The organism is Pyxidicoccus trucidator (assembly GCF_010894435.1).
GTDB lineage: Bacteria > Myxococcota > Myxococcia > Myxococcales > Myxococcaceae > Myxococcus > Myxococcus trucidator.
In genome coordinates this window covers 576716-621557 of record NZ_JAAIXZ010000005.1, presented here as the reverse complement: position 1 = coordinate 621557, position 44842 = coordinate 576716, and the positions used below count along the sequence as shown (strand labels likewise).

Sequence of the window (44842 nt, the reverse complement as noted above, 5' to 3'; positions counted from 1 at the left end):
AGCAGCCTCGAGCTGGTGCAGAGCGGAGCGGCCCTTCGCCAGGCGGAGCTGAACCTGGTGCTGCGTGAATTCGAGCTCGTCCAGGCACGCCTGGACGCATTCCTGACGGAGGCCCGGTGCGACTGGTAATGCGGGTGCGTCCCCTTGAGGCGCTGAAGAAGTCGATGTGGAGCATGGCGGTGCTGGCGGCGGTGGCCGGCTGCTCGGGGAAGAAGGCGGCCCCGGCGGCGCCTCCTCCCCGTGAGGTGGAGGTGGTGTCGCTGGTCCCCTACGAGGTGCGGGACACGGGCGAGTACCTGGGCTCGCTGCTGTCGCGGCAGAGCGTCACGGTGCTGCCACAGGTGGCCGGCTACGTGCGCCGCATCCACGCGCGCCCCGGCCAGCAGGTGGCGGAAGGCGCGCCGCTGGTGGAGGTGGACGCCCGGGAGGAGACGGCCGCGCTGGACAGCGCGCAGGCCCAGCTCAGCTCGTCGCAGGTGAACCTGGAGCTGTCGCGCCGCACGCTGGCCCGCACGGAGGCGCTGCACAAGGAGGGCCTCGCGAGCGCACAGGAGCTGGAGGGCGCCCGCGCGCAGGTGGAGGCCGCCCAGGCCGCCTCGCGCTCCTCCGCCGCGCAGGTGACGCAGCGACAGGTGCAGCTGCAGTTCAACGTGGTGCGCGCGCCCTTCGCCGGCACCGTGGGTGACGTGCTGGTGCGCGTCGGCGACTTCGTCAGCGCGTCCACGCAGCTGACCAGCGTGGCGCAGGCGGACGTGCTCGAAGTGAGCGTCTCGGTGCCCTCGCCGCGCGCGCGCTCGATGAAGCCCGACACGGCGCTGGAAATCCTCGACGCGCAGGGCAAGGTGCTGCTCACCAGCAACGTCTTCTTCGTCGCGCCCCAGGCCGACCCGCGCACCCAGTTGGTGGAAGTGAAGGCCGCCTTCCGCAACACCGTGGGCCTGCGCCCCAGCGAGCTGGTGCGCGCGCGCATCGTCTACTCCGTCCGGGACGCGCTGCAGATTCCGGCGCTCGCGGTGGTGCGCCAGAGCGGCCAGCCCTTCGCGCTGGTGGTGCAGGAGAAGGAAGGGAAGACGGTGGTGGAGCGCCGTCCCATCACCCTCGGCGCGCTGGGGGACATGGCCTATGTGGTGGAGAAGGGCCTCAAGGCGGGAGACCTCGTGGCCGTCTCGTCCATGCAGGCCCTGCGCGATGGCATGGCCGTGAAGGTGAAGGCCACGACGCCCCGCGCCGCGGTGGACTCCGGGGCCGAGGCCCCGAAGAACGCGCCAACCGTGGGCAGCACCGGAGGCGGCGCTCCTGTCGGGAGCAGCCGCTGAGCTGAGGAACAGAGCACCATGTTCGTTGACTTCTTCATCCGCAGGCCCGTCTTCGCCATCGTCTGCTCCATCCTGCTGACGCTGGTGGGGGCCATCGCCATCCCCACGCTGCCCATTGCCCAGTACCCGGACCTGGCGCCGCCGCAGGTGACGGTCAACGCCAACTACGTGGGCGCCAGCTCCGAGGTGGTGGAGAGCGCCGTCACCATTCCGCTGGAGCAGGAGCTCAACGGCGTGGAGGGGATGCGCTACATCACCTCCACCAGCAGCAACGACGGCACCAGCCAAATCACCATCACCTTCGAGCCCACGCGCGACATCGAGGTGGCCGCCGTCGACGTGCAGAACCGCGTCAGCCGCGCCGCCGCGCGCCTGCCCGGGCAGGTGAACCAGACGGGCATCGTCGTCAACAAGGCCTCCAGCCAGATGCTGATGACGGTGGCGCTGTTCAGCGAGGACGAGCGCTACGACGCGAAGTTCCTCAGCAACTACGCCGACGTGAATCTCAAGGACGCCATCAAGCGCGTGCGCGGCGTGGGCGAGGTGCGCATCTTCGGCGAGCGCAAGTTCTCCATGCGCCTGTGGCTGGACCCCACGGAGCTGGCGCGGCGCAAGCTCACCCCGCAGGACGTGACGCGCGCGCTCCAGGAGCAGAACCTCCAGGTGGCCGCCGGCCAGGTGGGCCAGCCGCCGTCCGCGGACGACCAGCCCTACCAGCTCGCGGTGCGCGCCCGGGGCCGGCTGGTGGAGCCGGACGAGTTCGGTGACATCGTCCTCATGCGCCAGAACGACGGCAAGAGCGTCCGCGTGAAGGACGTGGGCCGCGTGGAGATGGGCGCGGAGAACTACGGCACGCTGCTGCGCTTCGGCGGGAAGCAGGCCGTCGGCCTCGCCATCTTCCAGCTGCCCACCGCCAACGCGCTGGACGTGCGCGACGGCGTCTACTCGGAGCTGGAGCGGCTGTCCGCGCAGTTCCCTCCCGGCATGGTGTTCCAGACGGGCACGGACACCACGCTCGCGGTGCGCGCCTCCATTCACGAGGTGATGAAGACGCTGGTGGAAGCAATCTTCCTCGTCATCCTCGTCATCTTCCTGTTCCTGCACGGCTGGCGCAGCGTGCTCATCACCGCCTTCACCCTCCCCGTCTCGCTCGTAGGCACCTTCGCCTTCGTGCAGTTGATGGGCTTCTCCATCAACACCCTCACCCTGTTCGGCCTCACCCTGGCCACGGGCCTGGTGGTGGACGACGCCATCGTCGTCATCGAGAACATCGAGCGGCTCATGGTGGAGCGGAAGCTGTCGGCCGCGCAGGCCGCTCGCGAGGGCATGAAGGAGGTGGCCGGCGCGGTCATCGCCATCTCCATCGTGCTGGTGGCGGTGTTCGTCCCCGTGGCGCTCTTCCCCGGCACCACCGGCGCCATCTACCGCCAGTTCGCGCTCACCATCGCCGCGTCGGTGGCGCTGTCCACCTTCTGCGCCCTCACCCTCACTCCCGCGCTGAGCGCGCGGATGCTCAAGCATCACCACGGTGAGAAGTGGGTGTTCTTCCGCTGGGTGGACAAGGCGCTCGACTGGACTCGCACGACGTACGGGCGCGGGCTGCGCAGGCTGCTGAAGCACCCCATCATCGTCCTGGTGGCGTTCCTGCTCTGCATCGGCGCCACGGGGCTGCTCTTCAAGCTGGCGCCCACGGGTTTCATCCCCGACGAGGACCAGGGCTACCTCATCATCTCCGTGCAGGGTCCGGAGGGCATGTCCCTGGCCCAGACGGAGAAGGTGCTGGCCGAGGCGGAGACCGTCCTCAAGGCCCAGCCGGAGGTGCGCGCCATGTTCGCCATCGGCGGGTTCTCCTTCCAGGGCACCGGCCCCAACATGGCCACCATCTTCACGGCGCTCAAGCCGTGGGAGGAGCGCCTGGGGAAGGACCAGTCGGTGGCCGCGCTGGTGGAGCGGCTGCGCGGACCGCTCGGCCGCATTGGCGGTGCGCGGGTGATGCCCTTCCAGCCCCCGGCCATCCGTGGCGTGGGCAGCGTGGGCGGCTTCCAGTACATCGTCGAGGACATCGCCGGCACCAACTCGCTGGACCAGATTGCCACCGCCGTCCAGACGCTGGTGGCCAAGAGCAACGAGGACCCCCAGCTGCGCGGCATCTTCACCACGTTCAACGCGGACACGCCGCTGCTGGACGTGGAGGTGGACCGCCAGAAGGCCAAGGCGCTGGGAGTCCCCATCGAGCAGATCTTCGGCACCATGCAGGTCTACATGGGCAGCCAGTACGTCAACGACTTCAACTACGCGAACCGCACGTACCGCGTCTATGTGCAGGCCGAGCAGCAGTTCCGCGACAGCCCGCAGGACATCGGCGCCTTCTACGTGCGCAGCGACAGCGGGGACATGATTCCGCTGGAGTCCCTCGTGAAGGTGGAGCCCACGGTGTCCGCGCAGGTCATCCGCCACTACAACCTCTTCCGCGCGGTGGAGCTCAACGGCCAACCCGCGCCGGGCGTGTCCTCCGGTCAGGCGCTGGAGGCGATGGAGGCCCTCGCCGCGCAGCACCTGCCCCAGGGCATGAGCGCGGAGTGGACGGGCATCAGCCTGGAGCAGAAGCAGAGCGGTGGGCAGACGGTCATCATCTTCGGCCTGGGCCTGCTGTTCGTGTTCCTGGTGCTCGCGGCGCAGTACGAGAGCTTCACCCTGCCGCTGGTCATCATCTTCTCGGTGCCGCTGGCCATCATGGGCGCGCTGGGCCTGCAGCTGATGCGCGGGTTCGCCAACGACGTGTTCTGCCAGGTGGGGCTCGTCATGCTGGTGGGCCTGGCGAGCAAGAACGCCATCCTCATCGTCGAGTTCGCGGAGCAGCTTCGTGCGAGCGGCAAGAGCGCCATCGACGCGGTGGTGGAGGCGGCCGAAGTCCGCCTGCGCCCCATCCTCATGACGTCGATTGCCTTCCTCCTCGGCGTGGTGCCGCTGATGACGGCGCAGGGCGCGGGCGCCGCCTCGCGCAACTCGCTGGGAACGGCCGTGTTCGGCGGCATGCTCGTGTCCACGGTGGTGAACTTCGTCTTCATCCCCGGCCTGTACGTGCTGATGCAGAAGCTGCGCGGCGAGGCGAAGCAGACCGTCAGCGACGACGGCGACGTAGTGGCGCCGCCGGCTCCGTCGCACTGAGACACACGGGCCCCGGGTTGATCCGGGCCTTGCCGAGACAGACGAGGGGTCCAGGTCCGAGACCTGGGCCCCTTTTCCTTTGCGCCAGACGGAGACGCGGCGCGTCATAATGGGACTGTGAATGTGTAGTAGGATTGACACTTCGTGGCGTCCCGGGGCGGAGAGGTTCCTCGTCCTGGTGGGGTGGGGCGCACGAGGTGCCAGATGCTGGGTCTCAAGCTTCACCCCTCGCTCGGACTGCTGTTCGTCGTGGTGGCCTCGGCCTCGGGCGGCGCCTGGCTGTACCACCGCTACCGGGACTCGGACTGGGAGCGCCGCGAGGCGGAGTATCAGCGCCAGCTCAGCGGCCACCTCACCGCGCGCGAGAAGGAAATCGAGGCGCTGAACACGCGGCTCGGGACGGCGCACTCGCAGCTCGTCACCCAGTCGGACCTGGATAAGAAGTACCGGGAGCTGCTCACGTCGCGGGACGCGGAGTTCGAGAAGTTCCGCAAGGAGCATGCGCTCGCGCTGAAGAGCCTCTCCACCGCCATCTTCGACCTCCAGGAACGGGTCCAGGGCGGCAAGGAGTCGGCCCACGTGGTGTCGCCCGCTCCGGCGCAGCCTGGTGATGGCGCGGCGCCCGCAGTCCAGCCGGTCATCGCCTACGAATACGTGGACAAGGAAGGCCGCTTCCACCTCACGGACCCCAACATCTGGTCCGAGGGCGACGAGGTCCTCCTGCTCAAGCAGCTCTTCCGAGTGCAGGGCACCGTGCTGCGCCAGGAGGACGGCTCGCTGATGAGCGAGCGCATCCAGCTTCAGGAGGTCTCCCAGGAAGCGGAAGGCAAGTACCGCGAGCTGGCGGTGGCCCAGTTGGTGGACGCGAACTTCACCTACGCCAATCCGCCCGAGGACGCGCCGCCGCCCAACCGGGGCATTTCGTACATGGCGACCCTGGGGACGTCGTTTCGCTCCGAGGGGATGCTGCGCTTCGGCGCCTCCGCGCGAGTGCTGCGGCTGGGAAGCGCGGGCCTCGCGGGAGGGCTCACCTCCGACTTCAACTCCCTGGAAGGCAGCGGCGGTGACGCCTTCCTCACGTACACCCCGAGCCTTCGCGGGCGCGAGCTGGGCCTGGTGCTGGGCGGTGGCGTCCACCTGCCCCTGGGCGGCTCGACGCGGGTGCGTCCCAACCTGACCCTCAACTTCGTCATCTACTGACAACTCGCTTCGAAAGGATGGTGTGACGATGTCCCCCTCCCCCTGGATTCACCGCATGAAGTTCTCGGCCGTGCTGGGGCCTGTGGCGCTCTCCCTGGCCTGTGCCACCGCCGGCACCCCACCGCCCGCGACGGCGGCGTCCGAACCGCATGCGGCGACGGCGGTGGCCAGCCCCCTGGAGGCGGCTCCGGCCGCTGCCGCGGCTCCTGCTTCAGCGGCGGCTCCGGCCGCTGCTGCTGCTCCTGCTTCAACGACTGCTTCCGCTTCAGCGACGGTTCCGGCTTCGGCGGCGGCTCCCGCTTCCGCGACGGCTTCCTCTGTCGAGCCGGCCATCGTCCAGGCGGGCGCGACGGGTACAGCCAAGGCCGTCGCGAAGCCGGCCCTCGCGGTGGCCTCGGGCAAGACGTGGTTGCAGGGCATCGACATCTCCCACTACCAGCCGACCGTTCAGTGGGAGTCCGTCAAGGCCTCCGCCGCGTTCGTCTTCATCAAGGCGACGGACTCCACGAGCGGAGTGGACCCGCGCTTCACCACTCACTGGAGCGGCGCGAAGAAGGCCGGCATCCCACGCGGCGCCTACCACTTCTTCCACCCGAAGCATGACGTGCAGGCGCAGGTGGCGAACTTCACGAAGCACGTAACCCCCGACCCCGGCGAGCTCCCCGTGGTGGTGGACGTCGAGGAGTTCAACGAGGAGTACGTGGGCTTCACCTGCCAGCAGCTCGCGGGGATGCTCCAGACCTTCTCGCAGGGCGTGGAGAAGGCGCTGGGCCACAAGCCCATCATCTATACGAACCACGAGACGTGGAAGACGAGCTTCTGCAACCACGCCTGGTTCCTCGACCACACGCTCTGGCTCGCGCAGTACACGCCGCACCCGTCCGAGCCGAGGCTCCCGACGGGATGGAAGCAGTGGCACTTCTGGCAGTACACCGAGAGCGGGAAGGTGACGGGCATCCCGGGACAGGTGGACCAGAGCTACTTCAACGGCTCCATGGAGGAGCTGAAGTCCCTCCTGAAGACGAAGTAGTCAGGGAGGAGTCGGGACGCCGGGCGCTCGCGAACGCCGGGCGGCCTCGATGAGCTGGGCGAGAAGCGTCCGATGGCAGATCTGCTCGAGGATGCAGTCCTTCGAGCAGAGCAGCGTCACCGTCTCGCCCTTGTCCACCCGGTCGGCCAGCGCGGAGATGTGCTCGCGCTGGGCCTGCATCTCCTGGAGGTAGCGCTCGCGGTAGACGTCGAGGGTGATGGGCGTCCGGCCCTTGCCGTAGAAGGCGTCGAAGAGGTCCGGGCTGGGCGCCAGGTCGCTGATCCAGACGTTCCAGGTCTCCTTCGCCTTGGGCAGGCCGCGCGGCCGGTACCGGCAGACCAGGACTCGGAAGCCGTCATCCGGCTCGGCGGGCACGCACCAGCGCTTGGTCTTGATCGGCATCCCGAGTCAACGCCCGGACGGCTGCTCGGTATTCCTCCGGGCCTCACCCGACTTCTTACCGAGGCCCGCGCGTGCGCGTTCATGCGACATGCCCTCAAGTACCTGTAACCGCTTGGCTTCTGTCACGATCAGCGGACGGCACGCGCCCTGCTATGTGGTGGCGCGGGCAGCACGGGGCGGGTTGGTGGGGCGGACGGGACGGGCAGCACGGGCGGGTTGGTGGGGCGGGCGGCGGGTTGGGCGGGACGGGGCAGCACAGTGGGACGGGATTGGGCAGGGCAGCACGGCAGGACGGGGCAGCACGGGCGGGTTGGTGGGGCGGGCGGTTGAGCGGGACGGGCGGGTTCGGTGGGGCAGCACAGCGGTACGGGGAGCACGGCAGGACGGGCGGGTTGGTCGGGGCGGTACGGGCGGGTTGGTCGGGGCAGCACGGCAGCACAGCGGCACGGGGCAGCAAAGGCAGTGGGCATCACGGGCGGCGGGTTGGACGGGGTAGCAACGCAGTACGAAGCAGCACGGCAGCACGAGGCAGCACTGCAATACGGGGCAGTACGGGCGGCGGGCAGGTCGGGGCAGCACAGCAGCACCGCGGTACATGGCAGCACCGAAGCACAGCAGCACAGCAGCACCGTGGTACGGGCGGCGGGTAGGTCGGGGCAGAGAACGGCAGTCAGAGCGGGCGCATTCAGCCGGCTCCAGTCGGACGGCTCGGGCGTGATGGATGGGTGGGAAGGAGCCGGTCCTCAGCGGAGGAGTGCATTCGCGAGGGCCGGTTCGCCTCATCAAACTCGAAGACACTCAGCGGCATCAGCTACGGCTCACCTCCGGCAGCGAGGGGTAGCTCGAGGGTGAACGTGGAACCGGCCCCGGGCCTGCTCTGAACTCGGATGGCGCCACCGTGCGCCTCCGCGAGTCGGCGACTGAGGTAGAGGCCCAGCCCCAGCCCGCCGTAGTGCCTGTCGGACACGGCACGCTCGAAGCGGTCGAAGATGTGTCCGGCCCGCGCCGGGTCGATGCCAATCCCGTGGTCTCTGACAGAGACCCGCGCGCTTCCGGCCTCCTCCCAGACGGTGAGCTCGATGGCTTCCCCCGCCCCGAACTTGACCGCGTTGGCGAGCAGGTTGGCGAGGATCTGCTCGACGCGGGAGCGGTCCATGCGCCCCACGACGGGACCCTGCTCCCGTATCGACACCGTGCAGCCGGCCCGGTCCAGGTCCAGCGTGAACTGCTCGACCACCTCCCGCACGAGGTCCCCGAGGTCGACGTCGCTCAGCTCCAGCGGCAGTCGCTCCGCATGGAGGCGCGTCACGTCCAGCAAGTCCCGACACAGCCGGCGCAGGCGCGTGCCCTGCCGCAGGGCCCGCTCCACCAGACCGCCCATGGTCGGCGGATCGCAGACGCGCCCGGACCGGGCGAGCCGGTCCATGGTCTGCAACGCGAGGATGAGCGACGTCATGGGCGTGTTGAGCTCGTGCGAGGCGACCGACAGGAACTCGTCGCGCACCCGGATCGCCTCCTGCGTCTTCCGGTAGAGCCTTGCATTGTCGATGGCCATGGCCGCCCGCCGCGCCACCTCCCCCGCCAGTTGGAGGTCGGCCTGGCCATAGCGGCGTCCCGGCGCGGACGAGACGAGGCTCAGCACCCCGAGCAGCTGTCCCCGCGCGAACAACGGCACCACCATGAGGCTCCGGATTCCCAGCCTCCGGATGTAGCTCGCGTGTGCCTCGTTCTCAGAGAACGCCTGGAGGTCCGCTTCGGTGAACTCGGGGAGCAGCAGCGGCACCCCCTCGCTCAGGACCTTCATCGCCGGGTGGGACGAGCCCGAACGGGGGGGATGGTGCCGCCGGAGCTCCCCGAGCAGCGGCTCCATCGATGCGTCGTGATGCGCCCCGGCGATGCGCTTGACCCCTCCCTCTTCCAAGACGTCGATGACGCACCAGTCCGCCAGGGAGCGCACACACAGCCGCCCAAGGAGGGTGAACGTTTCGCCATAGTCGAGTGACTCCGACAGGAGCGCCCCTGCCTCGGCGATGAAGGCCGAGCGCCGCTCCGCCGCCTCGGCCGCCGCCCGCGCAGCCTGCTCCCGGCCCAGCAGCACCCCCTTCTCCAGGGAGATGGCCGCCTGCGTCGCGAGCAGCTCCAGGGCCACGAGCCGCGCGGCCGTGAAGGCGCCCGCGAGGAGGTTGTTCTCCAGGTAGAGCAGGCCCACCACCTCGCCCTGTCTCAGGATGGGCATGCACAGCACGGAGTGGGGCCGGTTGCGCGCGAAGTAGTCGTCGCCCGAGAACCTGCCCGCGTCCGAGGCCGCGTCCCCCAGGATGACGTGATCCTTCGTCCGCTGCGTGTAGTGGAGGACCGAGGCGGGGACGCGCGGTGAGGACTCCACCGGCACCGACCCGAGGAGGCTCACCGCCACGTTGCGTGCCTCCAGGGAGGCCTCCGCTTCGAGTGAAAGCCGCCCCTGCTCGCACAGGATGAGGACGGCTCGCTGCGCCCCGCCCTGCTCCAGGATGACCGAGAGCAACGTGCGGACCAGCCTGTCGAACACGAGCTCGCTGGAGACGCTCAGCGAGGCCTTGGCCACCGCGAGCAGGTCGAGTTGCTCCGAGCGCACCGCGAGGGTGGTCGTGTGCGCGAGCAGGTGGGGCTCCAGCATCCGGGGGAAGTCCGCGTCGAGCTGCCGGACCTTCCCGGTGGCACCCCACCGCAGATAGCTGGCGCGCGCCTCGCGCAGGTAGGTGTCGGCAATCAGCCCGAAGCCCCGCGCGCGCCAGGCGCGGGACGCGAGCTCATAGGCCAGCGCCTCGTTCTGGACGAAGCCCTGCTCCCGCGCGGAGCGGATGGCTTCCTCGTAGTGGCGCTCGGCGTCGAGCTCCCGCCCCTCGATTCGGGCCCGCTCGGCGGCGACCAGCGCCGCCCGGTTCGCGAAGTTCTCCGGGCCCTGCTCCGCCCACGCCTCCAGTTGCTGGTGGTGGGCGGCGAGCGCGGCGACGTGCCGGGGCCGCGCCTCGACGGGAGCCACCGCATGGTGGGCGGCGTGCGCGAGCGCGGCATGGAAGTGGTACTCGGCGACCTCGAAGAACGATGGGGACGCCCAGAGCAGCCGCTCCGCCTTCTCCGCCGCCACCACGGCCCCGGCGGTGTCACCCGCGTACAGCCGCGCCTGCAGCTTGCGGACGTAATACCAGCACGTGGCGATGGCCAGACGGGAGTCGCCCTCCAGGTGCTGCTCGAACCGGCCCTCGTCGAACTCCGCGTCGTTGAAGGAGGAGAACCCGGGCAGCAGTCCCCGGAGCGTCCGGATGAACCGGAGCTGCCCGGTGACGACGTCGACGATGAGGCCGGACCTCGCCTTGCGGGCGAAGTCGAGCGCGCCCTCCGCCTCCCGCTGGACTTCACCGAGCGGGTCTCCCCTGGCGAGCAGCAGGGTGACGAGGCAGTTGAGGCTATAGGTCGCGTAGGTGAGGTCTCCGGTCTCCAGCGCCGCCTCGAAGCCCCGCCGCAGCAGGTCGGGGCTGTCGCGCAGGTGCCGTGTCCAGGGCCGGACCCGGTGCCCGAAGCCATGGTAGACGCGGGCCTTGAGACGCAGCGGTCCATGGCTCTCCAGCAAGTCGAAGCCCAGCTTGCCGAAGCGGTAGCCCCGCGCGTACTCGCCGAAGTACGGCCCCAGCAGCATGCCCAGCCAGACGTACGCGAGGCAGGAGGCGTCGCTGTTGCCGTGCTCCAGGCTGAGGTTGGCCATGCGGCAGACGACGAGGCCGAGCAGGTTCTTGTCGGTGAGCAGCGCGGGAGACTGGGCCGCCGTCAGGACGTCCATCGTCGCCCGATGGGCCGGGTCGGTCATCGGCGGCAGTTCGACCAGCTCCTCGATGGAGCGGCTCCCGAGCTGCCGCCAGATGCGCGCGTACTCCCGCTGGACGTCTTCGTCCGACGGGTGCGGCGCCCAGGTGACACCGGTCCGCCGGAGGTACTCGAGGCTCACCTCGACACCGCGGTCGGTCTGGTCCAGCGTCGTGTAGAGCGCCAGGCGCAGGCAGGTGACGGCGGCCACGTCGACGAGGCCCTCCGCGCGCCTGGAGAGCATCGCGAGCCGCTCCTCCGCCGCTCCCAGCTCGCCCGTCAGGTACTCGCACTCGGCGCGGTGGTACTCCAGCGCGAAGGCCAGGGCGTACCGCCGCTCCCAGCAGTCCTCCGGCAGCAGCGCGGTGCCGACGGCGAGGTACTTCAGCGCCGAGGCCCAGGCCGTCGACTTCCTGGCGCGCAGGCCCGCGAGGAGGTTGAGCTCGGCCACGCGCTCGCGCTCCTCCCGCGAGGTGATGAGCGAGACCCCGCGGTCGATCTGGTTGGAGATGTCGAAGACCTTCTCCTCCAGTTGCTCCGGCGCCGTGCGTTCCCAGAGGAGCCTGCCAATCCGCAGGTGCACCGCCGCCCACCGGTCCTCCGGGATGAGCGAGTAGGCCGCCTCCTGGATTCGGTCATGGAGGAACGTGTACGCGCCGTCCGCGCGGAGGACGAGCCCCGCGCGAACGGCCTCCCAGAGCGCCGCGTGGGCCACGTCTTCCGGGCAGCCGTGGACGATGGCCAGGAGGGCGACCTCCGCGGTGCTCCCCAGACAGGCCAGCTGTGTCAGCGTGTCGCGCGTGTCGGTGGGGAGCCGCCCGAGCTTGCCCACCATCAGGCAGACCACGTTGTCGGTGAAGCCCTTGGCGCGGATGCGCGCCATGTCCCACCGGAAGAGTCCGGCGCGCCGGTCGAACTCGATGAGCCGCTCCTCATGGAGTGCTTCCAGGAACTGGAGCGCGAAGAAGGGGTTGCCCGCCGTCTTCTCGTGGACGAGCTCCGCGAGCGGCAGGGCCTCCTCGCGGCGGCAGTGGAGCGTCTCGCTCACGAGCAGGACCAGGTGCTCCCGCGAGAGCGGGCCGAGCACGATGTCGGAGATGCACGCGCCCTCCTTCCGCGCCCTGTCCAGCGTCCGCATCAGCGGGTGGGAGGGGGGCACCTCGTTGTCGCGGTAGGCGCCGATGACGAGCAGGCACTGCGTCTCGGGCCGGGTCATCAGGTCCTGAAGCAGGGCGAGGCTCGCGAAGTCGGCCCACTGGAGGTCATCCAGGAAGAGCGCGAGCGGATGCTCCTGGCGGGCGAACACGCCGATGAAGCGCCGCAGCACCAGGCTGAGCCGGTGCCGTGCCTGCGTGGGCGGCAGCTCGGGCACCGGCGGCTGTGGACCGAGGATGAGCTCCACCTGCGGGATGAGGTCCAGGACGAGCTGCCCGTTGATGCCCAGCGCCTCGAGCAGCCGCTGCCGGAAGTCCGCGATGTGCTCCTCGCTCCGCGCGAGGACCTCCAGCACCAGCTCCCGGAAGGCCTGGATGAGGGTGGAGTACGGGACGTCGCGCTGGTGCGGCTCGAACTTGCCGGAGACGAAGAAGCCCCGCTCCCGGGCGATGGGCTTGTGCAGCTCCTGCACCAGCGCCGACTTGCCGATGCCGGAGTAGCCGGAGACCAGCACGAGCTCGGAGGTGCCCGTGCCCACCACGCGCTCGAAGGCCCCCAGGAGCGCGGCGAGCTCCTGCTCCCGGCCGTAGAGCTTCTGGGGCACCTCGAAGCGGCCCGAGACGTCGTGCTCGGCCAGGGGGAACGACTCGAACCCGCCCCGCGCCCGCCAGCCGGCGAGGCAGTGCTCCAGGTCGTGCCGCAGGCCGCGAGCCGTCTGGTAGCGGTCCTCCGGCATCTTCGCCAGGAGCTTCAGGACGATGGCCGAGAGCAGCTCCGGCAGCTCCGGGACGAAGGTGGTGGGCGGCGGCGGGGCCCGCGCGACATGGCAGTGCACCCACTCCAGCGCGTCCCCTGCCTCGAAGGGCAGGCGCCCCGTGAGCATCTCGTAGAAGGTGACGCCGAGGGCATAGAGGTCGGCCCGGCTGTCGCTGACGCGGTTCATCCGGCCGGTCTGCTCCGGCGCCAGGTACGGCAGGGAGCCCTCGATGAGGCTCGGGCTCTCGGCCACCGTGTGCTCGCGGGGGAGCCGCGAGGCCAGCCCGAAGCCCATGAGGCGGACCTGCCCGGTGGCCTCGTGGACGAGGATGTTCTGGGGCTTCAGGTCCTTGTGGATGATGTCCCGCTGGTGGAGCTCCGCGACGGCCGCGACGAGGGGAATCGCGAGCTCGAGGAACCGCACGGGAGCCAGGGGCTCGCCGAGGAACTGGTCGAGCGACCGCCCGCCAGGGTCCTCCATCACCAGGGCCGACATGCCCGCGTACGTCTCCAGCGACAGCGGCGTCACGACGATGCGGGGGTCCAGCGCCCGGCCCAGCGCGTGCTCATGCCTGAGGCGCTCCACGTCCCTGACGCGGTCGTGCCCCGGGTCGAGCACCCGCAGGAGCACCGGACGCTGGTCCGCCTCCCGGATTGCTCGCAGCAGGGCCGTCCCATCGGCCTGCTGGAGGGTCTGGGTGATGGTAAAGGACGAGCCGCCTTGCGTCATGGGATGCCTGCCGAGGGCCTGAGACAAGCCTAACCATGAAGCACCGGGCGTCGGGCCTTCGGGCAACCGTTCGCCACGGCCCCTCCTGGCAGGGACCTGAAGTACGCTGACCTCGAGAATGAAGCTCTCCCTCGCCACGCGCATCTTCCTCGGCTACGCGGTGGTGCTCGTCACCTTCGGGATGGTGTCCCTGTTCAGCGTGACGGAGCTGCACCGCAACCGGCTGGAGATCCGCCTCGTCAGCCAGGGCTACCTCCAGCTGTCGCAGGACGCCGCGGAGCTGGAGACGTTCCACACCACGCAGGAGAAGGACACCGAGCGGATGCTGGAGGAGGGCAACGTGGAGGCCCGCCGCGCCTTCATCCGACTCGCCCGCCTGTACTTCCCGCCCCTCATGTCCCAGCGGCTGTTGTCCGCGCAGGGCAAGGCGCGCGAGGTGCTCACCTTCGCCCCGGCCAGCGAGGCCCCCTTCATCCGCGGGCTGGAGAACCGCTTCGGGGAAATCCACACGCGCTACCGGGAGTATGGCCGCGCCGCCGAGGCCGTCTTCAGCGCGCTCTCCACCGAGACGCCGGACCGCGAGCAGGTGGCCCGCGCCGCCGCCGAGCTGCGGCAGCTGGAGACCACCATCGGCCGGGAGATTCGCGTGCTCCGCGCCGCCCTGGCCAACCGCATCCGCGAGCGCGTGGACGGCGCCGAGGAGCGCGAGCGCACCACGGGCCTGTTCATCATCGGCTTCTCCCTGGCCGCCATCATCGTGGGCATCGGCGTCATCGCCTGGTCCGCCCGCACGCTGCGCCCGGTGCGCACCCTCATCGAGGGCGTGTCCCGCATCGGCCGAGGTGACTACAACGCCCAGCTCGGCGTGCGCGGCGACGACGAGGTGGCCGTGCTGGCCCGCGAGTTCGACCAGATGGCCCGCTCGCTCCAGGCCCGCGAGGCCCAGCTCAAGGCCCAGGCCGAGGCCCTGATGCGCGCCGAGCAGCTCGCCGCCGTGGGCCGCATCTCCGCGCAAATCGTCCACGAGGTGCGCAACCCGCTCTCCTCCATCGGCCTCAACGTGGAGCTGCTCCAGGACGGACTGGAGCGCGCCAGCTTCGCCTCCGAGGAGGACTCGACCGAGGTGAAGGAGTTGCTCTCCGCCGTCACCCACGAGGTGGACCGGCTGGCCGACGTCACCGAGCAGTACCTGCGCATGGCCCGCCCGCCCCACCCCGACCTGGACCCGCGCGACGTCATCGCCGTGCTGGACGGCGTGCTGGACTTCACCCGCGAGGAACTGGAGCGCGCCGGGGTGGAGGTGGTGCGCGACTTCGACAAGGCCACGCCTCCCGTGCTCGCGGACGAGGGGCAGCTGCGCCAGGTGTTCCTCAACCTGCTGCGCAACAGCCGCGAGGCCATGCCCGGCGGCGGCCAGCTCACCGTGGCCACCCGCCCCCTGGACGGCGACGTGGAAGTCCTCGTGCGCGACACCGGCCAGGGCATGACGGAGGACGTGCGACGTCACCTCTTCGAGCCGTTCTTCACCACCAAGGAGGGCGGCACCGGGCTGGGACTCGCGGTGAGCCAGCAGATCCTCCAGGCCCACGGGGGCTCGCTCTCCTGCCAGAGTATTCCCGGCCAGGGCACCTCCTTCGTGTTAAGGCTCCCCCGCGCATGAGCTTCACATCGTACCGGGACGTGCTGCCCTCCGGGCTGCGCGTCGTCACTGTCGAGACGCCCCACCTCCACACCGCCCTGCTCGCCATCTACGTGCGGACGGGCAGCCGTCACGAGACGCTCGCCAACAACGGCGTCAGCCACTACCTGGAGCACCTCTTCTTCCGCGGCAGCGACGGCTGGCCGGACACGGTGAAGATGAACGCGGCCGTGGAAGAGGTGGGCGGCAACCTCAACGGCGTCACCACCCGGGACCACGGCTACTACTACACGCCCATCCACCCCGCGCACCTGCGCGTGGGCATGGACATCCTCGGCGACATGCTCACCCGCCCCCGCCTCACCGACATGGAGGTGGAGCGGCAGATCATCCTCGAGGAGATGCTGGACGAGGTGGACGAGAAGGGCCGCGACATCGACCTGGACAACCTGTCCAAGGATTTGCTCTTCCCCGGCCACCCCCTGGCCCTCAAGATTGCCGGCACGCGCGAGTCCGTCTCCGCCCTCACCCACGCCCAGGTGCTGGAGCACTTCGCCCGGCACTACGTGACGGGCAACCTGGTCGTCACCGCCGCCGGCCGCGTCAATCGCCAGGAGGTCCTGGAGATGACCGAGCGCGCCTTCGCCCGGCTGCCGCAGGGCCTGGCCAGCACGGAGCTGGCTCCGCCTCCGAGCGCCTCCGGCCCCCGGCTGCACTTCGTCGCCCACGACGAGTCGCAGACGGAGTTCCGCCTCAACTTCCGCACCGTGCCGGACCGGCACGTGGACCACCCCGCCCTGCAAATCATCCGGCGCCTGCTGGATGACGGGCTGTCGTCACGGCTGCCCTTCGAAATCGTGGAGAAGCGCGGGCTGGCGTACTCCGTCCACGCGTCGCTGGACGCGTACCACGACTCGGGCGTGTTCGAGATTGAGGCCGCCAGCGCGCCGGAGAAGGCCGCGCAGGTGGTGGCCGAGGCCCTCCGCGTGCTGGGCGCCCTCTGCGACACCGAGGTGGGCGAGGAGGAGCTGTCGCGCGCCAAGCGGCGGCACCGCATGCTGCTGGAGTTCGCCCAGGACTCGCCGGGCGAGCTGGCCGGCTGGTTCGGCGTCAACGAGCTGTTCGACGCCTCCGAGTCCTTCGGCCACCGCGCCGACCTGGTGGACGCGCAGTCCGCCGCGACGGTGCGCGAGGTGGCCCGGCGCTACTTCCACCGGGAGAACCTCACGGTGGTGGCGGTGGGCCAGCGCAAGGGCCTGAAGGCCCTGGAGCGCGTGGTGGCGGAGGCCCCCGGGCTGCCGGCACCCGAGGCCCCCGCGCTGGCGGCTGTCAGCGGCGCCCGCCGCGGATGATGACGGGCCCCGTGGGGCGCTTCTTGGGCTTCGGCATGAGGGCGGTGAGCGCCTTCTGGATGCGGAGGTACTCCTCGTTGTCGGGGCTGCGCTTCAGCGCCTCGTCAATGAGCTTCAGCCCCTGGGGCACCTTCATCTGGAGGGTGGCGTAGAGGTTGGCCAGCTGGGCCTTCTCCTCCAGCGACGCCTCGCCCAGGGTGAGCACCCGCTCCAGGGAGGCCAGGGCCTCCACCTTCCGCTCGGCCTTCAGGTGCAGCTGCCCCATCCGTGAGTGGGCCGGGGCGAAGCGCGGGTTCGCGCCCAGCGCGAAGCTGTAGCTCTCCTCGGCGCCCCGGCGGTCCCCCTGCTCCTCCTGGGTGCGGCCGCGCACGTACAGTGCCCGGGCGAGGCGGGGCCGGAGCTGGAGCGCCTTGTCCACCTGCGCCTGCGCGTCCGCGCGGCGCCCCTGCACCAGCATGGCCTCCGCGAGCCAGGCCAGGGCCTCGGCGTTGTTGGGCTCGGCGTCCACCAGCTTCTTCAGGGCGGCCTCGGCCTCGGCGGGGCGCTCCAGCACCAGCAGCACGCGCGCGCGCAGGGTGACGACGTCGGTGGTCGCCGACTCGGGCGCCTGCACCGCGCCCAGGTCGGCCTCGGCCATCTCCGGGAAGCCGTTGTTGAGGAAGTAGCGCGCGCGCAGGAGCCGCGCGGACGTCTGCTCCGGGTCCTGTTGGAGCAGCCGGTCCATGAGGTTGGCGGCGAGCAACTCGTCGCCCTTGAGGAGCAGCACCTCCGCCTCCACCGCCTTGGCCTCCGCGTCGTCCGGGTTTTCCCGGAGGACGGCCTCCAGCGTCTTGAAGGCGGCGTCAATCTGCCCCTCGCGCGCCTGGATGCGGGCGAGCTTGAGCACGTCCGCGTCCGGCAGGCCGCCCGTGTCCCTCAGGTGGATGAGGGTGGCGAGCGCGTCCTGGGTGTGGCCGTCCTGCAGGTAGAGCTCGGCGAGCTCCCGCTGGATGGCCGGGTCCTCTCCGACGAGCGACTTGGCCTGCTTCAGCGCGAGGATGGCGGCCCCCTCATTGCCGGCGAGGCGGTGGGCCTGGGCCATGAGGAGGAGCGGCTCGGCGCTGTCCGGGGCGGCGGTGGCGGCCTTGCGCAGCGCCGCGAGCGCGGGGCCGGGCTCGTTGTTGGACAGGTGGGCACGGCCTTCCGAGAGGGCGGCTTGGGCCTGTTGTGCGCGGTTCTGTACGGCGGCCGCCTCCGGCTCCTTGCAAGCAAGCGGGAGGAGGAGCGCCAGGGTCCAGGGACGGATCGAAAAATGCCAGGGCATCGCTGAGAGCGAGGGTACCGGATGTTAAGCTCCCACGTCGATGGACCCATTCGTTCGGCGCCTCGTGGAGAGGCTCCATGACCCCAGCAAGCCTCTGTCGAGAAACCGGCACTTCCACACGTTCGACACCCCCGAAGGGCGGATGGCGCTGAAGGTGTTCCGGCGGCTGCGCAGCCTGCAGCACGACATCCTCGCCTGTCAGGCGGAGGGCCGCCGTGCGCGAATCTCCCGCCAGGTCGGTCCCCAGGGCGAGTACCGCATCGAGCTCCTCATGGAGCGCGTCTCCGGCCGGCGGGTGTCCACGCTCCAGGCGGCCGAGTTCGAGCTGCTCGCCCGCCTGCCCGGCGTCCGCGAGGCGCTGGAGATCCTCGACATCGCGGCGTAGAGGCTAGACGTCGGCGCCGTACGGCGGCGCGGGCCTCAGAACACCCAGGGGCCGAGGCCGGTGGGAGCGCCGCCGCAGGCGTAGCGCAGGCGGGCCAGTGCGTCCTCATATGAGAGCCTCATGGCGTCGTCCTTGAGCGACACGGGCGCCCAGCTCCGCCACGAGCGCAGCACGGCGACGTGGTGGCCGTCCTCCTCCTGCGCCTCGGAGAAGTGGACCAGGAGCCGCTCCTGCAGCGTCTGGCGGGCCTTGGTCCACGGGCCCTCCTTTTCGAGCCGGACCTCGCCATCTCGCTCCACGAGGGTCAGCAGCTCGCGCGCGTCCAGGGAGAGTCCGGCCAGTGAGGCCCGGCGGCGCGAGGGCTCCATGGCGACGCGGTACACCGAAGGCCACAGCGTGGGGTCCACGAAGGCCACCTTGCCCTCCACCAGCCGCACCGCGAGCACGTCCGGCGAGGCGCGCAACATCCGCCCCAGCCGGTACGCGAGCCGCCCCTTCGAGTGCTCGCGCCAGCTCCCGGAGGGACGTCCCCCGAGCACTTCCTCCACGAGCGAGGCGGGCCCCTGCGTGGGCACCTCGGTGATGACATGGTGCGTGTGGACCAGCTCCACCGCGTCATGCAGCGTCCGGATCAAACGGCCTCCTTGCGCCGGCGCGGAGTGGATGCCGGCCTGCCTGGAAGATGCTCACGACACCGCTGGCGGCGACACTGACGCTGCCTCGCCCGGCCGCCCGGGATGCGCCTTGGCCCGGAGCGCCTCAGAACAGGTGATTGAAGTCGAGGTAGAAAGCCGTCGTTCCGTCGCTCGGGCTGACGCCGTAGTCCATGCGGATGATGAAGTTGCCCTCCCAGGAGATGCGCAGCCCGCCACCGCCCGAGTAGCGGGAGAGCCCATCGTCCCGGAAGTCCAGGTCGGCCCACGCCTGCCCCACGTCCGCGAAGGCCACCGCCGTGAAGTCCACCCGCTGATTCAGCGGCGCCACCGAGAGGAACTGCCACCGCACCTCGCCGTTGGCCACCGCCTTCACCTTCCCCTGCATCCGGTGCTTCAGGATGCCGCGCCCGGTGAACAGGCCGCCGATGCCGCCCCAGCCATCACGCCACTCCACGCCGCCGAGCGAGCTGAGCAGGAAGAAGGGCACGTCTCCGCCCATCACATCCGCCATGAGGCGCAGCGCCGCCACCACCCGCGGGCTCACCACCGGGTGGTAGAAGCGCAGGTTGAGCGTCGTCCCCCAGTAACGGAACGCGCTCCCCGTCGCCTCCATCGCACCGCGTGCCGACAATTCGTGGAACATGCCGCGCGTGGGCGCCGGCTCGTTGTCGCGCAAGTCGAACAGCAGGCCCGCCGTCAGCTCCGCCGTGCGAAACGTGCCGGACAGTGTCTGTGCGTCCAGCCCCGTGAGCAGCCCCGCCCGTGCGTCCTCTTCCAGCCGCGAGGCTCCGCTCTGTCCCAGGTCCTCCGCGTCGTAGCGCGTCCGCACCTTCGTCAGCCGGAAGCGGTAGCCGAGCGCCACCTGCCAGGGGCCCTGCACCGGGCGGCGCGTGTTCAGCACCACGCTGGGGAAGGTGCGCTGGTCATAGGTGTAGTAGCGCAGGCCCCGGAAGGCCGGGTTGCCCGGGCACTCGTCCGGAGAGTCCTCCAGCGCGTCGCGGTCATCACATGACGCGAAGTCCGCCTGGTAGTCCGACGCGCCGCCCAGGCCGTAGTACGGCGAGAAGCGCTCGTTGAGGAGGCTCAGGTCCAGCCCCACCCGCCAGGCGGACCCGAGGAACCCCGGGGCGTCCATCAGGAGGCGATGCGCCGCCACCCCGCGCGTCGTCTGGAAGAACTGCGCCACCACCGAGTGGCGGTAGGGCTTCTGGCTCCCGTCCCCCGCGTCCACCAGCAGCAGCCGCACGCCGTAGCCAACCCCCTCGTCGCTGTTGAAGTTGATGAGGGGCAGCCCCGCGACGCGCCACCCCGTGCGGGGCGCGGGCACCACGGGCACCTCGGCGCCAGGCACCGAGGGAACCTGGGGCACCTCGGCGCCGGGCACGGGGGCCTGCGACGCCGACGGGTCCTCCGCCCGGGCCGGCGTCACGGCCAGCAGCACGCCCAGCGAGAACACCCACGTCGTCGGAGTCAGGCGCATGAAGGACTAGCGTACGCAGGTGGGCCGCAGCAGGTCCACGGCGCCACTGTGGGCAGCGAGCAGGTCCACGCGCCCGTCGCCGTCCCAGTCATGGGCCAGCAGACGGCTCGGCCAGTCCATGGGCCCCTGCCACCGGGGCGGCGAGAAGCCTCCACCGGCCTGTCCCAGGAGGAGCGCCAGCCGGAGGTTGCCCTCGCTGGCCACGGCGATGTCCTGCCAGCCATCCCGGTTGAAGTCGCCGAGCGCCAGGCTCCGGGGCTGACTGCCCACGGGGAACTTCCGCGCGGGGCCGCCCGCCCCCGACAGCACCGACACCGTGCCATCGTCGCGGTTGGACACCACCACCTCCGGGCGTCCGTCCCCGTCGAGGTCGCCCACCGCGAGCGCCGCCGGCGCGAGGCCCACCACCTCGGTGGACTGGAGCGTCAGCGCGCCATGGCCATCATTGGCGTAGCGCTGGACGGTGCCGGCTTCGGAGTCGGCCACCACGAGGTCCAGGTCCTCGTCCCCGTCCAGGTCCGCGAGCGCCAGGGCTTGCGGGTCGACTCCCATGGGGAGCACCTCACCTGCCCGGAGGAGGCCCGTGCCGTCGTTGCGCAGGATGGTGGCGCTGTCCTGCCCGGGGTGGAGCACCACCACCTCCGGCGCGCCATCCCCATCCAGGTCTCCGGCTGCCAGCGGGCCAGGAACCACGTCGGTGAGGGTGAGCGTGGTCGCCGCGAAGTCCCCTCCTCCGGTGCTCCGCAGCACATGCATCCTCAGGTTGAAGTCTTCCGAGAAGACCAGGTCCATCAGGCCGTCCTGGTCCAGGTCCGTCGCGATGGCGTCCCGCACCGAGGAGCTGGGCGTCGAGAAGAGCCGTGAGGTCCGGGTGCCATCCGGCTGGCTCAGCAGCAGCTCGGTGAAGCTGCCCATTCCAGCCAGGTCCACCACGCCATCACCATTGAAGTCCCCCACCCCCAGCCGACTCGTCTGGTTGGAGCCCAGGAGGAAGCCCGGGATGAGGAAGTTCCCCTCGCCCTGGTTGAGGAGCGGCAGCACACCTGACGGCGTGCCCACGAGCAGCTCCGGCCGCCCGTCGCCGGTGAGGTCCCCCGCCGACACGCCCGTGGCCTGGAAGGAGCGGCCCACCGCCTCCTTCGCCCGGAAGCCCCCGCCCGCGTCGCGCCGCACCATCCACAGCCGCGCGCCCAGGTTGCCCGCGGTGAAGGCGAGGTCCTTCCGGCCGTCCCCATCGAAGTCCGCCACGGTGAGCACCCACACGGATTCACCGACGTCGAGCCGCACCGGGGCGGCGAACGTGCCCTGCCCCTGGTTGCGCAGCAGCGCGAGCCCGCCATTGCCCAGGTGGAAAAACAGGTCCTCCCGCCCGTCGCCGTCCTCGTCCGCCGGGGTCAGCGCCGTGGCGTACTCCGGCAGGGTCAGGCCTCCCGCGGGCACGAAGTTTCCGGCCCCGCCTCCCGTGAAGACCTCGGGAGCGCTCCCCCGGCCCATGGCGACGAGGTCCACGCCGCCTCCCGGTCCACGAGCCACCAGCGCCAGCCGCCCGCCGAACCAGCGGTCCTCACGGAACGCCGTGGTCACCTCCGGAGCGAACCACCCGCCGCCCTGGTTGAGCAGGACGTGGACCGCCCACCAACCCGCCTGGTCCTCCAGGTACGCGACGTCCAGCTTGCCATCCCCGTTGACGTCCACCAGCCGGCCCTCGTCACCGAAGGCGCTCCAGACGAGGACTCGCGGAGGGAAGAGGGAGCCATCACCCCGGTTGAAGCGCACCGACACCTGCTGCCCCACGGAGAGCACGTCCGGCGCCCCGTCCCCATCCAGGTCTCCCGCGGACATGTGCCCGAGCGCGCGGTCCAGGTCCGGCTGGCGCAGCACCAGCGTCCCATCGCCCGTGTTGTCATGGACGGTGCCTTCCGAGGACACCGCGTCCAGGTCGCCATCCCCGTCGAGGTCCACGGGCAGCAACGAGCCCTTGGGCGGAGTGTCCCCGAGCGTCGGAAGGTACGGCAGGGCCGTGGTGGCGGCGCACTCCGCCACGAAGGCCACCTCGGTCTCCAGCACCACGTCGCCCGACGTGGCGGTGACCTGGGCGACGCGCTCGGACTCGGAAGCGAGCGTGGCGGAGAAGACGCCGTGGGCATCCGTCCTCCCCTCCCCGCTCTCAGGCACGAGCACGTGCCCCGTCCCGGACACCGACAGCCGCACGGGCGCATCCGCCACCGGGTTGCCACTGCGACTGAGGAGCTGCACGCGCAGGGTGGCCCGGGAGGAAGGCCCGGCGGGAAGGCGCTGTGGAGACGCGCGCAGGGACGAGGCCGCCACCTCGACCGCGCCGTTCCGGACCGTGAACGGGGTGCTGGTGGCCGCGGTGAGCTGCCCGCTGCGTGCCACCAGCCGATAGCCCGTCCCCGCGCGGGCCACCCGCACCTCCGGGAACAAGATGGGTGAGGAGTCGTGGCGGATGGAGGACAGCGGAGACTCGTGGCCCTGCGCGTCCTGGAGCAGGAGCTCCACCCCGACAGTGGTGCTGGTGGTGACATTCCCGTGCGCGTCGACGGTGCTCACGGACGGGCCCGGCGTGAGGGCCGCTCCCGCCTCCACCTCCTCCGGAAGGGAGCCGTTGAAGCGAAGCCCCGCCACCGGCCCGGGATACACCGTGAAGTTGACGCTCGATATGCGGCTGGTGGGCGAGTCCGCGACGAGGCGGGCCGCCCCCGCCCCCAGCACACGCACGTCCGGGAAGGTGGCCAGGGCGCGCCCCAACTCGCGCGAATGCACCGCCGTCACCGTGAGCGTTCCCTCCAGTCGATTCGCTGTCGAGTCCGCCGCCAGGTAGAGGGTGACGGGGAAGGGCCGCGTCACCGCGTTGCCGGCGGCATCCCGGGCCGCCACCATCACTGGCACGTCGAGCGTCCTTCCCGCGGGCACCTGGACCGGGAACGCGACGAAGAGGAGCTCGGCCGGTGGGCCCGCGATGAACGTCACCTCCACCTTCTGCGTGAGCGTCTTCCTCCGGCCGTCCAGCCCCGCGATGACCTCCATCGTCAGCGTCCCGAGCCCCCGCGAGGCGAGCTCGAACTCGGTGATGCCGTCGGCGTTGGTGCTCGGGAGGTTGAAGACCTGCTCGCCTCCCCCTATCCCCTTCGCGCGAATGCGCACCTCGGCCCGCAGCACGGGCGCGCCCTTCGTGTCGACGATGCGCACCGTCCCGAAGACGGTGTCCTTGCCATCGCCCGCCACGTCCGTGGTCCGGTCCACGGTGAAGGACGAGCGCTGGGGGTCTATCTCCCGAACCGAGTCCTCCGTGTCCCCGGATGAAGGGCAGCCGGTGAGCACGGAGACCAGGAGGAGGCCGAGGAAGGCACTCTCCCAGCGGAGCGGCACCAGGGACGGAAGACGGGGCGGGGCGGACACGGACATGCCCGGATTCCTACCATTTGAGAACGACCTCCGTCGCGGGGGGCCCAGGTACTCGAAGCAGCCCCGGACGCGCCGTTGACGCGTCAATGAAGGAGCCCGCGACGCCCGGAGCAGGGCCGCTGACACGTCAGGAATCGCTCCGCCCGGGGCCTTGGGGGGCGTTGCCCCGGGTTTCCTCCCCGTGTGTCTCCCATTGGACTCCTGGCGCGGAGCGTGCAATGGGCCGCTGCCGACCCGTGGGTCGAAGGCCGCGTGCGCCAGAGGGGAGCATGCGAGATGTGGAGGAAGCCTTGTTTCTACGCAGGAACCATTTCTGGCTCGGAGGACTCGCTGTCCTCTGGGCGTCCACCGTCCAGGCGCAGGCGCGCATTCCCGGCATCGAGCTGGAGCGGCTGCAACTCAACCCCGCGGCGCGTGACAGCCTCGTGCTGTCCACCGGCGACCTGCTGGAGGAGGGGCAGTACCGCCTCGCCTTCACCGCTCACTACGAGAACGAGCCGCTGGTGCTCCTGCGCGGCGACGAGCGCCAGGGCGTCATCGTCTCCGACCGCGTGACGGTGCACCTGAGCGGCGCCTATGCCGTCACCGACTGGCTGGAGCTGGGCGCGCAGGTGCCCATCGTCGCCCAGTGGGGCCCGGACACCTCGCCGCTGGGCGTCGCCACGCCCGGGGCGACCGCCCTGGGCACTCCGTGGCTGCAGGCGCGCGCCGGCATCCTGTCCGAGGCCAACGAGGCGCCGCTCGATTTGGGCGTGCACCTGGGCGTGGCCCTGCCGCTGGGCAGCGCCGACACCCTCACCCGAGACCAGGGCTTTGTCTTCTCGCCGCGCATCGGCCTGGGCAAGGAGCTTGGGGGCTCCTTCCGCGTGGGCGCCGACGTGGGCGCGCTGGTGCGCACCAAGACGTACGCGCTGTCCCCCACGGCGCAGCCGCTGCGCGATGAGATGGGCTTGGAGGTGAATGGCGGCGTCAACCTCACCGCCGGCTTCTTCGGCCTCAAGGAGGAGCTGGTGGTGCGTGGCACCCTTCCGGTGGCGGACGCCCCGGAGTCGCTGGAGGTGCTGCTCGGCCTGCGCGCTCCCACGGGCGACGGCACGGAGGTGTACCTCATGGGCGGCCCCGGCTTCGGCCAGACGCCCGGCACCCCGGAATTCCGCGTGCTCGGCGGCATCAACTTCGGCGCGGCCGGCGCGGCGGCGGCCCGCTGTATCGAAGGCCAGCCGTATGACGTGAACCGCTGCCCCGACCTGGACGCGGACGGTGACGGCGTGAAGAACGTCGCCGACCGCTGCCCGGCCAGCAAGGGCCTGGCCCAGCTCAACGGCTGCGCGGATGGCGACGATGACCAGGACGGCCTGCTCAACCTGGCCGACCGCTGCCCCGCCCAGGCGGAGAACACCAACGGCTTCGAGGACTCCGACGGCTGCCCGGACGACCCGGACACCGACAAGGACGGCCTGGCCGACTCGAAGGACGCGTGCCCCGCCGAGGCGGAGGACGTGGACGGCTTCGAGGACGCCAACGGCTGCCCGGACAAGGACAATGACAAGGACGGCGTCGCGGACGCGCGGGATGCCTGCATGAACGAGGCGGGCCCGAAGGAGAACCGCGGCTGCCCCGACAAGGACCGCGACTCCGACGGCCTGGTGGACCGGCTGGACAACTGCCCCGACGAGCCCGGCACGGAGAAGAACCACGGCTGCAAGGCCAAGCAGCTCGCGCAGATTGGCGAGGGCCAGATTCGCGTCCTCGAGACGGTCTACTTCGAGAACAACAAGGACGTCATCAGCCCCCGCAGCTTCAAGCTGCTGGACACGGTGGCCAACATCCTCGCCACGCATCCGGAGATCGAGAAGATGCGCATCGAGGGCCACACCGACAACACGGGCAACGCCGACTACAACCTGGACCTGTCCCAGCGCCGCGCGGACGCGGTGGCGAAGTACCTGGTGAGCAAGTCGGTCGCGAGTGAGCGGCTGGAGGCCAAGGGCTTCGGTCCGGCGAAGCCCCTCGCCGACAACGCCACCAAGGAAGGCCGCGCGAAGAACCGTCGCGTGGAGTTCAAGTTCGACGAGGACGTCGCCGGCGTGCAGACGCAGCAGGGCGCCCCGACCGCCGACACCATCGAGAAGTGAGGCCAGATTCCATGAATACGCGTGTCATCTTGAAGGCGGCGGCACTGGCGCTCGCGCTCGTGTCCACCCTGACTGGCTGCGAGGCAGACGTCTCGCAGCCCTCCCTGACAACCCCCAACCCCGTGCTGGCGAGCCAGTCGTCCGAAGTCGTGGGCGACGGACGGCTCCAGCCCGGCGAGGAATGTGACGACGGCAACACCGTTTCGGGCGACGGCTGTTCGGCCGCCGGCCTCATCGAGTCCGGCTACCTCTGTCACGTGCCCGGCCGTGCCTGCTCGCTGGCCAGCCTGTGCGGCAACAACGTCATCAACGTCGGCGAGGCCTGCGACGACGGTGATACCGCGGCGGGCGCCAACGGCTGCTCGGCGAGCTGTGATTTGTCGCTGTGCGGCAACGGCGTCTTCAACAACCGCCCGTTCCCGAACTTCGACCAGGAAATCTGTGACGACGGCAACCGCTTCGAGGGCGACGGCTGCAGCCGCCAGTGCGAGGTGGAGCCCGGCTTCGCCTGCGCGGGCAACCCCAGCCGCTGCGTGAGGGCGGGTGTCGCGGTGTTCAACACCGGCGTGGACCAGAACAACCGCCGGCTGGAGTCCGGCGCGGACCCGCACTGGTTCTACGCGGGCACCAACACGGGGGCGGCCACCGGCGTGCGCGCCGCCTCGGACTGGCCGCAGGAAATCCAGACGGCGCGCTACATGGCGGCGCCCCTGGGGGCCCCTGTCTGCGTGTACCAGGACTTCATCGTCCCCTCGACGACCAACATCGCCCAGTTCCGCCTGCGCCTGGCCACCTTCAACGACAACGCCTTCGACAGCGCGCGGGTGAACGGGACGGCCGTCACGCCCACCACGGTGAATGACCCGGGCGGCCAGCCCTGGCAGAAGAACATCTTCCGCGAGTTCGGTATCACCGCCCCCTGGCGCCCGGGCCTCAACCGCATCGAGCTGTGCAACGAGAACGAGGCCACCGAGCCCAACGCGTTCCGCTACCTGTTCGTGGACGCGTACGACGACCGCTGCGGCGACGGCGTCATCTCCCTGCGCGAGGACTGCGACGACGGCGACACCCAGAATGGCGACGGCTGCAGCGCGAGCTGCGGCATCGAGCCGGGCTACGGCTGCACCGGCCAGCCCAGCAGCTGCGCCCAGACGTGCGGCAACGGCTCGCTCAACCCGGGCGAGCAGTGCGACGACGGCAACGGCACCGCGGGCGACGGCTGCAACGCGAGCTGCCGCGTGGAGGCCGGCCACGCCTGCCCCACCCCGGGCCAGGCCTGCGTGCAGACGTGCGGCAACGGCATCATCAACGCCGGCGAGCTGTGCGACGACGGCAACACGCGTGACTCGGACGGCTGCTCCGCGGCGTGCCGCCTCGAGCGCGGCTACGAGTGCTCGGGCGCCCCGTCCACCTGCGCCCCCCTGTGCGGCAACAGCCGCCTGGACTCGGGCGAGCTGTGCGACGACGGCAACACCCGGCTGAACGACGGCTGCTCCAACGCCTGCACCCTGGAGCTGGGCTACGCCTGCCCCACCCCGGGCCAGGCCTGCGCGCAGACGTGCGGCAACGGGACGGTGAACCCCGGCGAGCAGTGCGATGACGGCAACCTGAACTCGCTGGACGGCTGCGGCACCGAGTGCCGCGTCGAGGCCGGCTACGCGTGCAGCACCCCCGCCAACGGCCCGTCCGTGTGCACCCAGTCGTGCGGCAACGGCACGCTGGACACGAGCGAGACGTGCGACGACGGCAACACGCAGGCGGCGGACGGCTGCTCGCCGGGCTGCCGCGTCGAGACGGGCTACAGCTGCTCGGGCGCTCCCAGCACCTGTGTCACCCTCTGCGGCGACGGCATCACCGCCGGTGCCGAGCGCTGCGACGACGGCAACAGGACCGCGGGCGACGGCTGCAACGCCACCTGCACCGTGGAGACGGGCTGGAGCTGCCCCGCCCCCGGAAACGTGTGCTTCAACACCTGCGGCAACGGCACCGTGGACGCTGGCGAGAGCTGCGACGACGACAACACCTCCAACGGCGATGGCTGCAGCGCCACCTGCGCCGTGGAGAGCGGCTACGCGTGCAGCGGCGCCCCCAGCGTCTGCCGCACCTCCTGCGGTGACGGCATCGTCGCCGGCACCGAGGTGTGCGACGACGGCAACCTGTCGGGCGGTGACACGTGCTCGCCGCGCTGCCTGCTGGAGGTGGGCCAGACCTGCATGGCGTCCGGCGTCTGCGACACCGGCTACTGCAACCCCGTGAGCGACACCTGCGCGGTGGCCGTTGGCTGCGGCAACGGCGCGCTGAACCCCGGCGAGGCCTGCGACGACGGTGACACCACCTCGGGTGACGGCTGCTCCGCGGCCTGCGCCATCGAGTCGGGCTACAGCTGCTCCGGCACCCCCTCGGTGTGCGCGGTGACGTGCGGCGACGGCGTCAAGGCGGACTCCGAGGCGTGCGACGACGGCAACACCACCTCGGGTGACGGCTGCTCCGCGACCTGCACCGTCGAGCTGCCCGACACCACACCGCCCGCCGCTCCGGTCATCACCGGCCCCGCCCAGGGCTCCGTGCTCTCCAACCCGTCGCCGACGCTGACGGGCACGGCGGAGCCGGGCAGCACGGTGACGGTGCGCGAGGGTGGGACGGTGCTGTGCACGGCCGTCGCCAGCGACACCGGTACCTGGAGCTGCGTGCCCACGACGCCGCTCGCCGACGGGCCGCACACCGTGACGGCCACGTCCACCGACGCGGCCGGCAACACGAGCCCGGCCTCGCCCACGGACACGTTCACCATCGACACCCAGGTCCCGGACACCCGCATCCCGCGCGGCCCGGAAGTCAGCACCGACGAAGAGGACGCCGCCTTCGAGTACTCGTCCACCGAGAACAACGTTCGCTACGAGTGCAGCCTGGACGGTCGTGACTTCGTCCCCTGCCGGGACAGCTACGACGTCGGGCCGGGCGAGCACACCCTGCGCGTGCGCGCCGTGGACGAGGCGGGCAACGTGGACGCCTCGCCCGCCGTGCACACGTGGACGGTGCAAGTCACGCGCGCCTTCGCGGGTGGCGGCTGCAGCACGGCGCCGGCCTCGTCCGGACTGGCGCTCCTCGGCCTGCTCGGTCTCCGTCGGCGGAGCCGCCGGGCCGGGGACCGCAAGTAGTTGAAGCCGCCGGGAGGTCCACTTCCCCTCACCGGGCCCTACTCCCCCTGGGCCCCGGACCTCCCGGCGGGCCTCCCGCGACACCGGGGCAGCCCGTATGCTGCCCCGGTGCACGCGGTAGGCCGAAAGATTGAGCTTTATGAGGAGGAGCTCCTCCTCGCCCTCGATGAAGGGCTGCTCTCCCACGAGGAGGCGGCGGCCCTGCGCGAGGAAGCGCTCCGCCTGGAGCGGGGCCCCCTGCAGCTCCTGCGGGAGCGGGGCCGCCTCACCGAGGATACCTTCACCTACCTGCGTGAGGAGCTGTCCGGGGAGGCCTCGACGCCCAGAGGCGCCCAGCCCGTGGAAGCCGACACCCTGACGCCGCCCACCCCGGGACGCTCGGGGGAGGTGCCCGCGTCCGGGACGCCCGACTTCCCCGTGCCCGACTGGGACCGCTACCAGCCCGTGCGCTTCCTCGGCCAGGGCGGCATGGGGCAGGTGTTCCTGGCGTATGACCCGCTGCTGCGCCGCAACGTGGCGCTGAAGTTCGTGCGCGGCGCGGACCCGGACCAGGCCCGCCGCTTCCTCTCCGAGGCCCGCGCCCAGGCCCGGGTGCGGCATGAGCGCGTGTGCGAGGTGTACGAGGTCGGCGAGGTGCGCGGCCGCGGCTACATCGCCATGCGGTACGTGGACGGGCAGACGCTGGGCCAGCTCGCGGACACGCTGACGCTGGAGCAGAAGGTGCTCGCGCTGCGCCAGGCCGCCGAGGGCGTCCACGCGGCCCACCGCGCCGGCCTCATCCACCGCGACATCAAGCCCGGCAACATCCTGGTGGAGCGCACCGAGGAAGGCGGGCTCACGCCCTTCGTCATGGACTTCGGCCTGGCGCGCGAGGGCCGGGACGATGGCGCGTCCTCGCACGCGGTGCTGGGCACGCCCCACTACATGTCGCCGGAGCAGGCCCGCGGCGACGCGTCCCGGTTGGACCGGCGCGTGGACGTCTACGCGCTGGGCGCCACGCTCTACCTGCTGCTCACCGGCCGGCCGCCCTTCACCGGGGCCACGGAGAAGGAAATCCTCACCCGGCTCCAGACGGAGGAGCCCCGCCCGCCGCGCGCGCTGGACGCGAACATCCCCGAGGACCTGGAGGCCATCGTCCTCAAGTGCCTGGAGAAGGAGCGCCCGGCCCGCTACGACTCGGCGCGCGCGCTGGTGGAGGACCTGGACCGGTTCCTGGAGGGAGAGCCGGTGCTGGCGCGCCGCGGCCTCGGCTACCGGCTGCGCAAGAAGGCCCGCAAGCACCGCGCCGTGCTGGCGCTGGGCACCGCCGCGCTGACGGTGGTGACGCTGGCGCTGGGGCAGGCCGTGCTGGCGCGCGCGGAGGTGGCGGAGCGCGAGCAGCTCGTCCGCCGCTTCACCGAGCGGGTGGAGCGAATCGAGGCCTCGGCGCGCTACTCCGCGCTGTCGCCGCTGCACGACACGCGCGAGGACCGGCGGGCGCTGCGAGAGAACATGGAGGCGCTGGAGGCCGAGGTGCGCCAGGCGGGCCCCCGGGCCGCGGGCCCCGGCCAGTACGCCCTGGGCCGCGCGCTGCTCGCCCTGGAGGACCGGGAGGGCGCGCGGGCACGGCTCGAGGCCGCCTGGGAGCGCGGCTACCGCGAGCCCCGTGTGGCGTGGGCGCTGGCGCTGGTGCTGGGCGACCTGTACCGCGAGCAGTTGCTGCTGGACGTGGAGCGCCGCAGCCCCGAGCAGCGCGAGGCCCGCCGCCGCGAGCTGGAGCAGCGCTACCGGGACCCGGCCCTCGCGTACCTCCGGCAGGCCGAGGGCCCCGACGTCCCCGCCCCTCCTTTATATGTACGGGCGCTGTTCGCCTTCTACGAGGGCCACCACGACACGTCGCTGGCGCACCTGGAGGCGATGGGCCGCGCGCAGCCCTGGTTCTACGAGGCGCCGCTGCTGCGGGGCGACGTCCTGTTGGCGAGGGCCACGCAGCGCTGGCACCAGGGTGATGCCGCCGGCTCGCAGGCGGACCTGGACGCGGGCCGCGCGGCCTATGCCATCGCCATCGGCACCGCCGACAGCCAGCCCTCCACGCACTACTCGCTGGGCCGGCTGGAGCTGGCCGCGTTCGTCATGGAGCTGTACGGCGCGGGCAACGTGCTGCCCCACTACGAGCGCGGCGTGGAGACCCTGACGCGCGCGCTCGCCGCCGCGCCGGATGACTTCCGGGCGCATGTCGTCCTCGCGCGGCTCCACCGCCGGCTCGCGGAGCAGCGGGCCCGGAAGGGGAGCCAGGACGTGGAGGCGCTGAACCAGAAGGCCATCGACGCCGCGCTCGCCGCACGGGCGCTCGCGCCGCCGGGGGAGTCTGCCCCGCTGCTGGAGCTGGCCATCGCCTACCGCCAGAGGGCGCGCCACCAGCAGCGGCTCGGACAGGACCCGCGCGAGCAGCTCCGGCTGTCCATCGAGTCCTTCGAGCGCGTCCTGCCCGGGGACCGCGACTATGCCTTCCACACCAACCTCGGCCTCACGTACCAGGTCTGGGCCGACTACGAGGCCGAGCACGGCGAGGATGCGCTCGCGCACCTGGAGAAGGCCATCGCCGCCTACCGCGCGGCCATCCACCTGCGCGAGCAGCAGGCGGATGCGTGGATCAACCTGGGTAAATCCCTGGCCCTGCGGGCCGCGCAGCCTCGCGCGCCGGACGCGGCGGGGGACCTGGAAGCGGCCCGGAGCGCGCTGGAGAAGGCCCTGAGCCTCAACCCCCGGAACGTCGTGGCCTGCTACCAGGCCGCGGACCTCTCCGAGCAGCTCGCCCGCTGGCGGCTGGACCGTGGCGAGGACGGCGGCCCGGACATGGAGCGGGCCCTCGCGCTCTACCGCCAGGGGCTGGCCATCAACGCCGAGCTGCCGCAGCTCCACAACGGCGTGGGCGTGGCGCTGCTGTGGCAGGCGGAGCAGCGCTGGGAGGAAGGCGGAGCCCCCGAGCCCCTGCTCGCCGCGTCCCAGCGGGCCTTCGAGCAGGCCCGGACGGTGGCGCCCCAGCAGGGCTACGCCTACAACAACCTGGGCGAGGTGTGGGCCCTGCGCGCCGCGCACCAGCTCGCGCGGAGGGTAGACCCGGGCCCGAGCGCCCGCGCTGCCCTGGACGCGTACCACCAGGCGCTCCAGTTCCTCCCCGAGGACGCGGACCTCTGGGTGAACGCCGCCCGGGTGCACACGCTGACGGCGACGTGGACGCTGGAGGACGGAAGAGACGTGCGGAAGGACGTGGCCCGGGCCGAGGAGGCGCTGACGCGCGCGCAGGGGCTCAACCCCCGCCTGGGCGCCACGTGGCGATACCTCGGTGAGGCGCGCGCCGTGCGGGCCCGCTGGCTTGCGCGGCGGGAACAGGCCCGGAGCGCGGACTTCGAGGAAGCAGCGGCGGCCTTCACGAAGGCGCTGGAGCTGGCGCCCGGGAAGCTCGAGTACTGGCTGGCCGCCGGGCACCTCCAGCGCGAGTGGGCGGCGTGGAAGGCGCGACAGGGAGACGACCCGAGCGGGGCGTTGACGCAGGGCCTGACGCTGGCCGAGCACGTCCTGTCCGCCCGGCCCCGGTGGGCGCGGGCCCGGGTGCTTCGCGCCAGCATGCGGCTGTCGCTGGCGGACGCCCTCGCCTCCAACGAGGCGCGGGAGGAGCTGGAGGAAGCACTCGCGTCCAACCCGCACCTCGCGCCCGCGTGGAAGGACCTGCTCTCCGCGTCGCGAGAGCGGATGGCCGGCCCTTCCACGCCTTGAGCGGCGCGGCTGCGACTACTTCGCGTCCTTGGGGTCTTCCGGAGGGTCGGTCGTCACGTCGAGGCCGCCCTTCTTCGTCTCATGCTCTCCGCGCTTCCTGCTCTCCTCGGTGCCGCCGGGGATGGTCACGGTGAAGGCGTACCGGTGCGCGTCCGCGGTCAGGGTCACGGTCTGCTGGGAGGACGACGTCAGCAGGGAGTGGCCATTCAGCGTGTAGGGCCCTGGCGGGGTGAGGCAGCTGCCCGCGTCGAAAGCCACGTCGACCTCCCCGGGAATGTCGTGGAGCGCGAACGTCACCGTGTCCCCGTGGCGAACCACCGAGCTCGGCGAGTAGCGGATGTCGTCATTGCTGAAGATGGTAACGGTGATGCTGGCCATGGGCCGTGGCTCCTCCCCGCTTGGGGGTGTTGAAGAACGTTGCCAGCGCGAGATTGCAGTCCCCGTACCAGCGGCTCCAGGCGCGGCTTCGCTCTGGGTTCACCTGCAACCTGCCACGCCAGCGCCCCGGTGAACACGTCAGCGGCGCGTCAAAGCCGCTCCTGACGTGTCACGCCCCCAGGCCCAGCTCGCGCACCCGGCGCTGAAGCGCACGCTTGGAGACCTCCAGCCGCTGCACCATCTTGTCCAGGTCTCCCTCACACTCGTGGAAGCAGCGGGTGATTTCCTCCGGGCTCAAGTCCCGCGCGGTGCGCAGCAGGGAGCTCTTGTCGATGAGCACGTAGACGGAGGGGCGGGGAATGCCCAGCCAGTCCGCGGTGGCCTTGAGGTCCCAGGAGCAGGCGCGCAGGGCCTCCAGCAATTCCTGCTCGCCCACCTCGGCGGGCTTGCGCCGGGAGCCCTTCGGCTCGGTGCCGTCCGGGGCCGGGGCCTCCGTCGGAGCCGAGGCGCGTCCGGGCACGGGCAGGGCCTCGACATCCAGCAGCTGCTCCAGCCGGGTGTCGACGCGCAGGCGGGACAGGCCCCGGCTGCCGATGACGAGCTGTCGGGCGACATTGCGCAGCTGGCGCACGTTGCCGGGCCACGCGTAGCGAATGAGGCGCACGGCGAGGGCGGCGGTCAGCCAGGGCTCGGCGCGCGGCTCCGAGGAGGACAGCCGCCCGGCCTCGCCCGTGGCCTCCAGCTCCTGGCGGGCGAAGTGGAGGAACAGCGGGGAGATGTCCTCGCGGCGCGCGCGCAGCGGCGGCACGTGGATTTCATAGCCGGCCAGCCGGTGCAGCAGCGGCGCCCGGAATTGTCGTTCCTCGATGCGCGCCTCCAGCTCGGCGTCGGTGGCGGAGACCAGCCGCACGTCGACGGGCACCGGGGTGTGGCCGCCCACCGGGTAGACCTCGCCCGTCTCGAGCACGCGCAGCAACGCGGTCTGCACCTCGGCCGGGGCCTCGCCCACCTCGTCGAGGAAGAGGGTGCCGCCCTGGGCGGCGCGGAAGAAGCCCTCGCGGTCCTTGACGGCGCCGGTGTACGCGCCGCGCTCGACGCCGAACAGCTCGGCGGAGACCAGCTCCTTGGCGAGCGCGCCCAGGTTGACGCTGACGAAGGGGCCCGCACGGCGGGCTCCGCGCTCGTGGATGGCGCGCGCCACCAGCTCCTTGCCGGTGCCCGTCTCGCCCCGGATGAGCACGGGGACGTCCAGGTCCGCCACGCGGGCAATGTCCTCACGCACATGACGGATGCCCTCACCCTGCCCCACGATGCCCAGGTCCTCGGGGCCGGAGTCTTGAGTGGGCGACGTGAGGTGGAGCAGCAGCACCACGCGCTCGGCGAGCACCAGCGGCACGCCCGCGGCCAGCTCCTCGCGAGTGAAGTCGCGGCGGCCGATGAGGGGCTCGGTGGCCACGCGCACCTGGGTCGCGTCCTCGGGCACCCGCAGCCGCACCCCTTCCTCGGGCCCGGGCTCGAACTGCACGGGGGTGCGGCTGATGAACGGGTCTCCCAGAGGGAGGGCGAGCAGGCCGCCGGGCCGCGAGAAGTCCGGGGCGTTGCGGGACAGGGCCGCGGGCTTGCCATCGGTGGCCAGCGACTCCAGCAGCAGTCGGTCGCCCACGCGCTGGAGCTGGGGATGGGCGACGATGGTCAGCGTCGGCACGGTGCGCACGGTCGGCGACCGCCGGGCCGGGTCCCGGCCGGGAGGCGTCGACATGTCGGCTGAGAGCGTGTGCTTCGTGGGCATGCGTCGGGCCTTGATACCTCTGTCGAGCCTACATCGCACGGCCTGTGTGCATCCGTGATGCGAGGGGGCCTTGTCCTGCCAGATACACGTGCGGCCCGGGGTCTGGTCGCCCCTCCCCCGTGATTCAAGGCGATACTCGGGGCGTGCCTTCCCTGCCCCAGACGCTCCGGCTCGCCGAGGTATTGGGTGCCCTCTCGCTGGCCACGGACCTGGCGAACGGCAACCCGATGGAGACGGCGCTGCGCACCTGCCTGCTCGCGGTGGAGCTGGCGCGCGAGGCGGGAGGCAGCGAGCAGGAGGTCTCCGACGCCTATGACGCGGGGATGCTTCGCTACGTGGGCTGCACCGCCTTTGCCCCCGAGGAAGCCGCCGCGATGGGAGACGACATCGCCGCCAAGCAGCTCTACTCGCCCGTGGACTTCGGCCGGAACGCCGAGTTGCTCCCCGCCACCCTCATGAGGTTGGGCAAGGGGCTGGGCCCACTGAAGCGGACCCGCGTGGTGGCCGGAACCCTGGTTGGTGCGAAGCGCGCCTATGGCGCCATGGCACGCAGCACCTGCGAAGTCGCCGTCCGTCTCGCCGCGAGGCTGGGCATGGGAGCGGGAGTGACGGAGGCACTCGGACAGCTCTACGAGCGCTGGGATGGGAAGGGAGCCCCGGGCGCCCGCGAGGGCGAAGCGCTGTCCTTCGTCGCGCGCGTCCTGCACGTGGCCTGCGCGGCGGAGGTCCATCACCGGCTTGGCGGAGCGAGCGCGGCCCGTGAAATGGTGCGCAAGCGCAGTGGCAGTCACTTCGACCCACGAGTGGCGCGCACCTTCGACCGATGTGCGCCGGCGCTGCTGGTCAGGCTGGACGCGCCCTCGGTCTGGGACGCGGTACTGGCCGCCGAGCCGGGCCGGAGGCCTCCCGAGGACGCGGCGCGGCTGGAGGACGTGGCGCGTGCCTTCGCGGACTTCGTGGACCTGAAGTCGACCTACACGCTGGGACATTCCTCGGGCGTGGCGGCGCTCTCGGAGGCCGCGGGCCGGGCCGCCGGACTGGATGCGGCCACCTGCACGATGCTGCGCCGGGCGGGGCTGCTCCATGACCTGGGCATGGTGAGCGTGCCCACCAATCTCTGGGACAAGCCGGGTCCGCTGAGCGCGGCGGAGTGGGAGCGTGTCCGGCTGCACCCGCACTACACGGAGCGGGTGCTGGCGCGCTCTCCCCTGCTGGCACCGCTGGGAGCCCTCGCGGGCGCGCACCATGAACGGCTGGATGGCTCGGGCTATCACCGCAACGTGCCGGCCGCGATGCTGGGGTTGCCCGCGCGCATCCTCGCGGCGGCGGACAGCTACCACGCGATGACGGAGGCGCGCCCCCACCGCCCGGCACGCACTGCCGACGAGGCGGCGCGGAACCTGGAGGCGGAAGTCTCCGCGCGGCGGCTGGACGGAGAGGCCGCGCGCGCGGTGCTCGAAGCGGCGGGACACCGGGCTCGCCGGAAGCGGGGCGCCTGGCCCGCCGGGCTGAGTGACCGGGAGGTGGAGGTGCTGCGACTGGTGGCGCAGGGGTGCTCGAACAAGGAGGTGGCGCAGAAGCTGTCCATCTCCGCTCGCACCGTGCAGCACCACACGCTGCACATCTACGACAAGCTCGGCGTGTCCACGCGAGCCGCGGCGGCGCTGTTCGCCATGGAGAACGACCTGCTCAAGACGTGACGTCGGGGCATGAGCCATCTGGCTGATGTTCCGTGGCGCGGGATGGCATCCAGGCTGGCGGGGTTCGGAGGCGGCATTCTATCTTCCGCCCCGCCGCCACCCCGCCGGAGCCCATGGGACACGTCCACATCATCCGAGACTTCGCCTCGCCCCAGGAGGGGCGCACCCGCACCGTCCGCATCTACACGCCGGACGCCTACGACTCCGCGCCGGGTGAGCGCTTCCCCGTCCTCTACATGCACGACGGGCAGAACGTCTTCGCCCACCCCGAGTCCGCCCTCTTCGACACCTGGTGCGCGAACCACACGATGGAGCGTCTCGTCTCCGAGGGCCGCATCGGCCCGTGGCTCATCGTCGCGGTGGACTCCACGAACGACAGGCTCGCCGAGTACTCCCCGTGGCCCGAGCCGCGCAGCAACGTCCCCGCCCGCGCCGGGCCCTTCGTCCGCTTCCTCGTCGACACGCTCAAGCCCTACGTCGACCGCGTCTACCGCACGCGCCCGGAGCCCGAGTGGACGGGCGTCATGGGCGCGTCACTCGGCGGCCTCATGTCGCTGTACCTCGGCTGGAGGTACCCGGACCACTTCGGCCGCGTCGGCGCGCTGTCTCCCTCGGTGATGTGGGGCTGGAACCAGCTCTTCTCCGAGTGGAACTCCCACACCCGGAAGTGGTCGCGCATCTACCTGGACGCGGGCGACGACGAGACAGTGGACCCCGTGGGCTACGTCATGCGCTACGGCGAGGCCACGCGCGACTTCCACCGTCACCTCCAGCACCTGGGCTACGCCGACCACGAGGTGCGCCTCGTGCTGGAACCCGGGGGCCAGCACCATGAGCGAGACTGGCAGCGCCGGCTCCCCGAGGCGATGCGCTGGCTGCTGGACTGAACAGGAGTGAATCGAATGGTCCGACGCATGTTCCCGATGCTCTCCACCGAGAGCCTCGACCAGGCGCTCTCCTTCTACAGGGACCTGCTCGGCGGCACCGAGGCGTTCCGCTTTCCTACCGAGGGGCCGCCCGTCTTCGTCACACTGCGACTGGGCGAGTCGGAGCTGGGGCTCGGCGCCATCACCGACACGCCACCGCTCCATGGGCAGCGCCTGCGCCCGGCCCAGGGCCACCGCATCGAATTGTGCGTCTACGTCGACGATGTGGATGCCACCGTCGAGCGGCTGCGCGCCGCCGGAGCAACCATCGTCACCGAGCCCGCCGACCAGGTCTGGGGCGAGCGCATCGCCTATGTCATGGACCCGGATGGAAACCTGGTGATGCTCACCCGCTGAACCAGGCGCGGTGGCAGCCATTGAAGTTCCCGGAGACTGGCGGGTACGGTCCCCCTTTGTGCCCAGGGGGGCCGCATGTCGCGCACAGTCCGTTCCGTCCTCGTCCTGCTGTCGTGCTGTGTCTTCGTCGCCTGTAGCTCGGAGGGCCCCGCCGGTCCGCCAGGGCCGCAGGGTCCGCCAGGGCCGCAGGGACAACCCGGACCCGCGGGAGGCCCCCAGGGTCCACAAGGCCCCCAGGGTCCCGCCGGGCCCGCGGGCCCCAAGGGAGACCCGGGCCCCGCGGGCTCACTGGGTCCGCCCATCTGCACGCCGGGCGCGTTCTTCTGCGAGGACAACTCGCTCTGGGCCTGCACGAAGTCGGGCGCGGATGCCGTGCGCGAGGCGCGCTGCGCGGGAGGCTCGGCGACGAATCCCACCGGCTGCTTCACCACCGCCTGTGTTCCCGGAGACGTCGCGTGCTGCCGCCCCACGAAGCCGGTGTGCCAGTGGAGCTTCACGAACCCCGCCAGCACCGGGACCTACTACGCCGGCAATGTCCCGGGAGAGCTCTTCTGCACACCGCCCTCGGGCTGCGCGGAGGACACGAACTTCACCACGGTCCTCTTCCGCGGCGCCGAGCTCGCGTGCTCGCCTGAAGCGCTCGACTACCTCTACGTCAGCGTGGACAGGTCCCAGGCCACGCCGGGTCAGGTCTTCAACCTGCCAGATGCGCGAGTGACGTTGTTGCTCAACACCACGAAGCGCACCGGCGGCTGCTCTCAGTGGACGGGCACCGTCACCTGGAACGCGGAAATCCCCACGTGGCGGCTCACGTTCGACACCACCTGCAGCGAGAGCGGCAAGGGCCACATCCGACTCACCGGAACATGGAGCGGCGACACCTGAGCACGGGTCGGAACAGCCGCGCCGCTCGATGTGTTACGAAGGACCTCGGCACCAGGCAGAGGAGCGTCGCGATGGGATTTCCCCAGCGCGTCCTCCAGCTCCAGCGGTGGTGGCGTCGGTGGCGTGAGAGCGGGTGAACGTTGTCGCAAGCGACGAAGGCGAAGTTCCTGGAGTCCGGGCCCTTTCATCAGGACCTCAAGGCCCGGGTGGAGCAGTACCTGGGAGCAAGCGGGCGCTCCCCTCGGGACCTCCCCGGCATGTACGCCAAGACGGCCATCATCCTCGCCTGGTTCGCAGCCTCCTACGCCTGGGTCGTCTTCGGCTCGTCGGGCGTGTGGGGCACCATGGCGGGCTGCGTCTCGCTCGGCCTGGCCATCGCCGGCATCGGCTTCAGCGTCCAGCACGACGCCAACCACGGCAGCTACTCGAGCCGGCGAGGCGTCAACCGCGTGATCGGGTGGACGCTGGACGCCATCGGCGGCTCTTCCTACGTGTGGAACTGGAAGCACAACATCTTCCATCACAGCCACACCAACGTGGTCGGCCTGGATGAGGACATCGACATCCAGCCCCTGTGCCGGATTGCTCCCGGTCAGCAGCGGCATGCGGCCCACCGCTTCCAGCACCTGTACATCTGGGTGCTCTACGGGCTGCTCTCGATAAAGTGGCACTTCATCGACGACTTCAAGGACCTCGCCACCGGGCGCATCGGCCAGCAGAAGATGCCGCGTCCGTCGGGGCGGAAGCTCGTCGGCATCATCGCGGGGAAGGCCGTGTTCTACGGCTGGACGCTCGCGGTGCCGCTGTACTTCCACCCCGTCTGGCAGGTGGCGCTCGCGTACGCGCTCACCGCCTTCGTGCTGGGCCTGACGCTGGCGACGGTGTTCCAGCTCGCACACTGCGTGGAGGAGGCCACCTTCACGCAGGTGCCGGCGAACAGCCCCACGTTCCAGCACGACTGGGCGGCGCATCAGGTCCAGTCGACGGTCGATTTCGCGCGGGGCAACCCGCTGGTGAGCTGGTATCTCGGCGGGCTCAACTTCCAGGTGGTACACCACCTCTTCCCCCGGGTGTGCCACCTGCACTACCCGGCACTCTCACGCATCGTCGAGGACACGTGCCGGGAGCACGGCGTGAACTACCGGGCGAACACGAGCGTGGGAGCGGCATTGAAGAGCCATGTGCGCTGGCTCAAGCGGATGGGGCAGCCTGTCATCGAGGGTGCGGTATGAGTGACGAGTCAGAGAAGGTCCGGTTCGGGCGTGCGCAGAAGTTCCGCCTGTCGCCGAAGGGCACTGAAGCCGCGACGTCGTACGCGGCCATGATTGAAGCGGCCAAGAGCGGCACCGGGCGTGCGCAGTTCGACGCGGCCCGCGCCACGTGGGGCACGTCCCTCGGCCTCGCGGCCGACGACGGCCTCTTCCTCGTGGAGTTCGTTGCGGGCGAGAAGACGGTGGCCGAGGCGACGCGCAGCCTGGAGGCCTGTGGCACCACCGCCAAGGAGGTCAAGTCGGCCGTCGATCGCCTGCTGAAGCTCGGCATGCTCGAGCCCCTGCCCGCGGCGCCGCCTCCTCCCGCTCCGCCTCCGCGCCGGTACTGGTAGGCGCGGCTACACCGCCGAGGCGGTGAGCCGCTGGGCCTGCGTCACCCCGGGCAGCGTGGGCGCGGGGTTGAGCGCCTGGACGAGCAGCGCACGCAGCGCCTCGGACAGGTCGTCATTCACGCCCGACGCGCCCGCGGGCGCCCCCTGCAGCGGCGCCGGGACTTCCGCGCCCACCACCACCACCGGCATGCGCACCTCCCACGCCAGGTAGTGCGCGAGCCGCACGGCGGGCTCGGACACGTCCAGCAGCAGCGCCCCCACGCAGCCCGCGGTGAACGGGCGCCACAGGGGACGGGCCGCCTCCGCCGGGGGCAGCACGCAGAAGTCCAGGCGCAGCACCTCGCTCAGCACCAGCCGGCCCAGCGTGCCGAAGCCGCTCTTCACCGCGGTGGGCTCGGCGGACAGCGCCTCCATGCCGGGCAGCCGCGCCAGCACCCGACGCGCCGCCGCCGCGCCGCTGCCGCAGACGAAGACCTTCGCGGTGGCCACCTTCGCCGGAGCCCGCGTCCGGAGAATCCGCCCGCGCAGCGCGTGGACCTCCGCCGCGCCCAGCAGCTCGCTGCTGCTCGTCTCCGTCCCGTCCGCCTCCGCCGCCCGGGCCACGCCCCGCTGCATCAGCGCGGACAGCACGCTCAGCACTTCCAGGTCCGTGGCCGGCGCCAGGTCCAGCACCTCGCCCAGCGCGCGAGGCTGGCGCAGCAGGTCCACCACCTGCGCCGTCACCGGGTGCTGGTCCTGGGACAGGTCCACGTCCGGCGCCAGCATCAGCCGCGTGTGGCGCGGAGGGAGGCCGGGCATCAGCCGCGTCACCTCGTCCGACTGCCGCATGCCCTCCAGCAGCGCGTCGTCCATGCCCCGGTTGATGCGGGGCCGCACCGAGTTCGTCCCCGGCGTGAAGGTGAAGGTGCCATCCGCCCACGCCAGCAGGCGGAACAGCGCCTTCTCCCCTTCCACGCGCCCCAGCTTCGCGTTCGCCGGGCGGCCGTCGACGACGGTGATTTCTCCCCGGTCATTGCCGCGCTCCAGCGCGAGCCGGCCGCTGCGCTTGTTCATGCCCAGCAGCTGCATCAGGTCTGGAATGCTGAGCTGGCTGAGCGAGCCTTCGATTTCCTGCTGCTCGCTCTTGAGGTCCTTGGCCGCCTCGCTGCGCCGGAAGATGTGCTCGATGCGGCTGAGCACCTCGTCCAGGTTGAAGGGCTTGCGCAGGTAGCCGTCCCGCAGGCCGCGCTGCCGGTCCGAGTCGAAGCTCGAGGTGGTCAGCACCACCGGGATGTCCTCGGTGCGCGGGTTGGTGCGCAGAATCTGGATGAACGTGCGCGCGTCCAGCAGCCGGCAGCCCTCGTCGAACAGCGTGAGGTCCGGGTGGCGCAGCACGGCCACCTCCAGCGCGCGCGAGCCATCCGGCGCGTAGTGCACCTGGTAGCCCTTGGTGCGCAGCGCGCGCGATAGCGAACGCACGGACTCGAGGTCGGGGTCGGCGATGAGGATCTTCCGGACCTGGGCCACGGTAGGTGCTCCGAATCGACTCAGTAGGGCTGCAGGTCGTACTCGGCCTGCAGCTTGGAGATGAGCCCGTCCACCACCGCGGTGTCCGAGGTGTGGAAGCCCCACGTCGCCCCGAGCCCGCGCCGCTGGATGAGCGCATACGCGGCGTTCTCGGAGAGCCAGAGGATGAACTCGTGCCGCGTGACGCGGTCGTCGCCCTCCAGGAACACGGGCGTCAGCGCGGGGTGGGACTCCAGGTCCACGCGGCGGCCCAGCAGGTAGATGCGCGACGCCATGTCCGGCGGCGCCGACTCCAGCCCCGCGGCGATGGGCAGGTCCGTGCGAATCTCCGGCCCGCCCACGTAGAGGATGCCGCGCGAGCCCGGGTCTCTCATCAGCTCGCGGGCAATCTCCGCCTGGAGCTCGTCGAAGAGCACGTCGGAGACCTTGCCCCGGCGGCTGGGCTCGGAGCGCTCGTCCACCGGCAGCTTGGGGCTCGTCGGCGTGCCCAGGAGCAGGTCCACCTCGTCCCAGAAGGGCAGCCCGTCCAGCATCAACCGGCGCTGGAGGGACGCGCGCCGCTCGTCCATGCGGCGGCGGCAGCGGTGGACCAGCTCGTCGAAGTCCTCACCGTCCTTGGGGAAGGTGCTGGCCCCGCCCACCAGCGCCAGCGGCAGGCGCTGCTCCACGTCCTGCACCTCGGGCTCGTCGCGCACCGCCGCCACCGCGCGGCGCACGAACATCAGCGCGCCGAAGAAGTCCGTCTCCGGCAGCAGCAGGTAGAACTCCTGGTCGCTCGCCTTCGCGATGACGTCCGAGTCGCGGATGATTTTGCTGAGCGCCCGGATGATGCCGCGCACCGCCTTCTTCGCGTCCGCCGCCCCCTGTCGCACGCGCACCAGCGGCAGGTTGTCGATGGAGAAGGTCAGCAGCGAGAACGTCCGCCCGTAGCGGCGCGCCTTGTAGATTTCCTTGGACGCGTAGTCGGTGAAGTAGCTGAGGTTGTACGCCGCCGTCTCGCGGTCTCTCAGGCCCAGCCGCTGGAGCGCGAGCATCCGCCGGCCGTTCTTCACGCCCACCGCGGCGAAGTCCGCGAGCACCTTGGCGTCCCGCGAGTGCTCGGACCGGAAGTCCCCCGCCAGCGGGTCCGACAGCTGCGCCAGACCGACGATTTCCCCCGAGGCCAGCAGCGGCACGTACATCACCGCCGAGCGCTCATCGCGAGCGAGCCAGGGCTGGGCCTCGCGCAGGCGGCCGGCGAGCGGCCCCTCCGGGTTCATCTTCTCGGCGAGGAACTGCTTGTCGAGCAGGCCGCGGTACGCGCGCAGCACCAGGTCGCCCCGGTCGTCCATCACCCACAGCGCGGCGCTCTGCGCGTCACAGACGGCGCCCAGCTCCGCGATGATGCGCTCCTGGAGCCACTCCAGGTCCGGATGGGACAGCAGCTCCAGGCAGCGCTGCTGCAGGTTGTGGAAGCGGGCGAACTCCACGTTCTCGTCGCGGAGCTGCGTGCGCTCGCGGCGGAGGTTGGCGCGCTCCAGGGCGCGGTCCACCGCCAGCAGCATGTCGTGCTCGTCCACCGGCTTCGTCAGGCAGTCCGCCGCGCCCGAGCGCAGCGCCATCTCCGAGCCCCGCACGTCCATGCGCTGGCTGACGAGGATGACCTCCTGGTCCGGGTCCCTCTCGCGCAGGCGCGCGGTGAGCGCGAAGCCATCCACGCCGGGCATCACCACGTCGGTGATGACGAGGTCGAAGGCCGTGCGGGCCGCTTCCGCGAGCGCCTCCGTGGCGTTCTCCACGGCCACCACGCGGTGCCCGTTGCGCGTGAGCATGTCGCTGGCGATTTGCCGGAAGAACTGGTCGTCGTCGACAACGAGGATGGGTCCGGCCACGGCGCGTTCTGACCTGGGGGCGAGGGGGGAGGAACGCGAGAGGTTACCGAGGCGAGGGAAGCGCGACAACGCCCTCGAAGACGAAGGCCACGGGACCACGGAGGCGGATGTCGGACAGGTCGCCGGGCACGCGGATGCGCAGGTCTCCGCCCGGCAGCGTGACTCTCAGCCAGGCATCCTGGGGAAGCCGCTTCGCCAGCACCGCCGCCACCGCGGACGCGCACGCGCCGGTGCCGCAGGCCTGTGTCAGCCCACACCCGCGCTCCCAGACCACTACCGTGAGGCCATCCGATTCCACACGGACGAACTCCACGTTGGTGCGGTCGGGGAAAGACGGGTGGCGCTCCAGTTCGGGGCCCAGGCGGGGCGCGGCCTCCAGCGGCTGGTCCAGGAGGACGAGGTGCGGATTGCCCATGCTCACCGCCCAGCCGCGCAGCTCGGGGTGGCCGGGCAGGGGCAGGTCGAGGAAGGGCTTGCCGATGGTGCCCGAGGGCAGGTTGGGAGCGACCAGGCGCGCGGGGCCCATGGAGATGTCCACGCCGATGACGCCGCCGTCGCCATAGCCGGGGATGCAGGAGAGCACGCCCGCCCCCGTCTCCACGTCGAGGCGGCCGGGGCTGTCGTCGGAGTAGTCCACCAGGTACTTCACCGCGCAGCGCAGGCCGTTGCCGCACATCTCCGCGATGCTGCCGTCGGCGTTGTGCACCACCATGCGGGCCACGCCGTGCTGCGAGGGCAGGAGGGCGAGCACGCCGTCCGCGCCGATGCCCAGGCGACGGTCGCACATCCACCGCGACGTGTCGGCGTCGATGTCCACGCCGGTGCGACGACGGTCCAGGATGACGAAGTCGTTGCCCAGCCCCTGATACTTGAAGATGCGCTCGCGAGCGTCCACGGGCGCAATCCTAGCCGCGAGCCGTCACTCGTGCTCGTCCGGCTT

Annotated in this window: 28 protein-coding genes (1 of these 28 only partly in view); 16 read left to right on the top strand and 12 right to left on the bottom strand. The window is 71.2% G+C overall.

Going from position 1 to position 44842, the window contains the following annotated elements; genetic code table 11:
* Positions 1–128: 128 nt before the first annotated feature.
* From G4D85_RS18345 to G4D85_RS18330, 4 genes are all read left to right on the top strand, one after another.
* Positions 129–1316, top strand: a complete 1188-nt coding sequence (locus tag G4D85_RS18345; protein ID WP_164013671.1) for an efflux RND transporter periplasmic adaptor subunit — start codon at positions 129–131, stop codon at positions 1314–1316.
* Between the two features lie 18 nt (positions 1317–1334).
* Positions 1335–4484, top strand: coding sequence for an efflux RND transporter permease subunit (locus G4D85_RS18340; protein WP_164013592.1), 3150 nt, complete (start codon positions 1335–1337; stop codon positions 4482–4484).
* A gap of 204 nt (positions 4485–4688) precedes the next feature.
* On the top strand, positions 4689–5684 hold the full coding sequence (locus G4D85_RS18335; RefSeq protein WP_164013590.1) for a hypothetical protein: 996 nt from the start codon (positions 4689–4691) through the stop codon (positions 5682–5684).
* Between the two features lie 28 nt (positions 5685–5712).
* Entirely contained in the window at positions 5713–6714 is a 1002-nt protein-coding gene (locus G4D85_RS18330) for a glycoside hydrolase family 25 protein (RefSeq protein ID WP_205525595.1), read from the top strand.
* Here G4D85_RS18330 and G4D85_RS18325 read toward each other — a convergent pair whose 3' ends face one another.
* Positions 6715–7116, bottom strand: a complete 402-nt coding sequence (locus tag G4D85_RS18325) for a DUF488 domain-containing protein (protein ID WP_164013586.1) — start codon at positions 7114–7116, stop codon at positions 6715–6717.
* A gap of 811 nt (positions 7117–7927) precedes the next feature.
* A complete protein-coding gene (locus tag G4D85_RS18320) occupies positions 7928–13597 on the bottom strand; it encodes an AAA family ATPase (protein WP_164013584.1) in 5670 nt (1889 codons plus the stop codon).
* Positions 13598–13715: 118 nt separating this feature from the next.
* Here G4D85_RS18320 and G4D85_RS18315 point away from each other — a divergent pair, with 118 nt between their 5' ends.
* Together G4D85_RS18315 and G4D85_RS18310 are read left to right on the top strand one after the other, a co-directional pair.
* On the top strand, positions 13716–15257 hold the full coding sequence (locus G4D85_RS18315) for a sensor histidine kinase (protein ID WP_164013582.1): 1542 nt from the start codon (positions 13716–13718) through the stop codon (positions 15255–15257).
* On the top strand, positions 15254–16588 hold the full coding sequence (locus G4D85_RS18310; protein WP_164013580.1) for a M16 family metallopeptidase: 1335 nt from the start codon (positions 15254–15256) through the stop codon (positions 16586–16588). Before G4D85_RS18315 ends, G4D85_RS18310 begins: the two co-directional genes overlap by 4 nt.
* On the opposite strand, the gene G4D85_RS18305 is transcribed toward G4D85_RS18310, so the two are convergent.
* Positions 16566–17891, bottom strand: a complete 1326-nt coding sequence (locus G4D85_RS18305) for a tetratricopeptide repeat protein (RefSeq protein WP_164013578.1) — start codon at positions 17889–17891, stop codon at positions 16566–16568. The two genes, G4D85_RS18310 and G4D85_RS18305, sit on opposite strands and share 23 nt — an antisense overlap.
* Positions 17892–17931: 40 nt before the next feature.
* On the opposite strand from G4D85_RS18305, the gene G4D85_RS18300 reads away from it, so the two are divergent.
* Positions 17932–18276 carry a hypothetical protein gene (locus G4D85_RS18300; RefSeq protein ID WP_164013576.1) on the top strand — a complete coding sequence of 115 codons (345 nt, stop codon included), beginning with the start codon at positions 17932–17934 and terminating at the stop codon, positions 18274–18276.
* Positions 18277–18311: 35 nt separating this feature from the next.
* Here G4D85_RS18300 and G4D85_RS18295 read toward each other — a convergent pair whose 3' ends face one another.
* From G4D85_RS18295 to G4D85_RS18285, 3 genes are all read right to left on the bottom strand, one after another.
* Positions 18312–18911, bottom strand: a complete 600-nt coding sequence (locus G4D85_RS18295) for an RNA methyltransferase (RefSeq protein WP_164013574.1) — start codon at positions 18909–18911, stop codon at positions 18312–18314.
* 124 nt (positions 18912–19035) lie between these two features.
* Positions 19036–20412, bottom strand: coding sequence for an Omp85 family outer membrane protein (omp85, locus tag G4D85_RS18290; RefSeq protein WP_164013572.1), 1377 nt, complete (start codon positions 20410–20412; stop codon positions 19036–19038).
* Between the two features lie 6 nt (positions 20413–20418).
* A complete protein-coding gene (locus G4D85_RS18285) occupies positions 20419–23838 on the bottom strand; it encodes an FG-GAP-like repeat-containing protein (RefSeq protein WP_164013570.1) in 3420 nt (1139 codons plus the stop codon).
* A 290-nt stretch (positions 23839–24128) separates the two neighbouring features.
* On the opposite strand from G4D85_RS18285, the gene G4D85_RS18280 reads away from it, so the two are divergent.
* From G4D85_RS18280 to G4D85_RS18270, 3 genes are all read left to right on the top strand, one after another.
* Positions 24129–25973, top strand: coding sequence for an OmpA family protein (locus tag G4D85_RS18280; RefSeq protein WP_240359354.1), 1845 nt, complete (start codon positions 24129–24131; stop codon positions 25971–25973).
* Positions 25974–25984: 11 nt separating this feature from the next.
* Positions 25985–29131, top strand: a complete 3147-nt coding sequence (locus G4D85_RS18275; RefSeq protein ID WP_164013566.1) for a DUF4215 domain-containing protein — start codon at positions 25985–25987, stop codon at positions 29129–29131.
* Between the two features lie 108 nt (positions 29132–29239).
* Positions 29240–32887 (top strand): serine/threonine-protein kinase, encoded by a 3648-nt coding sequence (locus G4D85_RS18270; RefSeq protein ID WP_164013564.1) that lies wholly within the window; start codon positions 29240–29242, stop codon positions 32885–32887.
* Between the two features lie 15 nt (positions 32888–32902).
* Here G4D85_RS18270 and G4D85_RS18265 read toward each other — a convergent pair whose 3' ends face one another.
* Together G4D85_RS18265 and G4D85_RS18260 are read right to left on the bottom strand one after the other, a co-directional pair.
* Positions 32903–33265, bottom strand: a complete 363-nt coding sequence (locus G4D85_RS18265) for a hypothetical protein (protein WP_164013561.1) — start codon at positions 33263–33265, stop codon at positions 32903–32905.
* A gap of 169 nt (positions 33266–33434) precedes the next feature.
* Positions 33435–35054, bottom strand: coding sequence for a sigma 54-interacting transcriptional regulator (locus tag G4D85_RS18260; RefSeq protein WP_420821710.1), 1620 nt, complete (start codon positions 35052–35054; stop codon positions 33435–33437).
* A gap of 143 nt (positions 35055–35197) precedes the next feature.
* On the opposite strand from G4D85_RS18260, the gene G4D85_RS18255 reads away from it, so the two are divergent.
* From G4D85_RS18255 to G4D85_RS18230, 6 genes are all read left to right on the top strand, one after another.
* A complete protein-coding gene (locus G4D85_RS18255) occupies positions 35198–36754 on the top strand; it encodes an HD domain-containing phosphohydrolase (RefSeq protein ID WP_205525593.1) in 1557 nt (518 codons plus the stop codon).
* A 113-nt stretch (positions 36755–36867) separates the two neighbouring features.
* Positions 36868–37641, top strand: a complete 774-nt coding sequence (locus G4D85_RS18250) for an alpha/beta hydrolase (RefSeq protein WP_164013557.1) — start codon at positions 36868–36870, stop codon at positions 37639–37641.
* Between the two features lie 15 nt (positions 37642–37656).
* Positions 37657–38037, top strand: a complete 381-nt coding sequence (locus G4D85_RS18245) for a VOC family protein (protein WP_240359353.1) — start codon at positions 37657–37659, stop codon at positions 38035–38037.
* 75 nt (positions 38038–38112) lie between these two features.
* Complete coding sequence (locus G4D85_RS18240; protein WP_164013555.1) at positions 38113–38922, top strand: collagen-like protein; 810 nt, start codon at positions 38113–38115, stop codon at positions 38920–38922.
* Between the two features lie 140 nt (positions 38923–39062).
* Positions 39063–40154, top strand: a complete 1092-nt coding sequence (locus G4D85_RS18235; RefSeq protein WP_240359352.1) for a fatty acid desaturase family protein — start codon at positions 39063–39065, stop codon at positions 40152–40154.
* The gene (locus G4D85_RS18230; protein ID WP_164013553.1) at positions 40151–40525 is read left to right on the top strand and encodes a hypothetical protein; all 375 of its coding nucleotides are present in this window, start codon (positions 40151–40153) and stop codon (positions 40523–40525) included. The genes G4D85_RS18235 and G4D85_RS18230 overlap by 4 nt, the downstream gene beginning before the upstream one ends.
* 6 nt (positions 40526–40531) lie before the next feature.
* Here G4D85_RS18230 and G4D85_RS18225 read toward each other — a convergent pair whose 3' ends face one another.
* The 4 genes in view from G4D85_RS18225 to G4D85_RS18210 are tightly spaced (at most 43 nt apart) and all read right to left on the bottom strand, a layout consistent with a single transcriptional unit that may run on beyond the window.
* On the bottom strand, positions 40532–42031 hold the full coding sequence (locus tag G4D85_RS18225) for a DUF4388 domain-containing protein (RefSeq protein ID WP_164013551.1): 1500 nt from the start codon (positions 42029–42031) through the stop codon (positions 40532–40534).
* Positions 42032–42051: 20 nt separating this feature from the next.
* On the bottom strand, positions 42052–43902 hold the full coding sequence (locus G4D85_RS18220; RefSeq protein WP_164013550.1) for a GGDEF domain-containing response regulator: 1851 nt from the start codon (positions 43900–43902) through the stop codon (positions 42052–42054).
* 43 nt (positions 43903–43945) lie between these two features.
* Entirely contained in the window at positions 43946–44797 is an 852-nt protein-coding gene (dapF, locus tag G4D85_RS18215; RefSeq protein WP_164013548.1) for a diaminopimelate epimerase, read from the bottom strand.
* Positions 44798–44821: 24 nt separating this feature from the next.
* Positions 44822–44842 carry the 3' end of a methyltransferase domain-containing protein gene (locus G4D85_RS18210; RefSeq protein ID WP_164013545.1) on the bottom strand. The gene runs 6039 nt beyond the window's last position, so only the last 21 of its 6060 coding nucleotides appear in the window; its start codon lies beyond the right edge, outside the window; its stop codon occupies positions 44822–44824.

Excerpts from the sequence above, each read along its gene's own strand:
- G4D85_RS18345 (WP_164013671.1), top strand. The coding sequence starts at position 129 with ATGCGGGTGCGTCCCCTTGAGGCGCTGAAGAAGTCGATGTGGAGCATG.
- G4D85_RS18340 (WP_164013592.1), top strand. The coding sequence starts at position 1,335 with ATGTTCGTTGACTTCTTCATCCGCAGGCCCGTCTTCGCCATCGTCTGC.
- G4D85_RS18335 (WP_164013590.1), top strand. The coding sequence starts at position 4,689 with ATGCTGGGTCTCAAGCTTCACCCCTCGCTCGGACTGCTGTTCGTCGTG.
- G4D85_RS18330 (WP_205525595.1), top strand. The coding sequence starts at position 5,713 with ATGTCCCCCTCCCCCTGGATTCACCGCATGAAGTTCTCGGCCGTGCTG.
- G4D85_RS18325 (WP_164013586.1), bottom strand. The coding sequence starts at position 7,116 with ATGCCGATCAAGACCAAGCGCTGGTGCGTGCCCGCCGAGCCGGATGAC.
- G4D85_RS18320 (WP_164013584.1), bottom strand. The coding sequence starts at position 13,597 with ATGACGCAAGGCGGCTCGTCCTTTACCATCACCCAGACCCTCCAGCAG.
- G4D85_RS18315 (WP_164013582.1), top strand. The coding sequence starts at position 13,716 with ATGAAGCTCTCCCTCGCCACGCGCATCTTCCTCGGCTACGCGGTGGTG.
- G4D85_RS18310 (WP_164013580.1), top strand. The coding sequence starts at position 15,254 with ATGAGCTTCACATCGTACCGGGACGTGCTGCCCTCCGGGCTGCGCGTC.
- G4D85_RS18305 (WP_164013578.1), bottom strand. The coding sequence starts at position 17,891 with ATGCCCTGGCATTTTTCGATCCGTCCCTGGACCCTGGCGCTCCTCCTC.
- G4D85_RS18300 (WP_164013576.1), top strand. The coding sequence starts at position 17,932 with ATGGACCCATTCGTTCGGCGCCTCGTGGAGAGGCTCCATGACCCCAGC.
- omp85 (WP_164013572.1), bottom strand. The coding sequence starts at position 20,412 with ATGCGCCTGACTCCGACGACGTGGGTGTTCTCGCTGGGCGTGCTGCTG.
- G4D85_RS18285 (WP_164013570.1), bottom strand. The coding sequence starts at position 23,838 with ATGTCCGTGTCCGCCCCGCCCCGTCTTCCGTCCCTGGTGCCGCTCCGC.
- G4D85_RS18275 (WP_164013566.1), top strand. The coding sequence starts at position 25,985 with ATGAATACGCGTGTCATCTTGAAGGCGGCGGCACTGGCGCTCGCGCTC.
- G4D85_RS18265 (WP_164013561.1), bottom strand. The coding sequence starts at position 33,265 with ATGGCCAGCATCACCGTTACCATCTTCAGCAATGACGACATCCGCTAC.
- G4D85_RS18260 (WP_420821710.1), bottom strand. The coding sequence starts at position 35,054 with ATGCCCACGAAGCACACGCTCTCAGCCGACATGTCGACGCCTCCCGGC.
- G4D85_RS18250 (WP_164013557.1), top strand. The coding sequence starts at position 36,868 with ATGGGACACGTCCACATCATCCGAGACTTCGCCTCGCCCCAGGAGGGG.
- G4D85_RS18245 (WP_240359353.1), top strand. The coding sequence starts at position 37,657 with ATGGTCCGACGCATGTTCCCGATGCTCTCCACCGAGAGCCTCGACCAG.
- G4D85_RS18240 (WP_164013555.1), top strand. The coding sequence starts at position 38,113 with ATGTCGCGCACAGTCCGTTCCGTCCTCGTCCTGCTGTCGTGCTGTGTC.
- G4D85_RS18230 (WP_164013553.1), top strand. The coding sequence starts at position 40,151 with ATGAGTGACGAGTCAGAGAAGGTCCGGTTCGGGCGTGCGCAGAAGTTC.